The sequence below is a fragment of the Methylobacterium sp. 092160098-2 genome (assembly GCF_028920805.1).
Lineage (GTDB): Bacteria > Pseudomonadota > Alphaproteobacteria > Rhizobiales > Beijerinckiaceae > Methylobacterium > Methylobacterium fujisawaense.
Map to the genome: position 1 here is coordinate 1 of NZ_JAQPZJ010000001.1, position 56381 is coordinate 56381.

Here is a 56381-nt window from a genome sequence, read left to right on the forward strand (position 1 = left end):
GATGCTGCCGGTGCTCGAGGCCGTGGTCCAGACCGGCAAGCCGCTCCTGATCATCGCCGAGGACATCGAGGGTGAGGCGCTCGCCACGCTCGTCGTCAACAAGCTCCGCGGCGGCCTGAAGGTCGCGGCCGTGAAGGCGCCGGGCTTCGGTGACCGCCGCAAGGCGATGCTCGAGGACATCGCGATCCTGACCAAGGGCCAGATGATCGCCGAGGACCTCGGCATCAAGCTCGAGAACGTGACGCTCCCGATGCTCGGCCGCGCCAAGCGCGTGCGGATCGAGAAGGAGAACACCACGATCATCGACGGCGTCGGCGAGAAGGCCGACATCGAGGGCCGGATCAGCCAGATCAAGGCGCAGATCGAGGAGACCACCTCGGACTATGACCGCGAGAAGCTTCAGGAGCGTCTGGCCAAGCTCGCGGGCGGCGTCGCGGTGATCCGCGTCGGCGGCGCGACCGAGGTCGAGGTCAAGGAGAAGAAGGACCGCGTCGACGACGCCCTCAACGCCACCCGCGCGGCGGTCGAGGAAGGCATCGTCCCCGGCGGCGGCACCGCGCTCCTGCGCGCCAAGAAGGCGGTCGCTGCCCTGAAGTCCGACATTCCGGACGTCCAGGCCGGCATCAAGATCGTCCTCAAGGCCCTTGAAGCCCCGATCCGCCAGATCGCCCAGAACGCGGGCGTCGAGGGTTCGATCGTGGTCGGCAAGATCACCGACAAGGCGGACTCCGAGACCTACGGCTTCAACGCCCAGACCGAAGAGTACGTCGACATGATCCAGGCCGGCATCGTCGACCCGGCCAAGGTGGTGCGTACCGCCCTGCAGGACGCGGCCTCGGTCGCCGGCCTGCTGGTGACCACTGAGGCGATGGTCGCTGACGCTCCGAAGAAGGACAGCCCTGCTCCGGCGATGCCGGGCGGCGGCATGGGCGGCATGGACTTCTAAGTCCACGCCACCGCGCATGACGGAGGAAGGGGGTCGCCGAGAGGCGGCCCCTTTTCTTTTGGCGCTGCCGTGGCTGCTCGGCGCGCGCGGCGGAGTCCGGTCGGGCTCAGCGGCCTTGACGCGACGCCGGGGCCTGAAGGCGGGCTCGCACGGTGGCAATCAAGGATTGCCGGACACGCTCGGTCGCCTGGAAAGGGATGTCGAAGTTCAGGCTGTGGTAGATCAGGTCGCGGATACCGTCGTGATCGGGGTCTCCGCCGCCGCCCTCGATGACGTCGAGGATCCAGGCATGGATCGCCGCGTGATCCGACGGATCGGGATCCGCGGCGAGGACCAGATGGCCGCCGTGCATCCAATCATCGCGCAGGGCTGCGGATTCTTCGGCGGCTGTTGGCATGACCTGACCTTGCGACTCTGATTGGCGCGGCCGCGACAACAGAGTATCCGCGCGCCGCGATGGAGTTCTTCCACATCAACGGCGGAGCCTCGACGTCGGCGGCGCCGCCGCGTCACCGGTGCGACCGCGCCTCACCCTGCCGCGAAGGCGCACAGCGGTCGAGGGGAGGCCGACGTCTCGGGCTCAGTCCGCGCGTCCGCGGTCGCGCGCGCCGACCGTGACGAGTCCAGCGCGCCGGCGCCCGAAGCCCCGTCTCAAGGCGGTTCGAGTGGCAGGCGACGAACGAAAAACGGGACGGCTTTCGCCGTCCCGTTCAAAGGCTTACCTATCGGCCAAGGAAGATCGAAGCCAGTCGCTGGAGCAGGCCCCGCGGTGCGGGCGGAGGCTCGCTCTGCCCAGGACCGTCCCCGATCTAAGCGTTGGCGGCGAAGGGGTGCTGCGCCGAGTTGCGCTGCTCGGTGACCGTCGAAGCCTTCGGCTCACCGTTGACGGCGCGCTGGATCGACAGCTTGGTCGCCTCGTAGTTGTACTTCTGGATCTTGGCGTCGTCGGCCGCCTCCCAGTGGATGAACACGCCGACCAGGATGTACAGGTCGTCGGCCTCGTCCGCCGGGATGATGCCCTCGGCCACCGCGTCCTGCACGGCCTTGGCAACGCCGTGCTGGGCCGGGCCGAACATCTGGACGGCCTGACGGGCGTCGTTGATGGTGACCTTGTTGAACATCAGGGTGTTCGGCTTGCACGGCAGGTTCGGCGCGATGACCGCGAGCAGGCTGGTGAAGCCGTGCTTGTTGTTCACGAGGCCGTTGCAGAAAGCCGTCTCGGCGGGCGAGCCGCGCGGTCCGATGATGAGATCGATGTGGGCGACCTCGTTGCCCTCGCCGACGAGCGCTTCGCCGACCTGAACCTTGGTGATCTTCGCCATTCGGTGTCTCTCCCTGGATTCCGAAATAGAGCCGCGCGCCGGGCGGTGCCGCGGCCGGGAAGCCATCCTTGTTATCGGCGCCCGACCATGCCGGCCGAGCCGGATGAGCCGAGCCGGTTGGGCCGGACAGCGCGGCGGACCCTACAGCGGGGCCCAGCGGCTCACAACCCGCGCAAGGCTCTGACACGAAGGAATTTCCATCTGTCCGGTGCCGCGATCCCCGGATCGTGCACCTGGGTCAGGCCAGCCGTGCGCCGGCAGCCGCAAGGGCGTCCCAGAACAGCGTCGCGACCGTAAAATCGGCGCTCGTGCCAGGATTGATGGCCCGCGCCTTCAACGACGCGTCGAAGGCCAGCAGCGCGTCGACCGGCCGTGCGGCGAGGTCGATCCCGGCGCGAAGGGCCTCGGCCTCCCGGCGGATGCGTTCGGCCGCCGCGGCGCCGTGCTTGCGGGCGACATGGCTGTCGGGGACCGCCTGGAGAAAGGCGAGATGAATCGCGGTCGTACACCATGTGGGGTCGAGCCCCCCAGCGCGGGCCTCGGCCAGGGCCGCGAGCCCGATCGCCGGCACGTCCGCGAAGTCCGTCACGTAGGCGCGGGCGATCCGGTCCCGGTTGGCGGCCTCCGCCATTGCATCGTGCAGGGCGGCGGGCGCCGCGTGGGCGACGTCGTGGTGCTCGGCTTGGCCGAGGCCGCCCGGATTGGCGAGGCGGATGGCCGCGAAGACGGCGTCCGCATCCGTGGTGTTCAGCGTCTTGAGCGCCGTCGCGACGGTCAGGCCCCGCTCGGCCGCGACGGCCAGGGGGGCGCAGAGGAGCAGGATGCCGAGATTGGTGTTCTGGCCCACCGCCGCCATCGTGGCGGCGACGCCGTCGCGGATCCGCATGCCCACGCCGGCGCCCGCCCGGGCCAGGGCCGGCGCCGAGACATCGGCGCTGATGACGAAATCCGCCAGCACCATGCGATGGCCGGGCGCGTAGGCGTGGACATTGCCGGGCTTGAGGGCGTCGAGCTCCGCGAGGCAGGCGGCCCGGTAGAGCGTGCCGATCAGCGCCGCGTCGAGGCCGCTCATCCCGGTTCCGCTCGTGCCGGGTCCGCTCATGCCACCACGAGCCGGGGACGGCTGGCGCCGCGGGCCGCGGCGAGGAAGCCGCGCACCACCGCGGCGGCGATATCGGTCTCGCACACGGTCTGCAGGCCCGACCAGGCCGGCATGGAATTGACCTCCAGGACCGAGAACCCGCCCTCCCCGTCCTCGACGAGGTCGACGCCGGAATAATCGACGCCGACCGCGGCGGCGGCCGCCTCGGCCAGCTCGGCGGCGGCGCGCGGCATCGCCCAGGGGAGCGGCCGGCCGCCCCGGTGGACGTTGGTGATCCAGCCGTCGCCCTCGCGGATCATGCCGGCGATGGCCCGTCCGTCGCAGACGAACACCCGGTAATCGCGCCACAATCCGTCCCGGCGGGGAACGTAGCGCTGGAGATAGTAGACCCGCGCCACCGCCTCCTCGTCGGGAAGGTCTTCCGGGCGCTCGATGAGGGCAAGTCCCTCGCCTTGTGACCCGAACAGCGGCTTCAGCACCAGGGGCGCACCCGGCCGTGCCTCGGCGGCGACCAGGGACGCCGCCGCCTCGCGCTTCGAGAAGACCCAGGTCTCCGGCGTCGGGAGCCCGGCCCGGTCGATGAGCAGCGACGTGGCGGCCTTGTCCACCGAGCGCTCGATCGCGGTCGGGGCGTTCCAGACGGTGACACCAGACGCGACAAGGGCGTGCAGCACCCCGAGCCGCATCGTCGTCGCCTCGAAGGTGCCGCCCGCAATGGTCCGCATCAGCACGCCGTCCGGCAGCGCGTCCGGGAAGCCCGGCACGCGCAGGGGCTCGCTGCCGCCCGTGACCACGGCGACGTCCGCCAGGGAGAACAGGACCGGCTCCACGCCGCTCGCGCGCAGGGCCGCCAGCAGGCGGTTCTTGTGCCAGGTGCCGTTATCGGCCGCGAGCCCGATGCGCATGGGGGTCCTGATCGTCACGCTGCCACCCGCCTGCGGGGGGGCCAGGAAGATGTCGCCGTCCGGATCCGGTTGGGGCTCCCTCTCCCGCAGGGGAGAGGGAGCCCGGCGTGCTTCACGCGAAGGACGCGTCGACCAGCGTCGGCTCCAGACGGCCGCCGCGGTAGGTGACGCCGGTGCGCACCGACGTGACGATCGCCTCGGCCGGCGAGAACAGGGCGCCGTCGATCTTGTAGAAGTCGCCGTTCACCCGGCCGAAGATGTCGGCGAAAGGCGCGCCATGGTCGCTCGACGTCGTCGAGGGCAGCTGTTCGGCGAGCTGCCTGGCATCGGCATCGTCGGCATCCACGAAGAGCTGCACGCGTCCGCCGTAGATGATCGCGTCGTTGGTGCGGCCCATCGCCTTGATGAAGTCCGGGTGCGGCGGCGACAGCGGCGCCGAGCCGATCCCGTCCACGATGGCGTGCAGGTCGAAGCCGACCGTGTGGGCCTTGTGGAGGGCGACCTCGAGGACGCGGGCCACGACCTGGGTGGAGCCGGCGAGGCTCTGGGTCGGCGCGAAGATGAAGGTCAGGTCCTCGGGCTTCAGGCCGGAGGCCTCGGCGACCTTGGCGACGACGCTCTCCGGCGGCCCGCCCGCCGCTTCCAGCACGAGGGCAGTCTTCGTGGCGGAGTCGCGAAAGCCGAGTTCCTGGTACAGGTCCTCGACGGCCGCCACCGCCCGGCCGGGCCCCGAGCCGAGGGCGAAGAAGCCGGAATCACCGGTCTCGTCCGCGAGGCTCCAGCCCGCATACTGGCTCCCCAGACAGGCGAGGACCGGGTCGGCGGCGTGGACCGTCACCGAATAGGGCCAGGAGGCGATCGGTCCGGTCGGCGCGATCGTGACGGTGCCGAGGCCGCCGAGGCAGATCTCGGCGATGCGCCGCCCGGCTTCGATCGACCCCCTTGCCTGCGCGCCGGCATCGACCATCCGGGCGCCGCCGGCCGCCTGCGTCACGGAGAGCCGCAGCGTCGCGGCATCCGCCACGAGCCGCTCGACGAGGGGCGCCGCGAGCGCGTTGATGCTGGGATAGGATTGGCTGGCACTCATGACAGGGCTTCCTCGGGGTGAGTTTTCTTCGCCGCGCAGACGGCCCGCAGGCGCGCCGTGTGCGTTTCCAACAGGGCGAGCACCTCCGCCCGGTCCGCGCCTTCGGCCAGCACCGTGCAGAGCGGCGCGTCGCGGCGGACCACCGCGCCGGGGCACGGACGGTCGCGCACGCAGTCCGGCCACTCGAGGTCCGGAACAGGCGCAAGCTCCCGGTCCGCGTAACAGATCTGCGCGGCCGCCGCATCCGCCGGATGCGGCCCGGGGTCCGGCATCGTGCCGAGGCTGGCCGCGATATGGGCGGGAAGCAGCGGAATCCCGCGCCGGTCGAGGATGTCCAGCGTCGCGCCGGGCCGGGGATTGATCTCGGTGAGCCACCACGCCGAACCCTCGACCAGCAGGTCGGCGCTGGCGAGCCCCCGCAAGCCGGTCGCGGCGACGATCCGCTCGGTGCCGGCGGCGATGGCGTCCACGAGCGCAACGGGGAGCGCCGGGGCTTCCCCGGCACCGCGGGCCAGGGCCCCGGCATAGCGGAAGGGACGGATCGGCGACGGCGCGCACCATTGCTCGGTGACGGCGAGGATGCGGATCGTCCGGCCGTCGGCGAGGAAGTTCAAGGCGTGCGGCCGGCCCGGTACGCGTTGCTGGAAGTAGTGGCCCTGCGGTGCCGGCGACCGGGTCGCAGCCCGGATGTGGTTGCCGCCGCTGCCGCCCGCGCGCTTGAGCAGCCACGCCCGCGGATCCGGCGGCGGGTCGGTTGCCACCGCGGGATGCGGCACGCCGAGGCGTGTGCAGAGGGCCGCGAAGGCCAGGGGCGCCTTGAGGGTCGAGACGGTCTCGGCCGACGCGCCGATCAGCCGGTGCCGCGCGGCGAGGCGCCCGATCAAGTCCGGCGCGTCCTCGAAGCCACTGCCCAGAATGAGCCCGATCGGGCGGCCGGCGGCTACGGCCAGATGGTCGAGCGCGGCCACCGTCGCGTCCGCGGCCGGCGCGGTTCCGAAGCGGCCGGGCAGCGGCCGGTAGGCCTCGGCGGCGGCGAGCGTATCCGCGTCCCCGAACAGATCGGCTACGTAAGGACGAAGCCCGGCACGCCGCGCCGCCTCGGCCAGGGCGCGCCCGGCCTGGGCGGCGATCAGGACCGCATCCGCCATCCGGGGCCGGCTCGTATCGGACTAGCCGGCGATCTCCACTGCGAGCGCGTAGGCGTCGCGGAAGTCGAGGCAGAGCGGCGTGTCGGAGGCGAGCATCCGGTCGAACAGGCGCCGCTGCGTCTGGTACTTCACGTTGCCGACTGCCAGCGCGCCGATGCCGACGCCCTTGCCGGTGGGCAGGGCGACGTCGACCGCGTTCACGTCGATCCCCGCGATGCCGGCAGGCGGCACGGCGTTGACGTCCGAGGCGACGAGCAGCTTCGGCGCCGACTTCAGGTCCTCCGCGGTGAGGATCGGGATGCCCGCCGGCCCGGCGGAGAGGATGACGTCGGCGTCGCGGATGGCGGCGCGGCGATCCTCGGGGGTCGTGCCGTCGACAGCGCCGACCTCGATGCCGAAGCGCCACTTCATCGTGAAGGCGATCTTCGAGACCCGCTCCTCGCCGTCGTGCCCGACCAGAACGGTGGTGGCGCCCTGCAGGGCGCCGATCACCGCGGCCACGTAGGCGACGACGCCGGCGCCGCCGAAGATCACGATGCGCTTGCCGGTGAGGTCGGTGTTGAACTTCTGCCGCAGGGCGCGGGAGACCTGGGCCACCATGGCCGCGCCGGTGGTGAACGAGCCGGCCGGATCTGCGAAGACGTGATTCACGAAGGGCGGCACGAAGGCCTTCTTGGCGCGGTCGACCATGTCGAGGGCGTCCTCGGCGTTCTTGCCGCCGATGAAGATGCCCGTTCGCGTCCCGTCGGCCGGCGACCGCGAGAAGATCGAATCCTGGGTCAGCGAGACAACGTCGGCGAGGCTGACCTCGGTGTAGGTCACCACCGTCTCGAACCCGGCATCCACGGCCATGTTCACGTCGAACGGGCTCATGTGCCGGAGCGGCGTCAGCATGTGGAGGATCGAGCGGGCCATGAAATCCTCATGCGGCGCGCGACAGATGCGCCTGTCCACCGTCCAAACCCGGAGCGGTGCCCCGGGTCAAGCCCGGGGTGGGCGGCTCACGCCGGACCGGTTACCGAAGCGCCACTGTTGCGGCCCCGGGCGATGACGAACCGGAGCGGGCCGCCGCGGTCGAGGCCGGCCACCAGGGCGCGGGCCTCGGCCTCGGACGCCATCAGGGCGAAGCCGGTCGGCCCCCAGGAGGACTGCCCGTAGCCCGGCACGCCCTGCGCGGCGATGCTCGCCAGCGCCTCCGCCACCGCGGCGCTGGCGTAGCGGCCCCCCTGATGGGGCGCGAAATGGTCGCCGATCAGCGTCTGGATTCGGGTGATCCCGGCACCGAAGCCCTGGGGCTCGGCCAGGGCGACCGCGGGCAGGACCTGCATCAGCGCGATCCGGCAGATCTCCGCCGCCTGGGCCTCGGGAAAGCGCGGCAGATCGCGGAACGCCTCGACCTCGCGCGTCCCGTGCACGCCCGCCATGCCCGGATCGAGGATCAGGACGATCCGCCAGGCCTCGGGATAGGGCAGACGCGCGATGACCGGAGGCGGGCCCCCGTCCGCGCCGCGGCCGCCATCGACGATCAGGCCGCCCTCCGTGAAGGCGCGCAGGCCCACGCCGGACCGGTTGCCCCGGTCCAGGGTTGCCGCGAAGGCATCCGGCGCGAAGGGCTCGCCGCTGAGCCGTGCCATGGCTGCCGCCACCGCGAGGGCGAGCTGCGTGCCCGAACCGAAACCGGCATGGGCCGGGATGACCCGCTCCACCGTCACCGCCACGTCTTCGCCGTGCCCGAGATGGGCGGCGGCGGCACGGACATAGCCGCGCACGCGGTCGGCTTCGGGTCCCTCCACGGAAGGCCGCGCTGCCCGACGGGCGCTCAGGGCGAGGGACGGCGCATCGATGGCGAGCCCGATGCTGCCGAACCGGCGGCCGAGACCGCCGTGCAGGTCCAGGAATCCGAAATGCAGCCGTGCCGGGGCCTCGACCCGCACGGCACCGTCCGCTGCCACCTCGTTCCTTTCAGGGACCTCGCCCAACACACGTCCCTCGAATCCCGCAGGCCCGGCGCATGCGCGGCGCGCTTTTCACACGTGGCCCGGGGCCAGGCAACTTGGACAGGCCTGGATCGCACCGCCATCACGGCAATTCCGGCGCTCGGTTCCAGTTCAGGTTGCGCGGTCGCTCGGCCTGTCCGCACAAGGTGTCCGCAGGATCGCGGGGCGGCGCCGGCCCATCCGCGCAATCCACCTCGCGAACCACCTTGCAAACCCCCTGGCGATCCACCTTGCGATGCGGATCGCCGCCGGACCCCCCTTGCCGCGGTGCGCGGATGAATGCAAACCTAGGGGTTGCGACGGCGCGCCGAGTTTGCCGCTGCCCGGACATGCCGGGCGGATGCGCCATTCCGATTCGGTGGGGAACCCTCATGCTGAGGCGCACCTGCTTCGTCCGGTCTTACGGCCGTCGCCCGCTCCGAAACCAAGCAAGAACGTTGCGAGAGGGAGCATGGCAGCCTGGGTGAAGGGTGGCGCGACGGACGCGGGCACCGCCGTCGAGGCGGCCGCATCCCTGCTCGCCAAGGCGCGCGCGCCGGTGATCGCCGGCCTCAGCGCCGACGTGGCTGCGATCCGCGCAGCCTATGATCTCGCGGGGCGCATCGGCGCCTCGGTCGATACCGCCGGCGCGGCCGGGACCTATGCCGAGCTCGGAGCGCTGAGCCGGGTCGGTGCCCTCACGACGACGCCTGCCGAGGCCGTCGGACGCGCCGACACGGTTCTCGTCGTCGGTGCCGCCCCCTGGCAGGCGCCGCTCATGAAACGCCTGATCGACGCCAAGCCGACCCGTGGGCGTGCCGCCGGATCCGACAGGGCCCTCCTGGCGGTGGGTGCGAACGCCGGTGCGGCGCTGGCCTGGCCCGCCGATGGCGGGCTGCCGGAGGCCGTGGCCGAGCTGCGGGCCTATGCCCGCGGGCATCTCGCCGGTGACGCCTTGCCGGGTCAGATCGCGTCCCGGCTCGCGGCCGCGCAGTACGGCGTGCTGCTCTACGATCCGGCCGAACTCGGCGAGTTCGGTGTCGAGATGCTCCAGGGCCTCGCCATGGAGCTAAGCGAAACCACACGCTGCTTCACCCTGGCGGTCGGTGCGGCCGGGCAGGACCGGGCCGTCGTGCCGGTCTCGGCCTGGACGACCGGTCAGGCGCCCCGCAGCGGCTTCGGGCGCCGCGTCCCCGAGCATGATCCCTGGCGCTTCGACGCCGCCCGGCAGGTCGCTGCCGGCGAGGCCGACGCCGTTCTCTGGCTCGGTGCCGTCCCGGTGGCGCGCCCGGAATGGCTGTCCGCGGTGCCGTCCGTGGCTCTGGTCGCGGAAGGCGAGGCGCAGGCTGCCGAGGTGGTGATCTCTGTCGGCCAGCCTGGCCGCGACCACGGCGGCGTCCTGTGGAACGAGCAGCGCGCCGCCCTGACCTTCTGGCCGGCCACTGCGCCGTCGGATCTGCCGTCGGCCGCGTCGGTGCTGGCCGCGCTCAAGGAGCGTCTGGCCACGGTGCAGGCCGCGTCGAGGAGTGATTCCGCATGCTGAGCGTGATCCGGGGCGGGCGCGTCGTCGATCCGACCGCGTCCCGCGATTCTGTCGGTGACGTCTGGATCGAGGATGGCCGCATCATCGAACCGCCGGGCCGCGAGCCCGACGCCGTGATCGATGCGGCGGGCTGCGTGGTGATGGCCGGCGGCGTCGAGGTGCATTCGCACATCGCCGGCGGCAACGTGATCACCTCGCGGCTGCTCCTGCCCGACCTCTACGTGAGCGAGGCGGCCCCCGACGGCCATCCCTTCGCCCATGCGGGCGGGGCCGCGGCCTGGATCGGCTCGACCTACGCGCGGATGGGCTACACCACGGCCGTCGAGCCGGCGATGCCGCCGACCCACGCCCTGGGCACGCAGCTCGAGCTCGCCGACATCCCGCTGCTCGACCGCGGCGCCCTCACGGTGATGGGCAACGACGACCAGCTTCTGGAGATGCTGCGCGAGCGCCAGGGCGGCAACGCCGTGCGCGACCTCGTCGCCCTGTCGGTCGCCCAGTCCCGCGGCCTCGGGGTGAAGTGCATCAACGCGGGCGGCGCCTCCGCCTTCAAGGACGGGGCGCTGCGCCTGTCGCTGGACGACGAGATCCCCTGCTACGGGCTCTCGACCCGGCAGATCATGGGCTCGCTCCTCGACGCGGTCGAGGAGATCGGCGTCCCGCACCCGCTGCACGTCCACTGCAACAACCTGGGCCTGCCCGGAGCGGACGACAGCTTCATGGCGACCCTGGATGCAGCGGAGGGCCGGCGCATCCACTTCGCCCACGCGCAGTTCTACGCCTACGGCGCGGTCGATCCGGCCAATCCCGGCACCGGCGGTTTCCGCTCGGCCGCCGAGCGCATCGCGCAGGCGATCGCCGACAATCCGAACGCCACCCTCGACATCGGGCAGGTGGTGTTCGGCCAGACGGTGACGGTGTCCCTCGACATCCTCCGTCAGTTCGCGGGCCGGAAGGGCGCGAAGCCGAAGAAGTGGGTGCTGAACGCGGGCGACGCCGAAGGCGGCGGCGTGGTGCCGTTCCTGTACCGGCCCCGGGGCCCGACCAGCTCGCTGCAATGGGCGATCGGCCTGGAGATCATGCTGCTCTCCACCGATCCGGAGCGGACGATCCTGACGACCGACCACCCGAACGGTGGCCCGTTCACCCAGTACCCGCGCATCATCCACCTGCTGATGGACAAGTCGGAGCGTGACCGCGAGATCGCGACGCTGCCCAAGATCGTGGGCGAGCGCTCCGGCCTTCCTGGCCTGGAGCGCGAGTACACGCTCTCGGAAATCGCGCAGCTGACCCGGTCGGGTCCGGCCAAGCTGCTGGGGCTGGACGACCGCGGCCATCTGCGGGCCGGTGCCCGGGCGGACGTGGCGGTCTACCGGGACGACACCGACCGAACCGCGATGTTCACCGCCGCCAAGCTCGTCCTCAAGGACGGCGTGCCGATCGTCGAGGACGGCGAGGTGGTGGAATGGCGGGCCGGCCGGACGCTGTCGCTGACGGTCGAGTCCGACAAGGCCATGGCGAAGCGCGCCGACACCTACCTGACGGAGCGGTTCGGCGAGGGCCTCGACAGCTTCGCCGTGCCCGACGCGGCCTTCGGCGACGGTCCGGACAATTTCGAGGCGGTGCCATGCCGGTTGTGATCAGAGGGGCGAGCCGCGGGAAGAACGATGTCTGATCTCTCCCTCAACGGCATCCCGGTCATCGACACCTTCGCGGAGGCGTTCGATGTGGCCGGCACCGCCATCATCGTCACGAACGACACCGCCAAGTGGGCGATGATCGCCGCCACCACGATGACGGGCTTCGCCACCTCGGTGATCGGCTGCGGCGCTGAGGCGGGCATCGACGCCGAGCTGTCGCCGGAGGAGACTCCCGACGGGCGGCCGGGCGTGCGCATCCTGCTGTTCGGCTTCGAGCCGAACGGCCTCAAGGACCAGCTGATCAAGCGGGTCGGCCAGTGCATCCTCACCTGCCCGGGCACCGCCTGCTACGCCGGCGTCGACGGGCCGACCAAGATCAAGCTCGGCGGCGCGATCCGCTATTTCGGTGACGGCTTCGCGGTGGCCAAGCGCCTGCCCGACGCCACCGGCAAGGCCCGGCGCTACTGGCGCATCCCGGTGATGGACGGCGAGTTCCTCTGCGAGGACACGGTCCGAGCCGTAGACGGCGCGGTCGGTGGCGGCAACCTGCTGTTCCTCGGCCGCAACCACGCCGAGACGCTGAAGGTCGCCGAGATCGCCGTGGAGGCCGCCAAGGCGGTGCCGGGCGCGATCCTGCCGTTCCCCGGCGGCATCGTCCGTTCCGGCTCCAAGGTCGGCGGCCGGACCAAGGGCATGATGGCCTCGACCAACGACGCTTACTGCCCGACCCTCAAGGGGCGCGCCGGCTCGGCGCTCCCGGCCGAATGCGGCGTGGTGCTGGAGATCGTGATCGACGCCCTGACCTCGCAGGGCGTGTCCGACTCGATGCGCGCCGGCCTGCACGCGGCCACCGAGATCGGCGGCAAGCACGGGCTGATCGCGGTCACGGCCGGAAATTACGGCGGCAATCTCGGCCGCCACCACTACCATCTGCGCGACCTGATCGCGCGCGACGACGCCAAGACGGAGGGCTGAGCCGTGAGCACCCTCACCCTGCGTGCGGCTCCGCCGGAGCGCCTGGACTTCCTCAACATCAACCCCGCGGCTCTGAGCCGCCTGTCGCAGGGCGAAGCCGAGCGCCTGGAGGTCGGGACCACCCGGACCGGCGTGCGCCTCGGCGACTGCTTCGCCGTCTCGTTGGACGGCTCCGACACCCTGACCCTCGAGGGCGGCCACGAGCGTCTCGACCGGGTCGGCGCCTCCCTGTCGGCGGGCACGATCCGGGTCACCGGCGATGTCGGCCAGCGCCTCGGCGCCGGCATGGCGGGCGGCCGCGTCACCGTCACAGGCCATGCCGGGCCCTATGCGGCCTCCGGCGCCACCGGCGGCACGATCACCATCGAGGGCGATGCCGGAGATTACGCCGGCGGTGCGGTCTATGCCGCCAAGGCCGGGCTCGACGGTGCGACCCTGATCATTCGCGGCACGGCCGGCGCCCATCTCGGCGACCGGATGCGGCGCGGGACGATCGTGGCCGGACGCGCGGGGGCCTTCGCGGGATCGCGCATGATCGCCGGAACCCTGGCGGCCCTCGCGGTGGGCGATCACCCCGGTCTCGGCATGCGCCGCGGAACGCTTCTCCTGGGTGCGCACGGCCGGATGGCTTCGACCTTCGTGGAGACGGGGACGCACGATCTCGTGTTCCTCCGGCTCCTGGCGAAGGCGCTGCGCGGCCTCAGCGCCGAGCATGCCGACCTGCTCGCCAAGCCGCTGCGTCGCTACTCGGGCGACCTCGCCACCATCGCCAAGGGCGAGATCTGGGTCGCGGCCTGACGCCGCCTGGGCAAGGGGCGTGGACGCGTCCTATGCTCTCCGCCAAGCCGGCCCGATCGAGGCCGGCAACCCGGGGACACGCCCATGTTGCTGCTGCTGTCGATCTGCCTCGTCGCCCAACCCTCGACCTGCCGCGAGGACCGGATCGAGATGTCGTTCGAGAAAGCGAGCCCGTTCGTCTGCCTGCGCAACTCGCAGAGTGCGCTGGCGACCTGGCAGGCCGCGCATCCCGAATGGCACGTGGAACGCTGGCGCTGCGCCGCCAAGGGCAGCCTGCCGAAGGAGCTGTGACGGCACCTTGGCTCAGCGGCCGGACGGTGACATGCTCGGTCCCGCATTGACGGCGCGACGACCACGATGCGCTCGCTGAAGGTCCGCTTCGCCCTGTTGCTCGGGGGCACCGCCATCGTCGTGATGCTGGCGGCCGCGGCCGCGCTGGCGGCGATCGGGGCGGCGGAACGGACCGTCGACCGCACCCTCGAGGCCCAGCGTCGCCTGGAACTTCTGGCCGAGCTGTCGGGCCGCCTCACCCAGTTCGGCATGGCGGCCGTGGAGACCGTCGGCAATCCCGACGGCCAGCCTGAGGCGATGGCGATCGCCCGAGACAATGCCGACCGCGCCCTGACCACCGTGGATGAGGCGCTCGCCAAAAGCTTCCCGCCGAGCGACGACCCGGCCGACCGGATGCAGTACGCCGCCCGTACACGCCCCATGGCCCAGCTGCGCGCGGCCCGCGCCGTCCTGGACCGGCAGGTGTCGCTGATCAGCCGCCAGACCGATCCGGAGCGGCGCCAGGACGCGATCAAGGGGGCGCTCAACGGCTTCGGGGCCATGACCGGCCAGCCCCTGTCCTTCCTGATCGAGGCCGAACGGCGCAGCATGGCCCTCGGCTCCGAGCAGGCCCGGGCGCTGTCGGAGCGCCTGCGTCTGGCCGCCGCCGCCGCGGTGGCGGCGGCTCTCGTGCTGCTGGCGATCCTCTACCGCGGCGTCACCCGGCCGACCCTGGCGCGGATCGAGGAGGTCCGCCGGGCCGCGAGCGCCATCGGCCACGGCGCCCTCGACACCCGGCTCTCCGTCGCCACGCGCGACGAACTCGGACTGCTGATGACCAACGTCAACCGCATGGCCGCCCGCCTCGCCCGGCGGGAATCGCGGGTTGCGGCCGACCGCGCGGCGCTGGAGGATACCGTGGCGGCACGCACGGCCGATCTGCGGGCCGCCAACGCCCGCCTCGAAGCCGTCGACCAATCCCGGCGCCGCTTCTTCGCCGATGTCAGCCACGAGCTGCGCACCCCCCTCACGGTCATCCTGGGCGAGTGCGACCTCGCCCTGCGCGGCGCATCCCGGGGCGCCGACCCGAATCCGGTTTTCGCGACGATCAAGAAGCGGGCGCAGCGTCTCAAGCTAAGGGTCGAGGACCTGCTGCGGGTTGCGCGCTCGGAATCCGGCGAGATCGAGTTCGACAAGCGCCGTCTGGGACTCGCTCAGCTCCTCGCGGAGGCGGTGGACAACATGAGCTCCGAAGCGGCCCGCCGTCGCGTCGGCCTCGGCCTCGATCCCGGCACCCGGGACGTCGAGTGCCTCGCCGACCGCGAATGGATCCGCCAGACCGTCGAGAGCCTCGTGGACAACGCCCTGCGTCATGCCGCCGGCCTCACCCGCGTCGAGGTTGCCCTGGCGGCGGGCCCGGGACCCATCGGGCGGATCACCGTCACGGACGACGGTCCGGGCTTCAATGCATCCGAAGCCGACCTGTTCGAACGCTTCAGGCGTGGATCGGGGGCGGGTCCCGACGAGACCGGATTCGGCATCGGCCTCGCCCTGGCGCGCTGGATCGTCGAGCAGCATGGCGGCACGATTCGGCTCGGTGCCGGGCCCGACGGGCGCGGCGCCCGCGTGACCCTGGACATCCCGGCCCTCGATCCGGCATGGGATGCGGGGCCGGTCGACGGCGCGACCGGCGGGCAGGTGAAGGAGTCGGCCGCATGACGCGGATCCTGATCGTCGAGGACGACATCGACATCCGCGGCCTTCTGGCTCGGGGCCTGGAAGCCGAGGGATTTGAAGTCGGGACGGCAGCCTGCGTGGACGAGGCGCTCAAGGCCGCCCACGATCCGGCCCCCGGCGCCGTGCTCCTCGACATCAACCTCCCGGACGGGTCGGGGCACGACGTCTGCCGCTCCCTGCGGGAGGGCGGCTTTCCCGGGGCGATCCTGTTCCTCTCCGCCCGGGACGAGATTCGTGACCGGGCCGAAGGGCTGGCGCTCGGCGCCGACGACTACATCATCAAACCCTTCGAGTTCGACGAGCTGGTCGCCCGCCTGCGGACCCATCTGATGCGGCGCGAGCAGGCGGAGGCACCGCGGTCGCGCATCACCGTCGGCAAGCTGATGCTGGACCTCGAGACCCGGCAGGCCAGCTGCGGCGAGGCCAGCGCCCGCCTCACCCCCCGCGAGGCCGACCTGCTCGGCATGTTGATGGAGAACATCGGCAAGCCGGTCTCCCGAGCCGATATCTTCGACCGCCTCTGGGCCAGCCAGGGTGGCCTCTCGCTCAACGTGGTCGACGTCTATATCGGCTATCTGCGCTCGAAGATGGCCGATTTCGTCCGCTACGGCGGTCCCGGCCTGGTCACGGTGCGTGGCAAGGGATTCATGCTCGAACTGCGCGGTCCCGACTTTCGACAGTGAGCCACTGTACTTTAGTCGTAGGGCGGCGCGTTTCGTGATGGTTTCCGGGCGTTTAGGAAGTCTCTCACGAAAAATTTGGGAGGATCCGGCAACTTAGTGCTTGAAGCCCGCGCCTGAATCGTCGATACCTCTCCCGCGCCAGAAATGAGAGCGCCATCAGTGTCTTAGGGTCCTCTTAGGATCCGCGTGACGCTCGGTGAAGATATCGCCTGAGGAGAAACACCATGAAGTGGGCTGCCCCGATCGTGTCCGAGATCTGCGTCGGCATGGAAGTGACGAGCTACGAGTCGGCTGAGATCGACACCTTCAACTGAGTTTTACGGACCGGGGATCTCGGGAGCCGCACATGCGCGTCGTGATCCTCGGTTCTGCGGCTGGCGGCGGCCTTCCCCAGTGGAATTGCCGCTGCCCCATCTGTTCGCTGGCACGGTCCGAACCGGACCGGGTACGCCCCCGGACCCAGTCGAGTATCGCGGTCTCCGCCGACGGGTCTGATTGGCTGCTCATCAATGCCTCGCCGGACATCCGGCAACAGCTCTTCGACAATGCGCAGATGCACCCGCGCGAGGGCCTACGCCATTCGCCGATCAAGGCGGTACTGCTGACGAACGGGGATGTCGACCACGTTGCGGGTCTTCTGACCCTCCGCGAAGGCCAGCCCTACACGCTCTACGGCACCCGCGGCATCCTCGAATCGGTGAATGCCAACCGCGTGTTCGACGTGATGGCCGAGGGCGTGGTCGCCCGCCAGCCGATAGGGATGGATCAGCGTTTCGAGCCCCTGCCCGGCCTGTCGGTAACCCTCTTCCCCGTTCCCGGCAAGGTGCCGCTCTGGCTCGAGGACGAGACCCTGGAGATCGGCGCCGAGACCGAGACCACGGTTGGCGCATTGATCGAGGCTGGTGGCCGGCGCCTCGCCTACATCCCCGGCTGTGCCCGGGTGACGGACGGGCTGCGCGCCCGCATCGCCGGCGTGGACGCGCTGCTGTTCGACGGCACCGTCCTGCACGACGAAGACATGATCCGGGCGGGCGTCGGCACCAAGACCGGTTGGCGCATGGGCCATGTGCCGATGCGCGGTGAGAACGGCTCGATCGACGCCCTGGGTTCCGTCGAGATCGGGCGCCGCATCTTCGTGCACATCAACAACACCAATCCGGTCCTGGTCGAAGGCTCTCCGGAACGGGCGGATGTCGAGGCCGCCGGCTGGACCGTAGCCCATGACGGCCTGAGCCTGTCGCTTTGAGGCTGTGACGACAGTGGAGCGCACGTAGAATCCGGTCGACCCCTTCCGCATCCTCATCCTGAGGCGTCCGAGGAGGACTCCGTCGCGGCATCGCCGCGCCCCAGGCTGAGGTCGGGCCTTGAGTCTCCGTCGCATCGGGTGAGGTGCCTCGGCGACCGAGAGACCGGACGGGTTTCGTACGCGCCCTGTGTCGCAGGCGCTGACCGCGCGAATGGGGCACGCGTCCGGGTCATCCGGTTGGGCCTGGAAGCCGCCGGCACTATATTGTCGTTGAAGCACGGCATTCGCCCCGTTGCCGAGGGCGGAACGACCGCACAGGAAACGCGACCCGAGGACGGACGCCGGAAACGCCATGAACGCAGTCTTCCCGACCCCCGACACCGCCGACAGCCAGCGTCTCCTGAGCCCCGCGGAGCTGGAAGCCGCCCTGCGCGATATCGGCGCGCGCCGCTACCACAACCTGCATCCGTTCCACCGCCTGCTCCATGACGGCAAGCTGTCGAAGGATCAGGTCCGGGCCTGGGCCTTGAACCGCTACTACTACCAGGCGATGATTCCGGTGAAGGATGCCGCCGTTCTGGCGCGCATGACCGACGCGTCGCTGCGGCGGATCTGGCGCCAGCGCATCGTCGACCATGACGGCGACCACGAGGGTGACGGCGGTATCGAGCGGTGGCTGAAGCTCGCCGAGGGCGTGGGCTTCGACCGCGACTACGTCCTGTCGACCCGCGGCATTCTCTCGGCCACGAAGTTCTCGGTCGAGGCCTATGTGCACTTCGTCACCGAGAAGACGCTCCTGGAGGCGATCGCCTCGTCGCTGACCGAGATGTTCTCGCCGACGATCATCTCGGAGCGTGTCGCCGGGATGCTGAAGAACTATGACTTCATCACCAAGGAGACGCTGGCGTATTTCGACAAGCGTCTCACCCAGGCGCCGCGGGATGCCGATTTCGCCCTGGACTACGTCAAGCAGCACGCGACCACGCCGGAGCTGCAGCGGAAGGCCATGGCGGCGCTGACGTTCAAGTGCAACGTCCTCTGGACGCAACTCGACGCCCTGTACTTCGCCTATGTTTCCCCCGGGATGGTCCCCCCGGACGCGTGGCAACCGGGCGAGGGTCTCGTGGCCGAGGCGTCTCCGGCCCGGGTGGGCGGGAACCGGAAGATGGCGGCCGGCGACCGTCCGCGGCTGCCGCGCGGCGTCCGGCTGCGCAACGACGAAACCCGCGGCAAGTGGGTTCTGCTCGCCCCCGAGCGCACCTTCGATCTCGACGACAACGCCGTCGCGGTGCTCAAGCTCGTGGACGGCGCGCGCAGCGTCGCCGACATCGCGGACGAGCTCGGAAAGACGTACGCGGCCGAGCCGCGGGCCATTGAGGCCGACATCCTTGCGATGCTCGACGGCCTCGCGGAGAAACGGGTTCTTGAGCGATGAATGCGCTGACGCCGAACCGGCCCGATGCGCCGGCCCCGGTGGGTCTGCTCGCTGAGCTGACCCATCGCTGCCCGCTGCGCTGCCCCTATTGCTCGAATCCGCTGGAACTCGACCGCCGGTCGGGCGAGCTCGACACGCAGACGTGGCAGCGCGTGCTCGGGGAGGCCGCGGCCCTCGGCGTCCTGCACGTGCACCTGTCCGGCGGCGAGCCGACGGCACGCAACGACATCGTCGAGATCACCAAGACCTGCGCCGATCTCGGCCTCTACTCGAACCTGATCACCTCCGGCGTCGGCGGGGCGCTCGCGAAGCTCCAGGCGCTCTACGATGTCGGGCTCGACCACGTGCAGCTCTCGGTGCAGGGCGTCGACGCGCAGAATGCCGAGAAGATCGGCGGCCTCAAGAACGCCCAGCCGCAGAAGTTCGAGTTCGCCGCCAAGGTTGTCGAACTCGGCCTGCCCCTGACGCTGAATTCGGTGATTCACCGCGGCAACATCCACGAGGTGGCGGGCTTCATCGACCTCGCGGTGAAGATGGGCGCCAAGCGGCTCGAGGTGGCGCACACGCAGTATTACGGCTGGGCCTACGTCAACCGCGCGGCGCTGATGCCCGACAAGGCGCAGGTGGACGAGTCGATCCGGATCGTCGAGGCAGCCCGGGAGCGCCTGAAGGGCCAGCTCGTCATCGACCTCGTCGTGCCGGACTATTATGCGAAATATCCCAAGGCCTGCGCGGGCGGCTGGGGCCGCAAGCTGATGAACGTGACGCCCCAGGGCAAGGTCCTCCCCTGCCACGCGGCGGAGACGATCCCGGGGCTGGAATTCTGGAACGTCAACGATCACACGCTGGGCGAGATCTGGCGCGACTCGCCCGCCTTCACCGCCTATCGCGGCACCGACTGGATGAAGGAGCCCTGTCGCTCCTGCGACCGGCGCGAGAAGGACTGGGGCGGTTGCCGCTGTCAGGCCCTGGCCCTCGCCGGGGACGCGGCCGCCACCGATCCTGCCTGCTCGCTCTCCCCGCTCCACGCCAAGGTGCGGGCCCTTGCCGCGGAGGAAGCTGCGGAAAACCCGCCGGATTACATTTATCGGACGATCGGCAGCAACGTTCGGTCGCCGCTCAAGGAGGAAGTCCACTCGTGAGAGGTCTTGTCGTAAAGGGTCTTGCTACGACGTCCGTCGCGCTCGGGCTGGCCGTGCTGCCGGCCCTCGCCGAGGATGCGTCGAAGCCCGCCATCGTGACCCATGCCAACGCGGCCGCTGCGCCGTCCGCCGCGGATCTGCTGTTCGACCAGCCGCATATGAAGAATGCGGCGCCGGGGTCGACGCTGACCTATGATTATCTGCGCCGTTCGGGCATCGCGAAGGGGCCGTTCGGGGCACCGCTGGAAGACACGGTCCAGCTGAAGGTCGAGCCCGGAAAGAGCGCGGAAGGCCGGGATATCAGCGTCGTGATGTTCTCCGGGCTGAACCGGGTGCCGGCCGGCCCGTTCGAGGACATGGCGGGCAACCCGATCGTCTCCCTGTTCCTGGAGAACCACCTGCGCGGCTTGGCCAAGGTGCTGGAGGCCAATCCGCGCTACCTCAAGCTCGCCATCCGCAAGGGGCTGCGTGAGAAGGCGACCGTGACGCCGACGAAGGTGACGATCGGCGGTCGCGAAGTCGACGGCTGGCGCGTGGTAACGAAGCCCTTTCAGGGCGACTCCATGGCGCAGCGCATGCGCGGCCTGGACGACATGACCTATACCTTCGTCACTGCCCCGTCCGTGCCGGGTGAGATCGTCTCGATCGAGGCGTCGTCGAAGAGCGCGGATGGCGGTGAGCTGCTTGAGGAGAAGCTGAACTATGATCAGAAGGCTGGCTGAACGGGGCGCCCTGGCTGCCCTCGCCCTGACGCTGTCGGGCCTGGCCGGCTGGGCAGCCGAGGAGAACGATTACCCGACCGACGCGCGGGTCGATTACGTGTTCGGCTGCATGGCCGCCAACGGCCAGACGCGCGAGAGCCTGCAGAAATGCTCCTGCTCGCTCGACCAGCTCGCCGCGATCCTGCCGTACGACAAGTACGTCCAGGCGAGCACCATCCTGTCGATGCGGCAGGGCATCGGCAACCGGGCGAACGAGTTCAAGTCGACCAAGATCTTCGACGACAAGGTGGCGGACCTGCGCCGCGCCCAGGCCGAAGCCGAGATTCGCTGCTATCACGGCTGAGTTGCGAGGCGAGGCCGGCGTTGCGCCGGCCTCGCGATTCGCGCACACCGGCTCCCGAACCGCGCTCGTGAACGGGACCCGCACCGTGACACCCTCCTCCAGCCTGTCCGCTCTGCTGCCTGCTCTGGGCGGCCGCACGCTGGTCATGGGCATCCTCAACGTCACGCCCGATTCCTTCTCGGACGGTGGGTTGTTCGCCGGGGAGGCCGAAGCCGTGGCCCAGGCCGAGCGCCTCGTCGCGGAGGGCGCGGCGATACTCGACATCGGTGGGGAATCCACCCGGCCCGGTCACGTTCCGGTCCCGGCCGAGGAGGAGCAGGCGCGCGTCCTGCCGGTGATCCGGGCAATCGCGCCCCGTCTGCCGGTGCCGATCTCCATCGACACCTACAAGGCGTCCACGGCCCGCCTCGCGCTGGAGGCCGGTGCCCGGATCGTGAATGACGTCTGGGGGCTCCAGCGTGAGCCCGACATCGCCTCCGTGGCGGCGGCGCACGGCGCGCCCGTGATCATCATGCACAACCGGGAGACGATCGACCCGGATCTCGACATCGTGGCCGACATGCTCGCCTTCTTCGAGCGGTCCCTCACCATCGCCCATCGCGCCGGCCTCGCCGATTCCGAGATCGTGCTCGACCCGGGTGTCGGCTTCGGCAAGAGCTGGAACCAGCATCTCGAGGCGCTGCGGCGGCTGCCCGAGATCCGCGCCCTCGGGTTTCCGGTCCTGGTCGGTGTTTCCCGCAAGTCGCTTCTCGGACGCCTGCATGATCGCGAGACCCGGCCGGCGGACCGTCTAACCGGCTCCCTCGCGGCCCACGCCGTCGCGGCGACGCTCGGCGCCGACATCGTGCGCGTGCATGACGTTGCGGCGCATGTCGATGCGATGCGCGTCGTCGATGCCGTGATGCGGCCGGAGGCGCGCTGAGCATGGCCGGCGACCTGATCCGCGTCACCCGCATCGCGGTGTTCGGCCGACACGGCGTGCTGGCCGAAGAGGCCGTGCTGGGCCAGCGCTTCTACATTTCCCTCGAAGCGCAGCTCGACCTCGGCGCGGCGGGCCGCTCGGATGATGTGGCCGGCACGGTGAGCTACGCCGATCTCACCGCGGTGGCGGTCGCGATCGCCACCGAGCATCGATTCAACCTGATCGAAGCCCTGGCCGAAGCCATCGCCGCGGAGATCCTGGCGCGTTTCACGCTGATCGACGCCGTCACGGTCCGCGTCGACAAGCCGAGCGCTCCCGTTCCCGCCATTCTGGACAGTGTCAGCATCGAGATCATGCGTCGTCGCGGAGCCGGCCGATGAGGGCCTATCTCGGTATCGGCAGCAATGTCGGCGACATGGCCGCGATGCTCGACCGCGCGGTCGCGGGCCTCGCGGCGGATCCGGGTATCACCCTCGTCACGCGGTCCTCCGACTACCGCACGCCGCCCTGGGGCAAGACCGATCAGCCTTGGTTCCTCAACGGGGCCGTGGCGGTGGAAACGAATCTCGATCCGCACGGCCTGCTCGACGCCTGCCTCCGCGTGGAGCACGATCTCGGCCGGGTCCGCGAGGAGCGATGGGGGCCGCGGGTGATCGACATCGACGTCCTGGCCTACGAGGGCGCCGCCGTCGACGACGCGCGTCTCGTTCTGCCGCACCGCTATGTCCGTGAACGGGCCTTCGTGCTGGTGCCGTTGGCCGAGATCGCACCCGACCTCGTGATCGGCGGCGAGCGCGTGGTGGATGCCTTGGCGAAGCTCGACCGGACCGGCATCGCGCGCGTCTGAGCCGACCCGGCCGGGTCGCCGTCGAGCGGCGACCCGCAACGGTGCATCAGCGCTCGGCCGGCTCCGCGAGCTTGTTGTCATCCTCTTCGAGGAGCGGCACGTCGTAGGCGCGCAGGACCGCGTCGATATCGGCCTTACGCTTGCGCAGGACGGTGTTCAGCGAGCGCTTCCAATCGTTCTCGCCGATCCGCACGCCCATGGCGATCCGGTAGGCCATCGGCGGCCGCTCCGGCTCCTTGAGCAGGGGCACGACATTCATCGCAACGCCCGATTGCTTGGCGAGCCAGCCCGCCGCAGGCCCCCACAGCACGGCCGCGTCGATCTCCTTGGCGGCCAGCGCCGCGATGATCTCGGCGGCAACCGTCTGATGCTTGCGGGCCGGGTCGAGCTGATAGGGGGCGTAGGCCTTCATGGTCGAGACGAGGCCGAGATCTCCCATGCGGTTGACCGGCGGCGTCCCGGCGATCACGCCGATGCTCTTGCCTTTCAGGCGCGGATCGTCGAGGGCGGTCACGCCCTCGTACTCACCCTTGCGCGTGACCAGCGTATAGGCAGACCGATAATAGGGATTGGTGGTCTGGACGAGGTCGCTGCCGAAGGCCTGACCCATGATCAGATCGCAGAGGCCGGTCCCGAGCGTGTTGCGCACGAAGCCGGGACCCTGGGTCAGCCAGTAGTAGCGGACCTTGATCTTCAATTCGTCGGCGATGATCGCCGCGATCTTGTTCTCGAAGCCGTCCTCCTTGCGTTCGGAGAACGGCATGTTGCCCGGATCCCCGCAGACGCGCAGCACGTCCGTGGTCACCGTATCCGGCAGATGCTGGGCGATAGCCCCCTGCGCCCCGGTGAATGTCAGGGCGCAGAGGACGGCGATCCGGGCAAGAGACGACATCAGCCGCCCATGCATTCCTTCTCGGCCTTCTTGGCCGTGTCGGGCTTGTCCTCATGATCCGACGGACGGATACGCCCGATCGCCCCGGCGGCGCGCGCCTTGAGGTAGACGTACAGGTCGTCCGAGTAGCACATGACGTTCTTGTTGTCGCCGAAGGCCGGCATCACCTTCTGCTCGGCGGAGTTCACCTCCTGCTTGCCGCCCGCCAGGATGCCGATGAACTCCTCGTAGGAGAGGTGCTTCAGCGAATCCTTCAGCGCCGGCGCGTAGGTCGAACCCATGCCGTCCGGACCGTGGCAGACGTGGCACTCGGCGTGATAGCGGCGGTAGCCCGAGTAGGTGTACCAGTCGAGCATCTTGCCGTCCTGGGTCACGTGGAACGTCGGGTGGCCGTCGGCATCGAAATACTTGCCGTCCTCGACCTTCGTCGCAGCATCCTGCTTCAGCAGCTTGGGATCCTGCTCGGCGGTCTTGTCGTTCGCGTTCAAGGAATTGGCGAGCTTGGGGTCGGCGGGCTTGGCATCCTCAGCATGTACGGCAACCGTCGAGACGGTCGCTAGGGCGAGGGCGGCGATAACCGGCCGCGTTACGATCTTGCTGAGGTTGAGCAACGCATGTGTCTCCCTGGATCGAGGCTCTTCGTCTCCCTCGAGCCGCAGCCTCTTGCGAGAAAGTCTAATCACAAGGATGCCGGCGCGGGAACCCGCGCCGGCATCGTTTTTCACGTCTAACCCTGCGGCCGATTAGTTCGGCAGGGCGAAGACCGTCAGCTGGCCGCCGAGGTTGGTGTACTGCGACAGAGCCGCGTAGCCACCCACCGCGCCGAGGCCGGCGTTCGGGTCGGTCAGGCCGGCCGCGAGGCCGATGCCAGCCCAGCCGCCGACGCCCGACAGGACGCCCACGTACTGCTTGCCCTTGTGCTGGTAGGTCATCACGTTACCGATGATGCCCGACGGGGTCTTGAACTTGAACAGCTCCTTGCCGGTCTTGTCGTCGACCGCCTTCAGGTAGCCCTCAAGCGTGCCGTAGAACACGACGTCGCCAGCGGTGGCCAGAGCACCGGACCACACCGAGAACTGCTCGGGGTTGGACCACTTGATCTTGCCGTTGACGCCATCCCACGCGATGAAGTTGCCCATGCCGCCGTGCGAGTTCGGGGCCGGGTACATCGAGAGGGTCGCACCGACGTAGGGCTGGCCCGGGGTGTAGGTGACCCGGAACGGCTCGTAGTCCATGCAGACGTGGTTGGTAGGCACGTAGAACAGGTTGGTCTTCGGCGAGAAGGCCGCAGGCTGCTGATCCTTGGTGCCCAGCGCCGCCGGGCAGATGCCCTTGGAGTTGGTGTCCTCACCGTTCTGCTCGGTCGAGTACTTCGACACGACCAGCGGACGGCCGTAGTTCTTCGAGCCCTTGTCCATGTCGACCTTGGACGCCCAGTTGACGGCCGGGTCGAACTTCTCGGCGACGAGCAGGGCGCCGGTCTCGCGGTTCAGCGTGTAGCCGAAGCCGTTACGGTCGAAGTGGGTCAGGAGCGGCTGGTCCTTGCCGTCAACCTTCTGATCCGTGAGGATCATCTCGTTGATGCCGTCGTAGTCCCACTCGTCGTGCGGGGTCATCTGGTAGACCCACTTGGCCATGCCGGTATCCGGGTTACGCGCCCAGATGGTCATGGACCACTTGTTGTCGCCCGGACGCTGCTTGGGGTTCCAGGTCGAGGGGTTGCCCGAGCCGTAGTACATCAGGTCGAGCTTCGGGTCGTACGAGAACCAGCCCCAGGTGCAGCCGCCGCCGGTCTTCCACTGATCGCCTTCCCAGGTCTTCAGCGAGGAGTCCTTGCCGATCGGCTTGCCGAGCGACGTGGTCTTCTCCGGGTCCACGATCATCTGATCGTCCGGGCCCTCGGAGTAGCCGCGCCACACCTTCTTGCCGGTCTTCAGGTCGTAGGCGGTGACGTGGCACTGCACGCCGAACTCGCCGCCGGAGATGCCGACGATGACCTTGTCCTTCACGGGCAGAACCGTGGCGGTGTTGGTCTCGCCCTTCTTCGGATCGCCGTTCACGACCGACCAGTTGACCTTGCCGGTCTTGGCGTCGAGCGACACGAGGGTGGTGTCGGCCTGGTGCAGGAGGATGGCGCCGTCGGCGTAGGCCAGGCCACGGTTGACCGTGTCACAGCACATGACCGGGATCACGGACGGATCCTGCTTCGGCTCGTACTTCCAGATGATCTTCGCCTCGTGGTCGAGGTCGAGGGCGTACACGATGTTCGGGAACGGCGTGTGCACGTACATGATGTTGCCGACGACGAGCGGCGAGCCCTCGTGGCCGCGCAGAACGCCGGTCGAGAACGTCCAGGCGACCTGGAGATCCTTGACGTTCTTGGCGTTGATCTGGTCGAGCTTCGAATAACGCGTATTCGCGTAATCAACCGTCTGAAGAACCTGTTCCGCCGGGTTGGCGATGCCCTTCATGACGCTTTCATTGGCCAGCGCCGGCGCGGCGACGGCCGCGACACCTGCGCCGAGCGCAAGGAGATGTACCGCTCTCATGGGTTCCTCCGACAAGTCTTGAGAGTATTTGCGACGCGCAGCGATAACGGCGTCACGCGGACTCCGACCTGACTGTTTGCGACAGGGATGGACGCCTCGGTAGCGGGCATAGTGGACTTCGAGGAGATCTACTGATCCCCTAGCCAGGAACCGCCATCCCTGAGGCGGCTCCCTCGAAACCGAGGCTTGAACGGACCTTAAGAGATTTTTGAGCGCCGTCAACTCGCCGTTCGAGGGCTGTGGTCACACGGTGAAAGCTTCTCTTCGCATGACAAAGGCACGGGCGATGTCATGCGTTTGCGAAAAGAAATGCTGCGATGCACAAGAAGCTTGCCGTTCTTTGAGGCAGAACTGACGGAGACGTCGGCGCCTCCCATGCGGATCTTGCAAACGAACAAGCTTTGCTGGGTGTCTGCATGCGTCGCCCGCTTGGTCTGGCCGCATGGCGGGTCGAAGCGAACGCGCGGGACGTCGGCGAGTCAACTGCACTGCAGAACGGTCCGACGCCCGGTCATTGCCGAATTTTCCCGGTTTGCCCGTCTGCGCCCAGTCGCCGCATCCGAATTTTTCGCGGATCCGGTCCGTCGCAGCCGGCGTCAGGCGCGACAAATTGCCGAATCGTCCCGGGTCCGGAACGATCGGGTTCTGGCCGGGGTGATGCCGCCGGGGGCCTGATTGTCAGGTGTGCTGTGTTGGACGGGGCGTCAGAGTGCGCCGACCGGTCCCGTACTCTCGAACTCGGCGACGTCGCCGACCAGATCCGTCACGGAGATGTTGAGCCGGCGGCCGTTGGAGAGCCTGAGCTGGGCATCCGGCTCGAGCCATATCGGCCGGAGGCCTGCTGAACTGCCGTAGAGGTTGCCGTACGCGACGATGCCGCCTTCGCGCCGCTCGACCACGAGCCGGTAGCGGACGCGGGCCGGTTCACAGCCCTCCGCCGATACGAGACCGCGCCCCGTCAGCGTCTTCAGGATCTCGTTGGATTCGAACATACGCGGGGCGCAAGGGCGGGACTAAGCGGCAATCCGATTGCCATTTAATCCCGGCCCTTCTGCGAGTCACGCCCGAGCGCGTCATTTGTCCCGTTCCCGGCTCGTCGCTGTCATCCGGCCCGCTCGACGCCGTCCGGCGCGGTGTCACCCTGGGGCGGGCGCACTACGATGCGGCCGGCCTCGACGGAGAGCGCCAGACGTCCCTGCTTCAGAGCTAGGGCTTTGTCCCCGAACAGGGTCCGCCGCCAGCCCTGGAGGGCCGGAACCTCGGCGGTATCGTCATCGGCGATCGCCTCCAGGTCGTCGACCGTCGCGATGATCTTGGGCGCGACGCCCTCCGTCTCGCAGACCGCTTTGAGCAGCACTTTCAGCAACTCGACGATGGCCCCGTTGCCCCCGCTCCGCCGCACCCGCTCGGGCATTCGGACGGCGCTGGTGTCGCGAGCGAGGCCACGCTCCACGGCAGCGACGATGTCGGCCCCGGTCCGGGAACGCTCGAATCCCGCCGGGATCGTCCGAAGCCGGCCGAGCGCCTCGGCGTTTCGAGGCGCCGCGGATGCGATATCGATGACCGCTTCGTCCTTCAGGATCCGCCCGCGCGGAACGTTGCGCGCCTGCGCCTCGCTCTCGCGCCACGCGGCCACTTCCATCAGCACGGCGATTTCCCGCGGCTTGCGCATCCGCCCGGAGAGCCGCCGCCACGCCTGGGCGGGATCGGCACGGTACGTCTCGGGCGAGGTCAGCACCGCCATCTCCTCGTCGAGCCACGCGCCCCGGTCGGTGCGCAGCAGCTCGGCCACGAGAACCTCGTAGATCCTCACGAGGTGGGTGACGTCCGACAGCGCGTAGCTCAACTGCGCCTCGGAGAGCGGTCGCCGTGACCAGTCGGTGAACCGCGAAGACTTGTCGATCTTGGCCTTGGCGACGTCGTTCACGAGCTGCTCGTACGAGACGGAATCGCCGTAGCCGCAGACCATGGCGGCGACCTGCGTATCGAAGAACGGATGCGGCAGGATCCCGCCGATCAGCCAGATGATCTCCAGATCCTGCCGGGCGGAATGGAACACCTTGACCGTACGCTCGTCGGCCATGAGCGCGATGAAGGGTTCGAGGTCGATTCCCGGCGCCAGCGGATCGACCAGGACGCCTGTGCCGTCCGGGGCCGCCATCTGGATCAGGCAGAGTTTCGGATAGTACGTCGTCTCGCGCATGAACTCCGTGTCGACGGTCACGAAGGGTTGCTCGGCGAGACGTGTGCAGATCTGGCGCAGCGCGTCAGTGGTGGTGATCAGGTCCATGCATCGGCTATACGCAACCGCAGCCGACATGGGGAGACGCACCCGCTCGGGTCCCCATCTTTCGCGCGCGTTCCGTTACCGCCGCGCGACGTTCGTCACGCCGGAGACCCCACAGCCGCCTTTCGGTGCAGCCGCGTCTGCCGGCGGATCCGCAGGGCGTCGGCCCGTCGCTGCGCCTCCGCGCGCCCGAGCAGACGGTCGAGGATCCCGGTCTCGATACGCTCACCGGTCGCCCCATCGACGAGCCGGCGGATCCGGTCGACCCGGAACCCGCGATAGCCACCGCGTCGCGCGTCGATGCCGCCGAGCAGTGTCCGGCCCGGGCCGAGCCTGAGCTCGCGCGCGTCGAGGGAGCGGTTGCTCCAGGCGCCGGCCGCGTCCTCGTAGACGAGGTCGAAATGGCCTGCGAGGGGCAGGGTCCGCCACCCGGCAGGAGCGCTTCCGGGCGCGGGCCTCGCGGGTCGCTCCGGCGCGAAAAAAACGTTGTCGTTCATGGACATCATATGGGGATTCGAGGGTCCGCCCGGTAGGCCGCACGGCGATTGCGGCGCGGCTTTCGGAGCGGTCCTGCTTGCCGCGCGCTTGACTTGGGGGGCCTTGCGTGAATGGTGCCGGCCTTCCCTCAGAAGAAGCCCATCATGCACCGTTACCGTTCCCACACCTGCGGGGCGCTCCGCCCGTCCGACGTCGGGCAGAGTGTCCGCCTCTCCGGCTGGTGCCACCGCATCCGCGACCACGGGGGCGTGCTGTTCGTGGATCTGCGGGACCATTACGGCCTGACGCAGTGCGTGATCGATTCCGATTCCCCGGCCTTCAAGGCCGCCGAGGCGGTGCGCTCGGAATGGGTCGTGCGGATCGACGGCCGCGTCCGCACGCGCCCGGCCGGCACCGAGAATGCCGAGCTGCCGACCGGCGCGGTCGAGGTCTACATCGACGACCTCGAGGTGCTCGGCCCGGCGGGCGAGCTGCCCCTGCCGGTCTTCGGAGACCTCGAATACCCCGAGGAGACGCGGCTGCGGTACCGCTTCCTCGACCTGCGTCGGGAGAAGCTCCACGCCAACATCATGAAGCGTGGCGCGATCATCGATTCGCTCCGCCGCCGGATGCGCGACGGCGGCTTCTTCGAGTTCCAGACCCCGATCCTGACCGCCTCCTCGCCCGAGGGCGCCCGCGACTACCTCGTGCCGTCGCGGGTCCATCCCGGCAAGTTCTACGCCCTCCCGCAGGCGCCGCAGCAGTTCAAGCAGCTGACGATGATCGCGGGCTTCGACCGCTATTTCCAGATCGCGCCCTGCTTCCGCGACGAGGACGCCCGCGCCGACCGCTCGCCGGGCGAGTTCTACCAGCTCGACATCGAGATGAGCTTCGTCACCCAGGAGGACGTGTTCCAGGCGGTGGAGCCGGTCCTGCGCGGGGTGTTCGAGGAGTTCGCCGAAGGCAAGCGCGTCACGAAGGAATTCCCGCGCATCACCTACGCGGATTCGATGCTGAAATACGGCGTCGACAAGCCGGACCTGCGCAACCCGCTGATCATCGCCGACGTCACCGACCTGTTCGCCCGCGATGACGTGGCGTTCAAGGCGTTCAAGGGCGTGATCGCCTCCGGCGGCGCGGTCCGGGCGATTCCGGCGACTGGCGCGGCGGCGCAGTCGCGCTCGTTCTTCGACAGGCTCAACGACTGGGCCCGCTCCGAGGGCGCGCCGGGCCTCGGCTACGTCGTGTTCGAGGAGGAGAACGGCCAGCTCTCCGGCAAGGGGCCGATCGCCAAGTTCATCCCGGCCGAGGTTCAGGCGCTGATCGCCGAGCGGGCGGGCGCGAAGGCCGGCGACGCGGTCTTCTTCTCCGCCGGTCCCGAGGCCAAGGCTGCCGGCCTTGCCGGCAAGGCGCGCATCCGCATCGGCGACGAGCTGGGCCTCTGCGACAAGGACCAGTACGCGTTCTGCTGGATCACCGACTTCCCGATGTACGAGTGGAGCGAGGAGGAGAAGCGGATCGACTTCTCCCACAACCCGTTCTCGATGCCGAACATCGACCGCGAGGAGTTCCTGGCGCTCGACCTCGACGCCCTCGCCAGCGAGGATGAGAACGGCGCGAACACCAAGCGGATCCTCGGGATCAAGGCCTTCCAGTACGACATCGTCTGCAACGGCGTGGAGCTGTCCTCGGGCGCGATCCGCAATCACCGTCCGGACGTGATGGAGAAGGCCTTCGCCATCGCCGGCTACGGCCACGAGGTGCTGGAGCAGAAGTTCGGCGGCATGCTGAATGCGCTCCGCATGGGCGCCCCGCCGCACGGCGGCATCGCGCCGGGTGTGGACCGCATCGTCATGCTCCTGTGCAACGAGCCGAACATCCGTGAGGTGGTGCTGTTCCCGATGAACCAGCGCGCCGAGGACCTGATGATGGGTGCGCCCTCCGAGGCGACCCCGAAGCAGCTGCGCGAGCTGCACATCCGCCTCAACCTGCCCGAGAAGAAGGCCTGAGGTCCGCTTAGACCGGCCGCGGACCGGCCGCGCGGTGCCGAGCCTCGTCGCGATCGTCGTCGCCCACGACAGCGCCGCGGTGCTGCCCGGCTGCCTCGCCGCGCTCGCCGGTCAGCACGTCCCGGCGATCGTGGTCGACAATGCCAGCCGCGACGCCTCCGCGGCGGTCGCGGAAGCCGCCGGCGCGCAGGTGATCCGCAACGCCCGCAACGAGGGTTACGGCCGCGCCAACAACCGGGGCGTCCGGGCCGCCGAGACGGCGGAGCACATCCTGATCGTCAACCCGGACGTGGTCCTGCGTCCGGGGGCGGTGGATGCCCTGCTGGAGGCCGCCCGGATGTGGCCCGATGCGGGCCTTCTGGCCCCGCGCCTCGTCGAATCCGATGGGCGCTTCTTTTTCCAGGCACGCTCGCTGCTGGCGCCCTATCTCGCCAATCCCGGCGGCCGGCCCGCGCTGCCCCAGGGCGATGCCTGCGCACCGTTCCTCTCCGGCGCCTGCCTGATGATGCCGCGCGCCCTGTTCCTGGATCTCGGCGGCTTCGACGAGAACATCTTCCTGTTCTATGAGGACGATGATCTCTGCCGGCGCGTCGCCGATCGCGGCCGAGCGCTGATCCACGTCCATGGTGCCGAAGCGCTGCACGGTCGCGGCCGGTCCTCGGCGCCGGAGCCGGGCCGCGTGTTCCGATCGCGCTGGCATCAGGCTTGGTCGCGCGCCTATGTCAGCCGCAAGTACGGCCTTCCCGACCCGAGCCGCGCCACCCTGATGACCAACGTCCCGAAGGCGCTGCTGTCGGCGCTGGTTCTGCGCCGGTCGGGCTTGGAGCGCTACGGCGGCTCGGCCGCGGGCGCCCTCGCCTTCCTGCGCGGCCGCGAAGCCCTGGCCCAAGAGGGCCTGACCAAATGAGCGCCTCGACGATCGCGGCCGCACTCGAAGCCCAGCGCAACGGCTTCACCGGCCTGCGGCTGATGCTGGCCCTGGCGGTCGTCGTGTCCCACGCGTTCAGCGTCGCGACCGGCGCGGCCGGCGACGAGCCTCTCGCCCGTCTGACCGGCTACACGCTCGGGGAGCACGCGGTGAACGGCTTCTTCGCCGTGTCGGGTTTCCTCGTCACCATGAGCTGCGACCGCCGCGGCATCCGCGACTACGCCATCGCGCGGACCCTGCGGATCCTGCCGGGACTCGTGGCGGCGACGCTGGTTGTATCGCTGGGGCTCGGCGCGGCCATGACCCGCCTGCCCGTCTCCGCGTATCTGGGCGACCCCGGCCTGTGGTCGTTCATCCGTGGGACGCTGACGACCTTCAAGAGCAACGCCGCCCTCCCCGGCGTCTTCGAGAGCAACCCGTACCGGGCGCCCCTCGGAACGGTCTGGACGCTGAAATACGAGGTGCTGTGCTATCTCGGCGTTCTCGTCGCCGCCCTGTGCGGTCTGCTCCGGCGGCGCTGGTCGGCCCTGATCATTGTCGTGGGCCTGGCGCTGGCGCTGGTCGTCATGGGCGCCCTGCGGGGCCTCGACCTGCCCAAGGGCACCGAGACGGCACTGCGCCTGCCGATGATCTTCGCGGCCGGGGCCGGGCTCTATCTGTGGCGCGCCCGCCTGCGGGTCTCGGCCGCCGCCCTCGCCTGCCTGGCCTTCGGCGCGTTCGTCCTCGCGCGGACACCGGCCTATCCGGCCCTGCTGTTCCTGGCCGAGGCTTACGGCGTGGTCTGGCTCGCCCTCGGCCCGTTGGCGCGTGGACCGTTCGATCCGCCGGCCGACCTGTCCTACGGGATCTATCTCTACGGCTGGCCGATCCAGCAGAGCCTGCATGCCCTGTGGCCGGACGTCTCGGGAGCCGCATTGCTGGCCCCCGCCCTCGCCCTGACCGTACCGGTCGCCGCCATGTCCTGGTACGGAATCGAGCGGCCGGCCCTGGCGCTCAAGGTGCGGGCGCTGGGTCGGCGTCGCCTCGGCACGATCGAGCCCGCCGGATCGTGAGCGCCGACGGGCCGCTCTCGCCGCTGAAGGCGCTGGCCCTCGCGGCGCGGATGCTGGAGGCCAACGGCTTCACGGTCGTCGCCCGGAACGAACGCGGCGACAGCCTGTATCTGAAGCGGCCCGATGGCCCGTGGCACCTGCGCGTCTCGAACCACCCGCGCACCGCCAAGCAACGGTCCCGCCGCACCGATATTCTCGCAAGCCTCATCATCGACGGACCGCGCTCCCCGGAGCGACTTCGGATTCTCGTCGCAGAGGCCGTGCGCAACTTCCAGGGCGCTCTTGCCAGGAAGGGCGATCAGGCCTCCGCGGACGGGTCCCGGAAATAAGGCTCCACCGTACCCTTCAGCTTCACGGTCATCGGGTTGCCGGCCCGGTCGAGGGTCTTGCCGGCCGAGAGCCGGACCCAGCCCTCACTGACGCAATATTCCTCGACGTTGGTCTTCTCGACCCCTTTGAATCGGACACCGACTCCGCGCTCCAGCGCCTTCTCGTCGTAGAACGGGCTGTTGGGGTTGGCGGCGAGGCGGTCGGGAGGCGTGTCGGTCATCGTCCAGGTCTCGGGTCGTCGTCGATTTGGGCCCCGCCGGTACGGGAATCCGCGCTGACGCGCAACGCCGCGAGCAGATCCACGATCCGGCCGCTCTGCAGCAGCGGCACCAGCCGGGTGACCGTATCGTGCGGCCGATCCCACCACGCCGCCGCCACGAGCGCCGCCACCGTGGCCGCGTCGAACCGGTGCCGCACCACCCGCGCCGGGTTGCCCGCCACGATGGCGTAGGGCGGCACGTCGCGCGTCACGACGGCCCGTGCCGCCACCACGGCCCCGTGCCCGACCGTGACGCCGGACAGGATCATGCAGCCGGACCCGAGCCAGACATCGTGCCCGATCACCACGTCGCCCCGGGAGGCATGGTAATCCTCGGGCGCGTGGGCATCCGGGAACAGCCCGCGCACAGCTGCGAACGGGTAGGTCGACGCCCAGTCGAGCCGATGGTCGCCCCCGAGAAGGATCTCGACCTTGTCGGCGATGGAACAATACCGGCCGATCGTCAGCCGCCGCCCGCTCTCCGGGAAGCGGACTTTTGGACGCCCATACGAATAGGCGCCTATGGAGAAGCCGTAGGTCCTCGCCAGTTTGGCGAGGTGGAGCCGCGTCTCGTTGTGCGGGTTGCGCCCCCTGCGCAGCCGGTGCAACAGACCGGTCAAGACGCGAGCCCGTGCGAGGCGCGACCGCGTCGTCCTCGGTGAAAAAGGTGAGCGGGAGCGTGGGCGATGGCCGATAACATGTCCGAGGACCTCAAGGCCGGGGCGCTCGTCTACCACCGCCTGCCCAAGCCCGGGAAGCTGGAGATCCAGGCAACCAAGCCGCTGGGCAACCAGCGCGACCTCGCCCTGGCCTATTCCCCGGGCGTCGCCGCCGCCTGCATGGCGATCCACGACGATCCCCAGGAGGCCGCGACCCTGACGATCCGCCAGAACCTCGTGGCGGTGCTCTCCAACGGCACGGCCGTGCTGGGCCTGGGCGATATCGGTCCGCTCGCCTCGAAGCCCGTGATGGAGGGCAAGGCCGTCCTGTTCAAGAAATTCGCCGGTATCGATGTCTTCGACATCGAGGTCGACCAGAAGGACGTGTCCAAGCTCGTCGATGTGGTCTGTGCCCTTGAGCCGACCTTCGGCGGCATCAACCTCGAGGACATCAAGGCTCCCGAGTGCTTCGAGGTCGAGGAGCAGTGCCGGGCCCGGATGAACATCCCGGTCTTCCACGACGACCAGCACGGCACCGCGATCATCGTGGCGGCCGCCGTCCTCAACGGCCTGGAACTCGCCGGCAAGAACCTGTCGGACGTCCGGATCGTCACCTCCGGCGCGGGCGCGGCGGCCCTGGCCTGCCTGAACCTGCTCGTCTCGCTCGGCGCGACCCGCGAGAACATCACGGTCACCGACATCAAGGGCGTGGTCTACAAGGGCCGCCCGGAGCTGATGGACCGCTGGAAGGACATCTACGCCCAGGAGACCGACAAGCGCACGCTCGCCGAGGTGATCCCGGGTGCCGACGTGTTCATCGGCCTCTCGGCCGGCGGCGTGCTTAAGCCCGAATACCTGAAGGAGATGGCCGAGAAGCCGCTGATCATGGCGCTCGCCAATCCCTATCCGGAAATCATGCCGGATCTGGCCGAGAAGGAGCGGCCGGACGCGATGATCTGCACCGGCCGGTCGGATTTCCCGAACCAGGTCAACAATGTCCTCTGCTTCCCCTACATCTTCCGCGGCGCGCTGGATGTCGGCGCCCACAAGATCAACGAGGAGATGAAGAAGGCCGCCGTGAAGGCGATCGCGGGTCTGGCCCACGAGACCACCTCCGATGTGGTCGCCCGCGCCTATGGCGGCGAGGCCCGGCCGTTCGGGCCGAAATCCCTGATCCCGAGCCCCTTCGACCCGCGGCTGATCCTGCGCATCGCCCCGGCGGTCGCCAAGGCGGCGATGGATTCGGGCGTGGCCGGCCGGCCGCTCGCGGATTTCGATGCCTATGTCGACAGCCTCGACCGGTTCGTGCACCGGTCCGGCCTGATCATGAAGCCGCTCTTCTCGAAGGCGAAGGTCGAGCCCAAGCGCGTGATCTACGCCGAGGGCGAGGACGAGCGGGTGCTCCGCGCCGTCCAGGCGATCGTCGAGGACAAGGTCGCGCGGCCGATCCTGGTCGGCCGTCCGCGGGTGGTCGAGACCCGGCTGAAGCGCTTCGGCCTGTCGATCGAGCACGGCCGCGACTTCGAGCTGATCGATCCCGAGGACGATCCCCGCTACCGCGCCTACGTGCAGACCTATCTCGAGGTCGCGGGCCGGCGCGGCATCACGCCGGACGCGGCCCGCACGCTGGTGCGCACCAACAACACCGTGATCGGCGCCATCGCGGTGCGCCGGGGCGAGGCCGACGCGCTGATCTGCGGCCTGGAGGGCCGGTTCGAGACCCGGCTGCGCATCATCCGCGATGTGATCGGGCTCGCGCCGGGCGTGGAGCAATGCGCGGCGATGAGCCTCGTGGTGACCCATAACGGCGCCTACTTCCTGGCCGACACCCATGTCCGCCAGAATCCCACCGCCGAGGAGATCGCCGACGTGGCGCAGGCCTGCGCCAGCCATGTCAGCCGCTTCGGGATGACCCCGAAGATCGCGCTCCTGAGCCATTCCGATTTCGGCCAGTCGGATTCGCCCTCCGCGATGAAGATGCGCGACGCCCTCGCGCTTCTGCAGCGGCGCGACCCGGAGCTTCAGGTCGACGGCGAGATGCAGGCGGATTCGGCGCTGAGCGAGATGGTCCGGGAGCGCGTGCTTCCGGGGTCGCGGCTGAAGGGCGCGGCCAATGTGCTGATCTTCCCGAATCTCGACGCGGCCAACATCGCGTTCCAATTCGCCAAGGTGCTGGCGGATGCCCTGCCGGTCGGCCCCCTGCTGATCGGGCCGGCCAAGCCCGCCCACATCCTGACGCCCTCGGTGACCGCGCGCGGCATCGTCAACGTCACGGCTGCGGCCGTCGTCGAGGCTCAGGCGGACGAGGCCGTTTCGGCCAGGGTCGAAGAGAGCGGCGTCGGCATGATCTCCGAATGAGGAACGCCGGTCGACGGCCGCGAGCGTGGCCGTCGATTTGCTTACCGCTCCCGCGGTTACGAAACCAACGGGAGAAGACGCTATGTGCGCGGGCGACGATCCAACCTGCCACGCCTTCGAGGAGCATCGCCGCCGGTTCCGGCGGGATCTGGAACCGGAACGGCGCGCGTTCCTGAAGAGCAGCTTCGCGGCGACCGGCGCCGCCGCGGCCTTCGCGGCCGGCGGCCCCTCGCTGGTGAGCCCGGCCCTGGCCCAGGCGAGCGGGGCCAAGATCGCCGCCACCGCGCATTATCACCTGCCGGCGAATGCCGAGACCGTCCATTGGGGCTTCTTCAGCCGCAGCCTCAAGCCGAAGGTCGAGATCGGCTCAGGGGACTTCGTCACCATCGAGACGCTCACCCATCAGGCGAGCGACGATGCCGAGCGGATGATCCAGGGCGATCCGGGCGCCGAGAGCGTCTATCTCTGGACCAAGGACAAGATGGGCGTCTCGCCCCGTGGTGCCGGCGCCCTCGACGCGAAGATCGGCCCCGGCGGCGGTCAGGGCGTTCATATCTGCACCGGCCCGGTGGCGATGCGCGGCGCCGAGCCCGGCGACGTGTTGGAAGTGCGGATCCTCGACGTGGCGCCCCGCCCCTGCGCCAATCCCAAATACAAGGGTCTCGCCTTCGGCAGCAACGCGGCAGCCTGGTGGGGCTATCATTACAACGACCTGATCACCGGCGATAAACCGCGCGAGGTCGTCACGATCTACGAGGTCGACGCCACCGGCGAGCGCGACTGGGCCCGGGCGGTCTACAGCTTCCGCTGGCCCGGGGTCACCGATCCGTTCGGCGTCTCCCACCCGACCATCGACTATCCCGGCCTGCCGGTCGATCATTCCAAGACGCAGAAGACCTACGAGGTTCTCAAGGGCATCCGGGTACCGATCCGTCCGCACTTCGGCACCATGGGCGTCGCGCCGGCCGAGGCCGACCGGGTCAACACGATCCCGCCGAGCTATACCGGCGGCAACATCGACAATTGGCGGATCGGCAAGGGCGCGACGCTGTACTTTCCTGTGGCGGTGCCGGGCGCCCTGTTCTCTGTGGGGGACCCCCATGCCAGCCAGGGCGATTCCGAATTGTGCGGCACCGCGATTGAGTGCTCGCTCACCGGCACCTTTCAGTTCATCCTGCACAAGAAGGCCGACCTGCCCGGAACGCCGCTCGAAGCGCTCGATTTCCCGATGATCGAAACCCGGGAAGACTGGGTGCTGTCGGGCTTCAGCTACCCGAACTACCTGCGCGATCTCGGCCCGGACGCACAGACTGCGATCTTTCAGAAATCCTCCATCGACCTCGCCATGCGCGACGCCTTCCGGAAGATGCGCCAGTTCCTGATGCACGCGAAGGGGCTCACCGAGGACGAGGCCATCTCGCTGATGTCGGTGGCGGTCGATTTCGGGATCACGCAGGTCGTGGACGGCAATTGGGGCGTCCACGCCGTGGTCAAGAAGGCGATCTTCTCCGATCGGGTCGCCTGAGATGCGGCGACGCCCCGATCACGGACGGCGTCGCGCTTCTCCAGGTCATCTCCGGGCGATCATGCGCGCGGAGAGGCCGATGTCGATCGAGCCTGCGCAGGGAAACCGGCTCATGCGGCCTTCGCGGTTCCGGCCATGGTCATCAGACCGGTGATGACCCGATAAGTCTCGGACCATGCCTGTCGGATCTCCGGCGTGAAGTCCGAGCCCAGACCCTGTTCCAGGGTCCACAGCAGCGCGGCGCCGACGGGCTCGTAATGAGCCTGCAGGGCGCCGTAGCCGACGTGCCGATCCCCGAGGTCGCGCACCGTCGCGACCAAAGCTTCCGGCTTATCCAGGTTCGCCACCGTCAGGGCCAGCATGGCCATCAGCTTCCGCTTCTGCGCGCTCATATCGTTCGGGAAGAGCGAGCGGACCTGGGGGGCGGTCTCGAAGAGGCGCCCGTAGAACAAGTCCGAGGCGGTGTCGCCCAGCGATTGCACCTTCGCGAAGCTGTCCTGCACCAGCCTGACCTGCGCGGCCGAAACGGCGTAGGACACGCGGACGCTGGCCAGGAATCGTCCGACCTCGGCGGTCAGGTGCTCGGACTGATTCGACAGGACGGAGGCCGCATCGAGAACCTGACTCGCGGCCTGTCCGGTGCTCTCCGCCGCCTGAGCGACGCCGGTGATATTGCTGGTGACCTCCCCGGTTCCGACGGCGGCTTGCCCGACGTTGCGCACGATCTCCTGGGTCGCCGCGCCCTGCTCCTCCACGGCCGCCGCGATCGAGGTCGCCACGCCGTTGATCTCTTGGATCCGGGCGGTAATCGCCCCGATGGCTTCGACCGCCTGACCGGTGGACGCCTGGACCGCCGCGATCTGGCCGGAGATTTCCGCCGTGGCCTTGGCCGTCTGCTCAGCCAGTGCCTTGACCTCGGAGGCCACGACCGCGAAGCCCCGACCGGCAGCGCCGGCGCGGGCGGCCTCGATCGTGGCGTTGAGGGCCAGCAGATTGGTCTGCTCGGCGATCGATGAGATGAGCCCCACGACGTCGCCGATTTTGTCCACGGCGCTGCTCAACTCTCGCACGCGCGCCGCGGTCCGATCGGCCTCGGCCGCAGCCACCTGCGCGAGCTCCGCCGAACCATCGGCCTGACGCCCGATCTCCTGCACGGATGCACCCAGTTCCTCGGCGGCGACCGCGACGGTGTTGACGTTCTTGGACGCCCGCTCGGCGGCGGCCGCGACCGTTGCCGATTGTCCGGCCGTCTGCGTGGCGGTCGCGGTCATCGTCTGCGCCGTCACCTGCAGTGCGGAGGCTGACGTCCCGACCTGGCCGATCATGCCGCCGACCGCCTGCTCGAAGCGCTGGGCCATCTGGCGCAGGCTCTCCCGCCGCTGGTCATCGGCATCCAGACGCGCCCGCTCGGCCTCGACCTCCAATTCGCGGGTGCGGGTCAGGTTGTCCCGGAACGCTTGCACGGCTGCCATGATCGGGGCGAACTCGTTCCGATACGCGGCCACGGGAAGATCGACCGTCGTTTCGCCGGCAGTCAGCGATCGCATCGCGCCGGCGACGATCCGGAGTGGCCGCAGCACGCCGCCGACCAGGGCAATGAGCCCCAGGACGACGAGCAGCGCGGCCGCCAGGAGGGCTGCGGCATTGCGCAGAACACCGTGGCGCGCCAAGTCCGAAAGGGTCTCGGCGCGGGCGACCATCTCGTCCAGGGCCGAATCGGCGAGATTGACGATGGTCATCTGCTCGGTGGTGTTCCGTCGCCGCACTTGCTGGAACGTGTAGGGCGCGGGCCGCTGCTGGCTCAGGGCATCGAAGATCGTTTTGGCCCCGGCGGCGGCCTCACCCTCGAAATTGTTGTGCTTGGCCTTCTCGAACGCCGCGCGCGCGGTCTCCGACAGGTCGGCGGCAGCCTCGCTCGTGTTCAGCCAGGCCGTCCGGACCTGAGCCCGCTCCTCGGCCGCGGCCACCGTCTCGGGAAGCGACCAAGAGGTTCCGGCGGCCAACGATGTCTGGACCCGCAGGGCGACGTTCCCGATCGCGACGCGGGTCGTCCAGGCGGACCGCTTGAGGACGAGATAGCGCTGCAGGATCGCGTCGGAGCGCGGGATCGCCGCATCCACGGCGTCCGTGGTCGCCGTCAGCGCGTCGAGCAGTTCCTGAAAGGCGGTGAGGACCATCGGCAGCAGCGTGGGGTCTCGCTGCGCCTTCGGGACACGCAGGGCGGCATCCACGCGGGGACGGAGCGCGTTCACGGCCTCCTGAGCCGCATGGAGACGGTTGAGCGTTGCAGTCACGGCGGGCACGTTCTGGTCCCGCAGCAGGTCCAGGACGACCTTGAGGTTTGTGATCATCGCCTCGCGGTTCGTGGCGATGGCGGCGAGGCTGCCACTGTCGGCGACGTCCTCACCGCCGAGGGTAAGAGAGGAGCCCCGTTCGAGCCGTACTGGAAGAATCGTCTTGAGCAGGTGCCGGCTCGCGCGGGACAGACTGACGGCTTCCCGGGCCTGCTGCGCCGTCAGGTGTGCAGAGACCAGATTATCTCCCGAATAGCCCAGAAGCATAACGGCCATTACAATTATGATTGTGAGCATTATTGCTCTGATTGAAAATTTGCCGAGCAAATTCATGCCGATTTATTCCAAGATCGTTTTGGGAGAAATTTATTCCAGCCTCTTAGCGGGAAACTCTGCCGATTGCACGCGCTATAAATGAATCATTGTTGGTTTGACGAGGTCGTATTGATAAATACAACTGTTATTGAGCGGCCTTATGAGCAATTCTGGCCTATTCGAAATTGAAAACGAAAAAATGAAATCTCAAGAGATGCCATATCTAGCGAAATGCTTCGCTGTGTCGTGCTCGTTCTCAGGGGGAATGCCCATCGTGTCCGAGAATCGGCCTGCGCCGGTCTGCCTGTCTTCGGAACTGCTGCCTGCGAGGCCTGGGTCGCGGTGAGGCGTATCGCGCGTTCGCGACGAGGGCGCGCAGGAACGCGACGCGCCGCATTCCCGAGGGCGAAGAATCCGCCGCGTTGCTCACCCGACCTGCGGCGGCGGACTCGTAGGTGCGCTGTCGCTCCGTCCGGTCTCGGCCCGGATTAGATCAGATGGATCCGCCCGTAATCTCGACGCGCCCGTCGAGCCCGATAATGCGTCCGAGACCGCGAACGCGGTTCAACAGGCGGTCGCCGCTCAAGGCCTCCCAGGCATGGGGCAGCCGCAGCACCACGCGGCCGTCTTCGACGGCCAGCGGTGCCCGCCCGAGGGCACCGTCCATGCCGGCGGAGATCGGGAAGGCGACGCGGAGCAACGCGCCCAGCAGACGGGCCCGTTCGAACAGGCGCGGACCGGCCACACTCCGGAGCATCGGGTTCGCCTTTTCCGGGGCGAGCCCGGTATGCCGAAGGGAAACCGCCAGGGCGAGATAGGCCCGCCCCGGATGGTCGACACCGACGAACGCCGCGTTCTGGATCACCGCGATGCTCTGCTCGTCGCGATAATCGGGATGTGCCCGCCAGCCGACATCCGACAGCAGGCAGCCCGCATGGCGCAGACGGCGCTCGTCGGCGGTCTCGTGACCGTCGAGGGTCGCGACGAACTGGTCCGTCCAGGCGATCAACTCTTCCCCGTGGCGGGGCGAGCGCGCCCGGAGAACATTGAACTCCGACGCCGAGGCCAGAAGCGGGTCGAGCAGCCGGGTGTCGCGGTCGAGCTGCTCGAACAGCAGGCCCTCGCGGACCCCCGATGCCGAGATCGCCACCTCCCGCGGGCGTCCGACCCGGATGATCTCCTCCAACACGACGGCGCCGTAGGCGAGCAGCGGGCGCCGTGCTTCCGAGATCGCGTCGACGTCCTGCAGCAGCGCCACATCCGTCTGCTCGACGACCTGCAGGAAACTCAGCTCGTCGCTCGGCTCTACCGCGTAGCCATGCATCACGTGGACGGGATAGCCGCGGGCCGCCTGGTGAAGCCGCGCGATCGCCCGCCACGTGCCGCCGACCGCGTAGAAGGTCCGCCCGCGCAGGGTCTCGAGCTGCGGCGCGGCCTTGCGCATATACTCGCGGACGATCTTGGATGCTTTCTTGAGCGAGCCGCCGGACAGATCCTGGAGGGCAAGGCCGCCGAGGGGCATGGTCACCCCTTGACCGACCACGGTCCCGCGAACGTCCACGAGTTCGAGGGAGCCGCCGCCCATGTCGCCCACGACCCCGTTCGGCGCGTGGAAGCCCGAGACGACGCCGAGCGCCGACAATTCTGCCTCGCGCCGTCCGGAGAGCAGCTGGATCTCCTGGCCGCAGGCCGCCTCCGCGGCGCGCAGGAAATCCGGACCGTTCTCGGCGTCCCGGGCCGCCGCCGTGGCGAGCACGAACACTTGGCCCACGCGCATCGTCTCGCACAGCACCCGAAACCGCGCGAGGGCGGCGAGCGCCCGGGTCACCGCCTCCTCGTTCAGCCGACCGGTCGTCAGGACGTTGCGGCCCAGACCGCACAGCACTTTCTCGTTGTAGAGCGGCGTCGGTGCCCGCGTCAGGCCGTCATAGGCGACGAGCCGCACCGAATTGGAGCCGATATCGATGATTGCCACCGGCTGATGCGCGGCGCTGCCGATCGTCTCCGCATCATGCGCGAGGGTGAGGTTGGCACGAGGGCTGCCCAAGCGTCCGAGTCCTTCATGAGCCCGGTGCGCCTGCCGGCGCGCCGTGCGGGAGGTTTAGCCCAGTGTCGCTGCGCGGCGAAACTCAGCTGCGCTGCGCGCGCCGGCTCAGGGCGCGCGGGCTCGACTTCTTCGAGGCCTTCCCGCGTCCCGAGAGGCTGGGGTTGGTCATGAAGTACTTGTGGGCATTGAACGGCTCCTCGCCATCGGCCGGCTGGATCCGCTCGCAGCCGCCCGAAGCCAGCAGGCGCCAGCTCTGACGGTTGTCGAGCAGGTTGGCCAGCATGATCTGATCGAGCACCTGCTGATGCACCGTCGGATTGGTGATCGGCAGCAGCGCCTCCACGCGGCGGTCGAGGTTCCGGCTCATCAGGTCGGCGGAGGAGATGTAGACCGTGGCCTTCGGGTGCGGCAGCCCGACGCCGTTGCCGAAGGCGTAGATGCGCCCGTGCTCCAGAAAGCGCCCGACGATCGACTTCACCCGGATCGTCTCCGACAGGCCCGGGATGCCGGGCCGCAGGCAGCAGATGCCGCGGACCACGCAGTCGATCTGAACCCCGGCTTCCGAGGCGTCGTAGAGCGCGTCGATGATCTGGCTGTCGACCAGCGAGTTGCACTTGATCCAGATCGCCGCCGGGCGACCCGCCTTCGCATGGGCGACCTCCGCGTCGATGTGCTCGAGGAGGCGATTCTTCAGCGTCAGCGGCGAGACCGCCATCCGCTCCAGCTCCGCGGGCTCGGCGTAGCCGGTGATGAAGTTGAAGATGCGCGACACGTCCCGCGCGATGGCGGGGTCCGCCGTGAAGAAGGACAGGTCCGTGTAGACCCGTGCGGTGATCGGGTGGTAGTTGCCGGTGCCGACGTGGCAGTAGGTGACCAGCTTGTCGCCCTCCCGACGGACCACCAGCGACAGCTTGGCGTGGGTCTTCAGCTCCACGAAGCCGAAGACCACCTGCGCGCCGGCCTTCTCAAGGTTGCGCGCCCAGCGGATATTCGCTTCCTCGTCGAAGCGCGCCTTCAGTTCCACCAGCGCGGTGACGGACTTGCCCAGCTCCGCGGCTTCGGCGAGCGCCGCGACGATCGGCGAGTTGGACGAGGTCCGGTAGAGGGTCTGCTTGATCGCGACCACGTTCGGGTCACGGGCGGCCTGCGCGAGGAACTGCACCACCGAATCGAAGGATTCGTAGGGGTGGTGGACGATGAAATCCTTCTGGCGGATCGCCGCGAAGACATCGCCGCCGCTCTCGCGGATGCGCTCCGGGAATCGGGGATTGTAGGGCTTGAACTTCAGGTCCGGCCGGTCGATCCCGACCACCTGGGACAGCTCGTTCAGGGCGAGCATGCCCTCCACGATGAAGATCGCGTCCGCGGCGATCTCCAGCTCGTCGGCGACGAAGCTGCGCAGATCCTCCGACATGCCCGCCTCGACCTCGAGCCGGATCACGACGCCCCGGCGCCGCTGCTTCAGGGCCGTCTCGAAATGCAGGACGAGGTCTTCCGCCTCCTCTTCGATCTCCAGATCGGAATCGCGGACGACGCGGAATGCGCCGCTGCCCTTGACGAGGTAGCCCGGGAAGAGCCGCCCGGTGAACATCCCGATCACCTGCTCGATCGTGATCAGCCGCGCCGCGGTCTCGCTGTCGCTCACCGGCAGGCGGACGAAGCGGTCGATGACGCCGGGCAGGCGGATGAGGGCGCGCAGCAGCCGTCCGTCCTTCGGACGCACCAGCATCAGCGCGATGGTGGTGCCGAGATTCGGGATGAACGGGAACGGGTGGGCCGGATCGATCGCGAGCGGCGTCAGGACCGGGAAGACGTGGTTGAGGAAATACTCCTCCAGCCACGCCGCCTGATCGGCCGAGAGGGCGGCGGGCTCGACGATGTCGATGTCGGCGGCGTGCAGCTCCGCGCGCAGTTCACGCCAGCGGGCCTGCTGGTCGGCGGCGAGGCGCGAGACCTCCACGCCGATCCGGGCCAGCTGCTCGGACGGCGACAGGCCGTCCTGCGACGGGACCGTGATCCCGGCCCGCACCTGATCGATCAGGCCGGCCACGCGGACCATGAAGAACTCGTCGAGGTTGTTGGCCGAGATCGACAGGAAGCGGAGGCGCTCCAGCAGCGGATGATTCGGGTTCGACGCCTCCTCCAGAACGCGCCGGTTGAACTGCAGCCAGGACAGCTCGCGGTTCACGAAGCGCTCCGGCGAGTGGCGGAGGGACCGACCGGCCTCCAGCACCGGCTCGCGGGCCGCGCCGGCAACGGGCTCCGCCGGAGCCGCGGCTGCCGGCCACTCGTCACTGGCGTCGGCGGCGGCTGCCGGAGCGGCCCCGGCGGCGATCGAGTCGGTCTGCGTGCGCCGGGTCGCGGGCGCGCGCCGCGTCGTCGGATTGGCCGCCGCGCGCCGACGGGGCTCGGCTGCCTCGTCGGCGGCGTCGCGGTCCACGGGCTTCTGCGTCGATTCCATCCCCGATCCCTGTCTCTACGCGTCGCTCCTCGCGGCGGCGGAGCGTGTATCACCCTAGACCGGCGGCCTTCACGACAGTTTCGTGACGGCCGCCGCATTCCGCGTTCAGCCGGCCGGATCGGGCTCGTCGTCCAGTCCCATGCGCCGCAGGACGGCCAGCGCGAGCGGCCGGCTGATCCGGCGTCCGCGCCCGAGGGCGTCGCGGTCGAGCTCGGCGACGACGTCCCGGGCGCGGCCCAGCGACCGGTCGATGCGCAGGGCCAGCGAATCGATTACCCCGAGATCGACCACCAGCTGACGGTCCACGAACAGCTTGACCAGGACCGCCCGCAGCAGGGCGTCGTCCGGCGCCTCGATGGCGATGCGCGGCGCCAGCCGGAGCCGCGAGCGCAGGTCCGGCGTGGCGAGGCCGAGGGCGTCGATCCCGGTGCCGCTCGTCAGCAGGATCGGGCAGGCGCGCTCCCGCGCCCGGTTGAGCAGATGGAACAGCGCCGCTTCGTCGAGCCGTTCCGTCCGGTCGATATCCTCGATGACCAGAGCGCCGTTCGAGATGAGGTGCTGGATCGCGTCGGCCCCCAGCTCGGCGGCCGGGAGGGTCCAGGCATGGGCGCGCTCTGCCCAGATCGCCGCGAGATGGCTCTTGCCGCTGCCCGAGGGACCGGTGAGGACCAGAACACTGTCCGGCCAGTCCGGCCAAGCCTCGATCAGCGCGTAGGCGGCCTCGTTGGCCGGTCCCACGAGGAAATCCTCGCGCCCATAGCGTGGGTCGAGGGGCAGGTCGAAGGCCAATTGTCGGGGTGGTGCGTTCTCGCGCATGTGTCGCCCAGGATCACCCCCCGCCCGTGGAGGTCAAGGCCGCAGCGTCCTTGCCGTCGTGCTCGATCAAGATCGGCTGTCCGGCATGGTAGAGGCGGCTCTCCAGATAGCGGGCCAGGGCGAAGCGGACGAGCACGCCGATGGAGGCCGCGATCGGGACAGCGAGCAGCAGCCCGACGAAGCCGAACAGCGTGCCGAAGGCGAGCAGGGCGAACATCAGCCAGACCGGGTGAAGCCCGGTGGAATCGCCGACGAGCTTCGGCGAGATGACGTTGCCTTCGAGAAACTGCCCGACGAGGAACACGCCCACGGTCAGGCCGAGATACAGCCAGTCCCCGGATGGCCAGAACTGGACCAGGGCGACGCCGACGGAGAGCAGGAAGCCGGTGAGCGTGCCGACATAGGGAATGAAGGTGAGAAACCCGGCGATCAGGCCGATCAGCACGCCGAAGTTGAGGCCGACCAGCCAGAGGCCGATCGCGTAGAAGCTGCCCAGGATGAGGCAGACCAGGGTCTGGCCGCGCACATAGCCGGTGACGGCGCCGTCGATCTGGCGCGCGAGGTCGCGCACCGTCGCGCGGTGCCGGGGCGGCACCCAGCCGTCGATGGCCGCGACCATCCGGTCCCAATCCACCAGGATGTAGAACGCGACGACCGGCGTCACCACCAGAAGCGAGGCGATCGAAATCAGGGCCTGGCTGCCCGACCAGAGGGATTTCAGAAAGGCCAGGAGCCACGTCCCCGCTTGGGTCGCCAGCGTTCCGACGGAGGATTGCAGCTCCGTGAGGACATTCGCGCCGCCGACGCGTTCCAGCAGTGACCCGGAGCGCTCCGCGATGATGGCCTGGAGCCGCGACACCATTCCGGGCAGCGCATTGACCAGGGCGACGACCTGATTGGCCGTGAGCGGGATCAGGATCAGCAGCGTCACCACGAGGACGACGACGAACAACGCCAGAATCAGCAGGCTCGCGGCCAGCCGGCCGAGGCCGAGGCGCTCCAGCCGGTCGGCCAGGGGATCGAGGAGATAGGCCAGGGTGATGCCGGCCACGAAGGGCAGCATCACTTCCCGGAGGAGGTAGATGATCAATCCCAGAGCGACCACGGCGGCCAGCCCGATCACAGCCCGTGCGCGCACGTCGACGCTCCCCCAGACACCACGCCCGCGGGCAGAGTGGGTATGCGGCGCGTGCCGATCAAGGCGCCGCCGCAGCCGACTCGCGTGGCGCGCGCGAAGCCGCTAGAGCGGGGCCAGATTGGAACGAGGTGGCGCGGGCATGACGGCCAAGGACGGCAACGAGCCGAAGACGGGGCTCACCTACGCGGCGGCGGGCGTCGACATCGATGCCGGTAACGCCATGGTCGAGACGATCAAGCCGCTGGTGCGCTCGACCCGGCGCCCGGGCGCCGACGCCGAGATCGGGGGCTTCGGCGGCCTGTTCGACCTGAAGGCTGCGGGCTTCCGCGATCCGATCCTGGTGGCGGCCAATGACGGCGTCGGCACCAAGGTCAAGATCGCCATCGAGACCGGGCGCCACGACACGATCGGCATCGATCTCGTGGCGATGTGCGTGAACGACATCATCGTCCAGGGCGCCGAGCCGCTGTTCTTCCTCGACTACTACGCCACCGGCAAGCTGGTCCCGGGCGTCGGCGCCGACATCGTGCGCGGCATCGCCGAAGGCTGCCGGCAGGCGGGCTGCGCGCTGATCGGCGGCGAGACCGCCGAGATGCCGGGCCTCTACGACGGATCCGACTACGACCTCGCGGGCTTCTCGGTGGGAGCCGCCGAGCGCGGCACGCTTCTGCCGCGTCCGGGGATCCGGCCCGGCGACGTTGTGCTCGGCCTGCCCTCCTCCGGGGTGCATTCCAACGGCTTCTCGCTGGTCCGCCGGATCGTCGTGAAAAGCGGCCTCGGCTGGGACGCGCCGGCCCCGTTCGCCCCCGGGCGCAGCCTCGGCGAGGCGCTGCTGGAGCCGACCCGGATCTACGTGAAGCCCCTGCTGGCGGCGCTCGGCGCCACGGACGGGATCCGGGCGCTCGCTCACATCACGGGGGGCGGCTTCCCGGACAACCTGCCCCGCGTCCTGCCGGACGATGTCGGCATCGCCATCGACCTCGACGCGGTCACCCCGCCCCCGGTCTTCGGCTGGCTCGCCCGCGAGGGCGGCGTCGCCGAGGCGGAGATGCTGCGCACCTTCAATTGCGGAATCGGCATGGTGGTGATCGCCGCCGCCGACGCGGTGGACGATGTCGACGAGGCCCTGACCCGGGCCGGCGAGACGCCCGTGCGCCTCGGCCGGATCACGGCGCGCGGCTCCGAGCCCGTGACCTTCAGCGGAAACCTCGCCCTATGATGGCGACCGCCCGCAAGACCCGCGTCGCCATCCTCATCTCGGGGCGCGGCTCGAACATGGTCGCGCTGCTGGAGGCGGCGCAGGATCCCGCCTTCCCGGCCGAGATCGTGCTCGTCGTGTCGAACCGCCCGGAAGCCGCCGGCCTCGCCCGCGCGGCGGAGGCGGGCATCCCGACGCAGGCGATCGACCACAAGGCCTTCGCCGACCGCGCCGGCTTCGATGCCGCCCTCGACGCCGCCCTGCGGGGGGCCGAGGTCGACCTCGTGTGCCTCGCGGGCTTCATGCGGATCCTGACGACGAATTTCGTGGCGTCCTGGGCTGGCCGGATGCTCAACATCCACCCGTCGCTCCTGCCCCTGTTCAAGGGCACGCACACGCACCGGCAGGCGCTCGACGCCGGCGTGCGCCTGCACGGCTGCACCGTGCATTTCGTCGTGCCGGAACTGGATGCGGGTCCGATCGTCGCTCAAGCCGCGATCCCGGTCCGCCAGGACGACGATCCCGACAGCCTCGCCGACCGGGTGATCGTGCAGGAGCGCCGTCTCTACCCGGCCGTGCTCGCCCTGGTGGCCGGCGGCCGCGCCCGCCTGGACGGCGACCGCGTGGTGATCGCCGACGAGGCGCCCGACGGCGTTCTGTTCAGCCTTTAGCGGGCGGCCCATCGTCCCTGCGAGTGGAGCCCGGCGATCCGGCATCGCCCGCTCGCCGACGTTCCGATGCGCTGGGCTGCTTCGCTGCGCTCGCAGAGGCGACGTCTACCGAAGCAGCCTGTCTGCGTCCTCAGACGGGGCGCTGCAGCTTGCAGCTGTCCAGCGCCGAGAGGGCCTTCGCGCGGGCGGAGTCGTTGAAGTAGCCCGTGGTCCGGTAGGCCTCGATCTCGGCGGCGTCGAGGCTGCGCAGGGTCTGCTTGGCGTAGCAGCCGCAGGGGCGCTCCAGGGACGCCTCGGGGGCGCTGGTCATGCGGGCCTGGACGATCGTGCAGGCGTGGCGCACGCGGCCTTCGAGATTGGCCTTGCTGGCGGTCTTGAGGGCCGGATCCGGCTCGTACTGCTGGAAAGGGGCCGAGGATCCGCCCGCGAGGGCGGCGGTCGCGCCGAGGGCGAATAGGCCGGTCGCGATCAGCAGGGGCAGGCGGCGCATCGTCATGGTCGGGGTCGTCCGAGGGCTGAGGTTGGCTAAGCTCGGCTGTTGGACGCTTCCGGGCTCCGTCCCGTCAAGGACGGCCCGGTCACACACGGCGGCATTCCCGATGCCGCCGGGTGCGGTGCGTGACGATGGCGGGTCGGTGTGCCCAACCCGCCACCGCCCGTTGCCTCAAGCGGCGATATCGGAATCCTTGAAGAACTGCGCGATCTCGATCTTGGCGTTCTCGGCGCTGTCGGAGCCGTGCACGGTGTTCTCGCCGACGGACTCGGCGAACTTCTTGCGGATCGTGCCCTCGGCGGCCTGGGCCGGATTGGTCGCGCCCATCACCTCACGGTACTTGGCCACCGCGTTCTCGCCCTCGAGAACCTGGACCACCACCGGGCCGGAGGTCATGAAGGTCACGAGCTCGCCGAAGAACGGGCGCTCCTTGTGCACCTCGTAGAACTTCTCGGCCTGCTCCTTGGTCATGCGGATGCGACGCTGGCCGACGATGCGGAGGCCCGCCTCCTCGATCACGGCGTTGACCGCGCCGGTCAGGTTCCGCCGCGTCGCGTCGGGCTTCAGGATCGAGAAGGTGCGCTCGGTGGCCATGGTGCGTCCGGTCTGTCTGTGGAAAAGGTTTGCGGCACGCCGGGAGGCCGGACGCGCCGCGGCAGCGAAAATTTCGCTTCGGCGCCGGGCTTATAGCGGGCGCCCCCCCGTGTCTCAAGCGGCGTCCCGGAACCGGCCGGTCCAAGCGCGGCCGTGGCTCTGCCGCAACACGGCCGAAAAATCGCCCGATTGCGACGGCCTAGTCGCGCACCAACCGACTTCGTCCACCCCTCGGGCGTCCGCGACGCCCCAATCCCGGAGACGAACCATGCGACTCGCTCTCAGCGCCAGCCTGCTTCTCGCCGGCCTCACCGCCGCCGCCGCCGACACCGCGAAGGATCCGTCCGGCACCTGGCTCACCGGCGACGGCCGCGCCAAGATCCGGATCGATCGCTGCGGGCCCGGTCAGAAGCTCGTCTGCGGCAAGGTCGTCTGGCTCAAGACGCCGACCTTCGACAACGGCGCTCCCCGCACCGATCTCAAGAATCCAGACCCGAAGAAGCGCGCGCGGCCGGTGATCGGCCTGCAGCTCATCGAAGGGCTCAAGCCGGACGACGAGAAATACACCGGCGAACTCTACAACATCGAAGAAGGCAAGATCTATACGGTCAGCCTGGAGCGCGAGAGCGAGGCCGAACTCAACGTCTCGGGCTGCATGCTCAAGATCCTGTGCGGATCCCAGACCTGGACCCGCGTGCCGGACGTGAACCAGCAGGCGGCGAACAAGAACTGAGCGCCTGTCAGATCGATGCGAGGCCGCGCTGCACCGCCGGCCTCGCCAGGATGCTCTCGAGCCATCGCGCCACGTTCGGCAGGGTGTTGATGTCGACGCCCTGCTTGAAGTTCAGCTTCGCCCAGGTGAACGTCGCGATGTCGGCGATGGAATAGTCGTCGGCCAGGAAAGCGCGGCCCTCGAGGCGTCGTTCCAGCACGCCGTACAGACGCTTCGCCTCTGCGGTGAACCGGTCGATCGCGTAGGGCAGCTTCTCGGGCGCGTAGATCTTGAAGTGGTGCGTCTGTCCGAGCATCGGCCCGAAGCCCGCCACCTGCCAGAACAGCCACTCGTCGACGAGGACGCGGGCGCGCTCGTCGGCCGGATAGAACTGCCCGGTTTTCCGGCCGAGATACTGCAGGATCGCGCCTGATTCGAAGACCGAGATCGGCTGTCCGCCGGGACCCTCCGGATCGACGATGGCCGGGATCTTGTTGTTGGGTGAGATCGCCAGGAAATCGGGAGCGAACTGCTCGTTCTTGGCGATATCCACGGGAACGATGCGGTAGGGGAGCCCGCACTCCTCCAGCATGATCGGGATCTTCCAGCCGTTCGGCGTACTCCAGGTATGGACGTCGATCGGCCGCCCGGACACCGCTGCCATGCTCTGTCTGCTCCTGGACCCAATCGTCGGCGGTGCGATGGTCCTCCGCCTTTTCCGGACAACCCCGACAGTGAAGACGATTTCCCGGCCACGCTCAAGGGCATCCCGAGAGCGGGCCTGAGGATTCGACACGGCGTGGCGGCAGCTGTTGGCGGCTGCGGCGCCGGGCTTGCCGTCTCCCGGGGCGAGCGGCGAGACTGCGTCTCGGGCGTCGCAACGACGCCCGAGGGGGAATATCCGATGATCGATCGTCTCGTCAGGATCGCGATCCTGTCCGTGCCGCTGCTCGCCGCCCAGCCTGTCCTCGCCAAGGAGCCGGCCGCCAAGGAGTCGACAGCCAAGGCGCCGCCGGCCTCCGAGGCGCCCTCGGCGGCGCCGGCCTCGCCCGCAGCGAAGCAGCCGAGCCCCGGCCAGTCCGCCGCCCGCGACCGGCAGAAGACCTGCGGCGCCGAGTGGCGCGCTCTGACCGACGCTCAGAAGGCCGCGCAGGGGCCGAAATGGCCGCAGTACTGGAGCAAGTGCAACAAGCGGCTGAAGGGCGGCGATAAAGCTTGAGCCGGTCGCGAACCGCAGCGCTTCTCGATTGTTCAGACATCCGCGGCGGGGCGGCGGGAAAGGCGAGGACATGATGGACCTTCATCCGTCCCCACGGGCGGCGGACGGCGCATCGCGCCGGGTCCGGCATGGCTGAAGCCCCGGTCGCGCCCGCCGCGGATCCGTCGGCCGGGTCGCTTCTCGACCGCGCGGTGGCGTTCCTCGATGCCTGGGTGCCCAAGCCGGCGGCCTGGGCCTTTGCCCTGCGCATCTGGATCGCCATGATGCTGGCGCTGGCGATGGCCTTCTGGCTCCAGCTCGACAGCGCCTCGTCTGCCGCCACCTGCGTGGCGATTCTCGCCCAGCCCAAGCGCGGGCAGGCCATTTCCAAGGCGGTCTACCGCCTTCTCGGCACGCTCATCGGGGCCGCGGTGTCGATCGTCTTCATGGCCCTGTTCGGGCAGGACCGGGTGCTGCTGCTCCTCGGCTTCACCGTCTGGCTCGGCCTCTGCGTCTTCGTCGCCCAGTACCTGCAGGACACACGGGCCTACGGCGCCATGCTGTCCGGCTACACCGTGGCGATCGTCGCCCTGGGCCAGATCGACGACCCGCAGGGCACATTCGACGCCGCCGTGTCCCGCGTCGCCGTGATCGTTCTCGGCATCGTCGTGATCACCTTCATCAACGACGCCCTCGCCTCCCCGAGCACGTGGCGGGCGCTGCTGCCCCAACTCCGCAAGGGCTGGGACGACACGCGGAGCTATGCCCGGGAGACGCTGGAATCCGGCGATCTCGGCGCGACGCGGACCGCCGCGCTGATCCGCACCATCGCGCCGATGCGGGCCGATGCCAGCGCCATCGCGGGCGAACTCGACGACGGCCGGTTCCGTGCGGCCGGCGCGCGCAGCTGCATCGCCGCCTTGTACGCGATGGCGGCCGCGATCCGCAGCGTGGCGGCTGCGGCCGCGTGCCTGCGCCATCCGAGCCCGGCGGTCGCGGAGGCGATGGCGATCTGCCGAAGGGTGGCCGACGCGCCCGATCCCGATGCCCTCGATCGCGACGACGAGCGCCTGCGCGACCTGGTCGATTCCGCGATCCGGGACGGGCACCGGCCCCTCGACGAGGTGGTGGTTCTCCAGCGCGCCCTGGACTTCGTCTGTGCGGCGACCTTCGCGCAGGACGGCATCCGCGCGGTGGCGGACGGCCACGAGCCCCTGCGCGACGCCCGGCTGCCGACCCATCGCGACTTCCCGGTCGCCCTCCGCGGCGCCCTGCGGGTCGCCCTGAGCTTCGCCGTGACGGCCGCCGCCTTCGTGGCGCTCGGCCTGCCGCAGGCCTCCTTCGCGCTGGTCCAGGTGGCCGCCACCGCGGCCCTGTCCTCCGTGACGCCGGATCCGAAGAAATTCGCCAACGGGGTCGTCATCGGGATGACGCTCGCGGCGACCCTTGCGGGCATCGCCCGCTTCGCGCTCCTGAACGGTGTCCAGGGGTTCCCGATGCTGGCGATCGTCATGGCGCCGGTGATCTTCCTCGGCTGCTTCCTGTCGCTGAACCCGAAGACCTTCGGCATCGGCTTCATCCTGATCGTGTTCTTTCCAGTCCTGCTCGGCCCCTCGAATCCGCAGACCTACGACGCCCTGACCTTCTTGCTGAACGCGTTCCTCGTGGTCGCGGCGGCCGTGATCCTGTCGATCGTCGTCCGCTTGGTCCTGCCGGTCACGCCCGCGCAGCAGCGGGGCTTCGCCCTCGATTCGGCCCGGCGGGCGCTCGCCGACGCGCTAATCGGCCAGGGAGGCGACGCCACCACCCGCACCAGCCTGAATGCCGACCGGCTGTTTCAGTTCGCCGGCTACAGCTCGGGGAGCGGCGCCGTGCGGCGGGCGAACCTGCATCACGCCTTCGCCCTCGCCCGTCTGGAGGCCGCCGCCGCCCGGGCCCACGCGGAGCTGCGCCGCCTCTGGTCCATCGAGGCCCTGCGTGGCGCGATCCCGCGGGCACGGGACGCGTTGGCTTCGGGCGACGATCGCGGGCTCGAGACCGCGGCGCGTGACCTGATCCGGGCCGCCGCCGGCCAGGGCCGGGCCGTGCGGCTCACCACCGCCCGCGCGGCCAGCGATCTCGTCACCGCATCACGGACCATCACCCGCCACCGGCGATTCCTCCATCGCCTCGACATCGCGCTCTTCTGACGGGCGACTTCTTCCGGGGTTACCATGCACGAGGACATCCATGTCGGCGGGGTGCTGGTCACGGCCTTCGTCGCCTATGCCCTGGCGGCGTTCGTGATCCTGATCATCCTGCGCTTCGCCTTCGCGCGCCTCCGCTTCAGCCGCTACGTCGCCAACGCCCCGCTCGCCGAGGCCGGCCTCTACGTCTGTGTTCTCGCCCTCCTGATAGCGTTCATCTGATGCCCGACACGACCGCCGACGAGGACGATCCGAAGCCCGCCGCCCGCGACGATGCGCCGGGGCGGCGCGATCCGTTGCCCGCGATCCCGCGCCGGGGCCGAGCCGCCAAGATCTTCCGGCTGGCGGCCACCGGCGTGATCCTGCTCGCCGCGATCCTGGCGGCGGCCTTCGTCTGGGAATTCTATGTGGCGGCGCCCTGGACGCGCGACGGCACGGTCCGGGTGCAGGTCGCCAACATCGCGCCGCAGGTCGCCGGGCAGATCGTCGAGGTCCGCGTCCAGGACAACCATACCGTGCGCAAGGGCGACGTTCTCTACGTCATCGACCCGATCGACTTCGAGGTCGCGGTCGCGTCGGCGGATGCCGAGGTCAAGAACCGCGAGGCCGACCTGCAGGTGAAGAACGCCCAGTCGGCCCGGCGGCAGGCGCTCTCGACGGTGTCGACCTCCGTCGAAGAGAAGCAGCAATTTGCCGGCGCGGCCAAGATCGCCGAGGCGGCGCTGGAGAGCGCCCAGGCGCAATTGCGGCAGGCCAAGGTCAACCTGCAGCGCACCCGGGTGACATCCACCGTCAACGGGCGGGTGACGAACCTGCTGATGCGCGTCGGCGACTATGCCCGGACCGGCACCGCGAACATCAACGTGGTCGACACCGATTCCTTCTGGATCGACGGCTATTTCGAAGAGACCAAGATGTCCAACATCCGGGTCGGTGACACCGCCGACGTGAAGCTGATGGGCTTCGATCCGCATCTCACCGGGACGGTTCACAGCATCACGCTGGGCATCTCCACGGCCAATGCCGCGGCGAGCACGCAGGGGCTGCCGGACGTCAACCCGGTCTATACCTGGGTGCGCCTCGCCCAGCGGGTCCCGGTCCGCATCCGCATCGACCATGTTCCGCCGGGCGTCCCGCTCATCGCCGGCATGACCGCGACCGTGTTCGTCAACGGCGGCCGCGGCCCGGCGCCCAACTGGTTCATGGACCTGCGCGACCGGGTCTCCGCCCTGACGACGCCGGCAGCCGGACCCACCGCGGCGGCCGATCAAAGGTGAATCGCCGCGCCGCTGCGATCCCGATGGCCGGTGATGCGGTTTCCCGGAGACACCACCGCGTGGGAGACTCCGATGAACCGATGGCTTGGACTCGCCTGCCTCCTGCTGACCGCAGGGCCCGCCGCGGCCGCGCCGCTGAAGGCGGCGGTGTTCGACTTCCAGTTCTCGAACCTGTCCCCGGTTCCGAGCGATGCAGCGGACGCCGCGCGCCTCGAGCGGGTGAGCGCCGAACTGCGCGCTCTGCTGGAGAGAAAGGGCCTGTACATCGTGATCTCGACCGATCCGGTCCGGGCGGCGGTCGCCAAGAGTGCGGACCTGCGGCGCTGCAACGGCTGTGCGGATGACTTCGCCCGCGAACTCGGCGCCGACGTCGCCATCACCGGCGAGGTGCAGAAGGTCTCGAACCTGATCCTCAACCTGAACGTCTACGTGAAGCCCCTCACCGGCGACGCGCCCGAGCGGGCCTACAGCGTCGACCTGCGCGGTAACACGGACGAGTCCTTCGACCGCGGTATTCGCTTTCTCGTCGAGAACACTATGGGTGCCGGCAAGTAACGCGCCCCCCAGCCGATATTTCGCAGCGCCGAAGGATCGATCCAAGTGATTGACGGGCTTGGCGCTGCACTGCGATCCCCCGGCGATGTCGTGCGAGGTGCCGCTGTGCCGGCAAAATGGCTATTGACGGCTCGGCAAGACGGGCGCAGTCTCCACCTGTGCTTGGCGAAAGCCGGCACCGACCGGACGGAAACCTTGACGGTGTCAGGTTTCGTAAGACGTCCGGTTGCCGGAAGCTGGAGGAGACAGGGATGACTCCACCGCAGCGGAAAGCCGCCTAGACGGTTCAGGGACAGGTTCGGCCCGGAACTT

General features: G+C 69.3%; 55 protein-coding genes. 31 read left to right on the top strand and 24 right to left on the bottom strand.

Translation table 11 applies throughout. The features are described 5' to 3' along the window. Positions 1 to 946 (top strand): chaperonin GroEL (gene groEL / locus PQI07_RS00005; RefSeq protein WP_274925760.1); only part of this gene is annotated, 946 nt, incomplete at its 5' end. A 106-nt stretch (positions 947 to 1052) separates the two neighbouring features. Here groEL and PQI07_RS00010 read toward each other — a convergent pair. From PQI07_RS00010 to PQI07_RS00045, 8 genes are all read right to left on the bottom strand, one after another. Next, positions 1053 to 1382: a hypothetical protein gene (locus tag PQI07_RS00010; protein ID WP_236952855.1), complete on the bottom strand. Its 330-nt coding sequence runs from the start codon at positions 1380 to 1382 to the stop codon at positions 1053 to 1055. Between the two features lie 373 nt (positions 1383 to 1755). Further along, positions 1756 to 2268 carry a 5,6,7,8-tetrahydromethanopterin hydro-lyase gene (gene fae, locus PQI07_RS00015; RefSeq protein ID WP_043353182.1) on the bottom strand — a complete coding sequence of 171 codons (513 nt, stop codon included), beginning with the start codon at positions 2266 to 2268 and terminating at the stop codon, positions 1756 to 1758. A gap of 238 nt (positions 2269 to 2506) precedes the next feature. Continuing rightward, complete coding sequence (locus tag PQI07_RS00020; protein ID WP_274925761.1) at positions 2507 to 3340, bottom strand: triphosphoribosyl-dephospho-CoA synthase; 834 nt, start codon at positions 3338 to 3340, stop codon at positions 2507 to 2509. Positions 3341 to 3366: 26 nt separating this feature from the next. Beyond that, positions 3367 to 4275 (bottom strand): ATP-grasp domain-containing protein, encoded by a 909-nt coding sequence (locus PQI07_RS00025; protein WP_043383731.1) that lies wholly within the window; start codon positions 4273 to 4275, stop codon positions 3367 to 3369. A 112-nt stretch (positions 4276 to 4387) separates the two neighbouring features. After that, complete coding sequence (gene mch / locus PQI07_RS00030; protein WP_043357116.1) at positions 4388 to 5362, bottom strand: methenyltetrahydromethanopterin cyclohydrolase; 975 nt, start codon at positions 5360 to 5362, stop codon at positions 4388 to 4390. Continuing rightward, a complete protein-coding gene (locus PQI07_RS00035; RefSeq protein ID WP_274925762.1) occupies positions 5359 to 6510 on the bottom strand; it encodes an ATP-grasp domain-containing protein in 1152 nt (383 codons plus the stop codon). Before PQI07_RS00035 ends, mch begins: the two co-directional genes overlap by 4 nt. A 21-nt stretch (positions 6511 to 6531) precedes the next feature. After that, positions 6532 to 7425, bottom strand: a complete 894-nt coding sequence (locus tag PQI07_RS00040; protein WP_043357114.1) for an NAD(P)-dependent methylenetetrahydromethanopterin dehydrogenase — start codon at positions 7423 to 7425, stop codon at positions 6532 to 6534. A gap of 86 nt (positions 7426 to 7511) precedes the next feature. Beyond that, positions 7512 to 8489, bottom strand: a complete 978-nt coding sequence (locus tag PQI07_RS00045; protein ID WP_043383727.1) for a beta-ribofuranosylaminobenzene 5'-phosphate synthase family protein — start codon at positions 8487 to 8489, stop codon at positions 7512 to 7514. Between the two features lie 469 nt (positions 8490 to 8958). On the opposite strand from PQI07_RS00045, the gene PQI07_RS00050 reads away from it, so the two are divergent. The 16 genes from PQI07_RS00050 to folK all read left to right on the top strand — a co-directional run bounded on the left by PQI07_RS00050 (position 8959) and on the right by folK (position 22789). Then, positions 8959 to 10029: a molybdopterin-binding domain-containing protein gene (locus tag PQI07_RS00050; protein WP_274925763.1), complete on the top strand. Its 1071-nt coding sequence runs from the start codon at positions 8959 to 8961 to the stop codon at positions 10027 to 10029. Continuing rightward, on the top strand, positions 10023 to 11669 hold the full coding sequence (locus PQI07_RS00055; RefSeq protein WP_274925764.1) for a formylmethanofuran dehydrogenase subunit A: 1647 nt from the start codon (positions 10023 to 10025) through the stop codon (positions 11667 to 11669). Before PQI07_RS00050 ends, PQI07_RS00055 begins: the two co-directional genes overlap by 7 nt. 27 nt (positions 11670 to 11696) lie before the next feature. Then, a complete protein-coding gene (fhcD, locus tag PQI07_RS00060) occupies positions 11697 to 12644 on the top strand; it encodes a formylmethanofuran--tetrahydromethanopterin N-formyltransferase (protein WP_043357106.1) in 948 nt (315 codons plus the stop codon). Positions 12645 to 12647: 3 nt separating this feature from the next. Then, positions 12648 to 13442, top strand: coding sequence for a formylmethanofuran dehydrogenase subunit C (locus tag PQI07_RS00065; protein ID WP_043357104.1), 795 nt, complete (start codon positions 12648 to 12650; stop codon positions 13440 to 13442). 84 nt (positions 13443 to 13526) lie between these two features. After that, on the top strand, positions 13527 to 13733 hold the full coding sequence (locus tag PQI07_RS00070) for a hypothetical protein (RefSeq protein WP_043755620.1): 207 nt from the start codon (positions 13527 to 13529) through the stop codon (positions 13731 to 13733). 66 nt (positions 13734 to 13799) lie between these two features. Further along, on the top strand, positions 13800 to 15431 hold the full coding sequence (locus tag PQI07_RS00075) for a sensor histidine kinase (protein ID WP_274925765.1): 1632 nt from the start codon (positions 13800 to 13802) through the stop codon (positions 15429 to 15431). Further along, entirely contained in the window at positions 15428 to 16132 is a 705-nt protein-coding gene (locus tag PQI07_RS00080) for a response regulator transcription factor (protein ID WP_043357098.1), read from the top strand. The genes PQI07_RS00075 and PQI07_RS00080 overlap by 4 nt, the downstream gene beginning before the upstream one ends. A gap of 224 nt (positions 16133 to 16356) precedes the next feature. Continuing rightward, a complete protein-coding gene (pqqA, locus tag PQI07_RS00085; protein WP_012317526.1) occupies positions 16357 to 16446 on the top strand; it encodes a pyrroloquinoline quinone precursor peptide PqqA in 90 nt (29 codons plus the stop codon). A 32-nt stretch (positions 16447 to 16478) separates the two neighbouring features. Beyond that, positions 16479 to 17378: a pyrroloquinoline quinone biosynthesis protein PqqB gene (gene pqqB / locus PQI07_RS00090; RefSeq protein WP_274925766.1), complete on the top strand. Its 900-nt coding sequence runs from the start codon at positions 16479 to 16481 to the stop codon at positions 17376 to 17378. A 352-nt stretch (positions 17379 to 17730) separates the two neighbouring features. After that, entirely contained in the window at positions 17731 to 18813 is a 1083-nt protein-coding gene (pqqC, locus tag PQI07_RS00095; RefSeq protein WP_274925767.1) for a pyrroloquinoline-quinone synthase PqqC, read from the top strand. After that, complete coding sequence (pqqE, locus tag PQI07_RS00100) at positions 18810 to 19955, top strand: pyrroloquinoline quinone biosynthesis protein PqqE (protein ID WP_053608688.1); 1146 nt, start codon at positions 18810 to 18812, stop codon at positions 19953 to 19955. Before pqqC ends, pqqE begins: the two co-directional genes overlap by 4 nt. Next, complete coding sequence (locus PQI07_RS00105) at positions 19952 to 20677, top strand: hypothetical protein (protein WP_274925768.1); 726 nt, start codon at positions 19952 to 19954, stop codon at positions 20675 to 20677. Before pqqE ends, PQI07_RS00105 begins: the two co-directional genes overlap by 4 nt. Next, positions 20658 to 21020, top strand: a complete 363-nt coding sequence (locus PQI07_RS00110) for a hypothetical protein (RefSeq protein WP_043383718.1) — start codon at positions 20658 to 20660, stop codon at positions 21018 to 21020. Before PQI07_RS00105 ends, PQI07_RS00110 begins: the two co-directional genes overlap by 20 nt. An 85-nt stretch (positions 21021 to 21105) precedes the next feature. Continuing rightward, a complete protein-coding gene (folP, locus tag PQI07_RS00115) occupies positions 21106 to 21942 on the top strand; it encodes a dihydropteroate synthase (RefSeq protein WP_075381835.1) in 837 nt (278 codons plus the stop codon). A 2-nt stretch (positions 21943 to 21944) separates the two neighbouring features. Then, complete coding sequence (gene folB / locus PQI07_RS00120; RefSeq protein ID WP_043383712.1) at positions 21945 to 22322, top strand: dihydroneopterin aldolase; 378 nt, start codon at positions 21945 to 21947, stop codon at positions 22320 to 22322. Next, positions 22319 to 22789, top strand: coding sequence for a 2-amino-4-hydroxy-6-hydroxymethyldihydropteridine diphosphokinase (gene folK / locus PQI07_RS00125; RefSeq protein ID WP_075379594.1), 471 nt, complete (start codon positions 22319 to 22321; stop codon positions 22787 to 22789). The genes folB and folK overlap by 4 nt, the downstream gene beginning before the upstream one ends. A gap of 46 nt (positions 22790 to 22835) precedes the next feature. Here the strand turns inward: folK and xoxJ are convergent, their stop codons facing one another. From xoxJ to PQI07_RS00155, 6 genes are all read right to left on the bottom strand, one after another. Continuing rightward, positions 22836 to 23696, bottom strand: a complete 861-nt coding sequence (gene xoxJ / locus PQI07_RS00130) for a rare earth element methanol dehydrogenase accessory protein XoxJ (RefSeq protein ID WP_446720931.1) — start codon at positions 23694 to 23696, stop codon at positions 22836 to 22838. Continuing rightward, positions 23681 to 24292, bottom strand: coding sequence for a c-type cytochrome, methanol metabolism-related (locus PQI07_RS00135; RefSeq protein WP_043383711.1), 612 nt, complete (start codon positions 24290 to 24292; stop codon positions 23681 to 23683). Before PQI07_RS00135 ends, xoxJ begins: the two co-directional genes overlap by 16 nt. 132 nt (positions 24293 to 24424) lie before the next feature. Continuing rightward, on the bottom strand, positions 24425 to 26230 hold the full coding sequence (gene xoxF1, locus PQI07_RS00140; protein ID WP_043356691.1) for a lanthanide-dependent methanol dehydrogenase XoxF1: 1806 nt from the start codon (positions 26228 to 26230) through the stop codon (positions 24425 to 24427). A 704-nt stretch (positions 26231 to 26934) separates the two neighbouring features. Further along, complete coding sequence (locus tag PQI07_RS00145) at positions 26935 to 27222, bottom strand: hypothetical protein (RefSeq protein WP_043356694.1); 288 nt, start codon at positions 27220 to 27222, stop codon at positions 26935 to 26937. 110 nt (positions 27223 to 27332) lie between these two features. After that, positions 27333 to 28520: a ribonuclease D gene (rnd, locus tag PQI07_RS00150; protein ID WP_043383710.1), complete on the bottom strand. Its 1188-nt coding sequence runs from the start codon at positions 28518 to 28520 to the stop codon at positions 27333 to 27335. Positions 28521 to 28615: 95 nt separating this feature from the next. After that, complete coding sequence (locus tag PQI07_RS00155) at positions 28616 to 29014, bottom strand: hypothetical protein (protein ID WP_274925770.1); 399 nt, start codon at positions 29012 to 29014, stop codon at positions 28616 to 28618. A gap of 144 nt (positions 29015 to 29158) precedes the next feature. Here PQI07_RS00155 and aspS point away from each other — a divergent pair, with 144 nt between their 5' ends. From aspS to PQI07_RS00175, 4 genes are read left to right on the top strand one after another with little or no spacing between them, the layout of a single operon-like run. Beyond that, entirely contained in the window at positions 29159 to 31003 is a 1845-nt protein-coding gene (gene aspS / locus PQI07_RS00160; RefSeq protein ID WP_274925771.1) for an aspartate--tRNA ligase, read from the top strand. A 34-nt stretch (positions 31004 to 31037) separates the two neighbouring features. Beyond that, positions 31038 to 31910 carry a glycosyltransferase family 2 protein gene (locus PQI07_RS00165; RefSeq protein ID WP_274925772.1) on the top strand — a complete coding sequence of 291 codons (873 nt, stop codon included), beginning with the start codon at positions 31038 to 31040 and terminating at the stop codon, positions 31908 to 31910. Beyond that, positions 31907 to 32983 (top strand): acyltransferase family protein, encoded by a 1077-nt coding sequence (locus PQI07_RS00170; RefSeq protein ID WP_043383706.1) that lies wholly within the window; start codon positions 31907 to 31909, stop codon positions 32981 to 32983. Before PQI07_RS00165 ends, PQI07_RS00170 begins: the two co-directional genes overlap by 4 nt. Beyond that, positions 32980 to 33312: a type II toxin-antitoxin system HicA family toxin gene (locus PQI07_RS00175; RefSeq protein ID WP_043755601.1), complete on the top strand. Its 333-nt coding sequence runs from the start codon at positions 32980 to 32982 to the stop codon at positions 33310 to 33312. Before PQI07_RS00170 ends, PQI07_RS00175 begins: the two co-directional genes overlap by 4 nt. Here the strand turns inward: PQI07_RS00175 and PQI07_RS00180 are convergent. Both PQI07_RS00180 and PQI07_RS00185 read right to left on the bottom strand, forming a co-directional pair. Then, positions 33282 to 33533 (bottom strand): DUF3297 family protein, encoded by a 252-nt coding sequence (locus PQI07_RS00180; RefSeq protein ID WP_043353490.1) that lies wholly within the window; start codon positions 33531 to 33533, stop codon positions 33282 to 33284. The genes PQI07_RS00175 and PQI07_RS00180 overlap by 31 nt on opposite strands. After that, positions 33530 to 34180 carry a CatB-related O-acetyltransferase gene (locus PQI07_RS00185; protein ID WP_274927660.1) on the bottom strand — a complete coding sequence of 217 codons (651 nt, stop codon included), beginning with the start codon at positions 34178 to 34180 and terminating at the stop codon, positions 33530 to 33532. Before PQI07_RS00185 ends, PQI07_RS00180 begins: the two co-directional genes overlap by 4 nt. Before the next feature lie 78 nt (positions 34181 to 34258). Here PQI07_RS00185 and PQI07_RS00190 point away from each other — a divergent pair, with 78 nt between their 5' ends. Continuing rightward, positions 34259 to 36589 (top strand): NADP-dependent malic enzyme, encoded by a 2331-nt coding sequence (locus PQI07_RS00190; protein ID WP_043383701.1) that lies wholly within the window; start codon positions 34259 to 34261, stop codon positions 36587 to 36589. 82 nt (positions 36590 to 36671) lie between these two features. Continuing rightward, a complete protein-coding gene (locus PQI07_RS00195) occupies positions 36672 to 38114 on the top strand; it encodes an acetamidase/formamidase family protein (RefSeq protein ID WP_043350875.1) in 1443 nt (480 codons plus the stop codon). A 110-nt stretch (positions 38115 to 38224) separates the two neighbouring features. Here the strand turns inward: PQI07_RS00195 and PQI07_RS00200 are convergent, their stop codons facing one another. The 5 genes from PQI07_RS00200 to PQI07_RS00220 form a co-directional block, all read right to left on the bottom strand. After that, entirely contained in the window at positions 38225 to 40684 is a 2460-nt protein-coding gene (locus PQI07_RS00200; protein WP_274925773.1) for a methyl-accepting chemotaxis protein, read from the bottom strand. Positions 40685 to 41216: 532 nt separating this feature from the next. Further along, entirely contained in the window at positions 41217 to 42770 is a 1554-nt protein-coding gene (ppx, locus tag PQI07_RS00205; RefSeq protein ID WP_043755598.1) for an exopolyphosphatase, read from the bottom strand. An 82-nt stretch (positions 42771 to 42852) separates the two neighbouring features. After that, entirely contained in the window at positions 42853 to 45231 is a 2379-nt protein-coding gene (locus PQI07_RS00210; RefSeq protein ID WP_043383697.1) for an RNA degradosome polyphosphate kinase, read from the bottom strand. Between the two features lie 105 nt (positions 45232 to 45336). After that, positions 45337 to 46047, bottom strand: coding sequence for a P-loop NTPase family protein (locus PQI07_RS00215; protein ID WP_043350885.1), 711 nt, complete (start codon positions 46045 to 46047; stop codon positions 45337 to 45339). A 13-nt stretch (positions 46048 to 46060) separates the two neighbouring features. Beyond that, the gene (locus tag PQI07_RS00220; protein ID WP_043383693.1) at positions 46061 to 47185 is read right to left on the bottom strand and encodes an AI-2E family transporter; all 1125 of its coding nucleotides are present in this window, start codon (positions 47183 to 47185) and stop codon (positions 46061 to 46063) included. A 139-nt stretch (positions 47186 to 47324) separates the two neighbouring features. On the opposite strand from PQI07_RS00220, the gene purM reads away from it, so the two are divergent. After that, the gene (gene purM / locus PQI07_RS00225; RefSeq protein ID WP_075381834.1) at positions 47325 to 48404 is read left to right on the top strand and encodes a phosphoribosylformylglycinamidine cyclo-ligase; all 1080 of its coding nucleotides are present in this window, start codon (positions 47325 to 47327) and stop codon (positions 48402 to 48404) included. Then, positions 48401 to 49054, top strand: coding sequence for a phosphoribosylglycinamide formyltransferase (gene purN, locus PQI07_RS00230; protein ID WP_446720932.1), 654 nt, complete (start codon positions 48401 to 48403; stop codon positions 49052 to 49054). Before purM ends, purN begins: the two co-directional genes overlap by 4 nt. A 130-nt stretch (positions 49055 to 49184) precedes the next feature. On the opposite strand, the gene PQI07_RS00235 is transcribed toward purN, so the two are convergent. Next, complete coding sequence (locus PQI07_RS00235; protein WP_043383689.1) at positions 49185 to 49550, bottom strand: hypothetical protein; 366 nt, start codon at positions 49548 to 49550, stop codon at positions 49185 to 49187. Between the two features lie 168 nt (positions 49551 to 49718). Beyond that, complete coding sequence (ndk, locus tag PQI07_RS00240) at positions 49719 to 50141, bottom strand: nucleoside-diphosphate kinase (protein WP_043073092.1); 423 nt, start codon at positions 50139 to 50141, stop codon at positions 49719 to 49721. Between the two features lie 268 nt (positions 50142 to 50409). On the opposite strand from ndk, the gene PQI07_RS00245 reads away from it, so the two are divergent. Further along, positions 50410 to 50874, top strand: a complete 465-nt coding sequence (locus tag PQI07_RS00245; protein ID WP_043347075.1) for a DUF2147 domain-containing protein — start codon at positions 50410 to 50412, stop codon at positions 50872 to 50874. Between the two features lie 7 nt (positions 50875 to 50881). Here PQI07_RS00245 and PQI07_RS00250 read toward each other — a convergent pair whose 3' ends face one another. Next, positions 50882 to 51517, bottom strand: a complete 636-nt coding sequence (locus tag PQI07_RS00250) for a glutathione S-transferase N-terminal domain-containing protein (RefSeq protein WP_274925774.1) — start codon at positions 51515 to 51517, stop codon at positions 50882 to 50884. 240 nt (positions 51518 to 51757) lie between these two features. Here PQI07_RS00250 and PQI07_RS00255 point away from each other — a divergent pair, with 240 nt between their 5' ends. The 5 genes from PQI07_RS00255 to PQI07_RS00275 all read left to right on the top strand — a co-directional run bounded on the left by PQI07_RS00255 (position 51758) and on the right by PQI07_RS00275 (position 56069). Beyond that, positions 51758 to 52072, top strand: coding sequence for a hypothetical protein (locus tag PQI07_RS00255; RefSeq protein ID WP_053608680.1), 315 nt, complete (start codon positions 51758 to 51760; stop codon positions 52070 to 52072). 128 nt (positions 52073 to 52200) lie between these two features. Beyond that, entirely contained in the window at positions 52201 to 54240 is a 2040-nt protein-coding gene (locus PQI07_RS00260) for an FUSC family protein (RefSeq protein ID WP_274925775.1), read from the top strand. A 24-nt stretch (positions 54241 to 54264) separates the two neighbouring features. Further along, positions 54265 to 54459 (top strand): DUF1656 domain-containing protein, encoded by a 195-nt coding sequence (locus tag PQI07_RS00265; protein WP_043347071.1) that lies wholly within the window; start codon positions 54265 to 54267, stop codon positions 54457 to 54459. Beyond that, positions 54459 to 55514: an HlyD family secretion protein gene (locus tag PQI07_RS00270; RefSeq protein WP_274925776.1), complete on the top strand. Its 1056-nt coding sequence runs from the start codon at positions 54459 to 54461 to the stop codon at positions 55512 to 55514. Before PQI07_RS00265 ends, PQI07_RS00270 begins: the two co-directional genes overlap by 1 nt. Positions 55515 to 55586: 72 nt before the next feature. Beyond that, positions 55587 to 56069, top strand: a complete 483-nt coding sequence (locus PQI07_RS00275) for a DUF3280 domain-containing protein (protein WP_274925777.1) — start codon at positions 55587 to 55589, stop codon at positions 56067 to 56069. Positions 56070 to 56381 lie beyond the last annotated feature (312 nt).

Excerpts from the sequence above, each read along its gene's own strand:
- fae (WP_043353182.1), bottom strand. The coding sequence starts at position 2,268 with ATGGCGAAGATCACCAAGGTTCAGGTCGGCGAAGCGCTCGTCGGCGAG.
- PQI07_RS00020 (WP_274925761.1), bottom strand. The coding sequence starts at position 3,340 with ATGAGCGGCCTCGACGCGGCGCTGATCGGCACGCTCTACCGGGCCGCC.
- PQI07_RS00025 (WP_043383731.1), bottom strand. The coding sequence starts at position 4,275 with ATGCGCATCGGGCTCGCGGCCGATAACGGCACCTGGCACAAGAACCGC.
- mch (WP_043357116.1), bottom strand. The coding sequence starts at position 5,362 with ATGAGTGCCAGCCAATCCTATCCCAGCATCAACGCGCTCGCGGCGCCC.
- PQI07_RS00035 (WP_274925762.1), bottom strand. The coding sequence starts at position 6,510 with ATGGCGGATGCGGTCCTGATCGCCGCCCAGGCCGGGCGCGCCCTGGCC.
- PQI07_RS00040 (WP_043357114.1), bottom strand. The coding sequence starts at position 7,425 with ATGGCCCGCTCGATCCTCCACATGCTGACGCCGCTCCGGCACATGAGC.
- PQI07_RS00050 (WP_274925763.1), top strand. The coding sequence starts at position 8,959 with ATGGCAGCCTGGGTGAAGGGTGGCGCGACGGACGCGGGCACCGCCGTC.
- PQI07_RS00055 (WP_274925764.1), top strand. The coding sequence starts at position 10,023 with ATGCTGAGCGTGATCCGGGGCGGGCGCGTCGTCGATCCGACCGCGTCC.
- fhcD (WP_043357106.1), top strand. The coding sequence starts at position 11,697 with ATGTCTGATCTCTCCCTCAACGGCATCCCGGTCATCGACACCTTCGCG.
- PQI07_RS00070 (WP_043755620.1), top strand. The coding sequence starts at position 13,527 with ATGTTGCTGCTGCTGTCGATCTGCCTCGTCGCCCAACCCTCGACCTGC.
- PQI07_RS00075 (WP_274925765.1), top strand. The coding sequence starts at position 13,800 with ATGCGCTCGCTGAAGGTCCGCTTCGCCCTGTTGCTCGGGGGCACCGCC.
- PQI07_RS00080 (WP_043357098.1), top strand. The coding sequence starts at position 15,428 with ATGACGCGGATCCTGATCGTCGAGGACGACATCGACATCCGCGGCCTT.
- pqqA (WP_012317526.1), top strand. The coding sequence starts at position 16,357 with ATGAAGTGGGCTGCCCCGATCGTGTCCGAGATCTGCGTCGGCATGGAA.
- pqqB (WP_274925766.1), top strand. The coding sequence starts at position 16,479 with ATGCGCGTCGTGATCCTCGGTTCTGCGGCTGGCGGCGGCCTTCCCCAG.
- pqqC (WP_274925767.1), top strand. The coding sequence starts at position 17,731 with ATGAACGCAGTCTTCCCGACCCCCGACACCGCCGACAGCCAGCGTCTC.
- pqqE (WP_053608688.1), top strand. The coding sequence starts at position 18,810 with ATGAATGCGCTGACGCCGAACCGGCCCGATGCGCCGGCCCCGGTGGGT.
- PQI07_RS00110 (WP_043383718.1), top strand. The coding sequence starts at position 20,658 with ATGATCAGAAGGCTGGCTGAACGGGGCGCCCTGGCTGCCCTCGCCCTG.
- folB (WP_043383712.1), top strand. The coding sequence starts at position 21,945 with ATGGCCGGCGACCTGATCCGCGTCACCCGCATCGCGGTGTTCGGCCGA.
- folK (WP_075379594.1), top strand. The coding sequence starts at position 22,319 with ATGAGGGCCTATCTCGGTATCGGCAGCAATGTCGGCGACATGGCCGCG.
- xoxJ (WP_446720931.1), bottom strand. The coding sequence starts at position 23,696 with ATGCATGGGCGGCTGATGTCGTCTCTTGCCCGGATCGCCGTCCTCTGC.
- xoxF1 (WP_043356691.1), bottom strand. The coding sequence starts at position 26,230 with ATGAGAGCGGTACATCTCCTTGCGCTCGGCGCAGGTGTCGCGGCCGTC.
- PQI07_RS00145 (WP_043356694.1), bottom strand. The coding sequence starts at position 27,222 with ATGTTCGAATCCAACGAGATCCTGAAGACGCTGACGGGGCGCGGTCTC.
- rnd (WP_043383710.1), bottom strand. The coding sequence starts at position 28,520 with ATGGACCTGATCACCACCACTGACGCGCTGCGCCAGATCTGCACACGT.
- PQI07_RS00155 (WP_274925770.1), bottom strand. The coding sequence starts at position 29,014 with ATGAACGACAACGTTTTTTTCGCGCCGGAGCGACCCGCGAGGCCCGCG.
- aspS (WP_274925771.1), top strand. The coding sequence starts at position 29,159 with ATGCACCGTTACCGTTCCCACACCTGCGGGGCGCTCCGCCCGTCCGAC.
- PQI07_RS00170 (WP_043383706.1), top strand. The coding sequence starts at position 31,907 with ATGAGCGCCTCGACGATCGCGGCCGCACTCGAAGCCCAGCGCAACGGC.
- PQI07_RS00180 (WP_043353490.1), bottom strand. The coding sequence starts at position 33,533 with ATGACCGACACGCCTCCCGACCGCCTCGCCGCCAACCCCAACAGCCCG.
- PQI07_RS00190 (WP_043383701.1), top strand. The coding sequence starts at position 34,259 with ATGGCCGATAACATGTCCGAGGACCTCAAGGCCGGGGCGCTCGTCTAC.
- PQI07_RS00195 (WP_043350875.1), top strand. The coding sequence starts at position 36,672 with ATGTGCGCGGGCGACGATCCAACCTGCCACGCCTTCGAGGAGCATCGC.
- PQI07_RS00200 (WP_274925773.1), bottom strand. The coding sequence starts at position 40,684 with ATGGCCGTTATGCTTCTGGGCTATTCGGGAGATAATCTGGTCTCTGCA.
- PQI07_RS00210 (WP_043383697.1), bottom strand. The coding sequence starts at position 45,231 with ATGGAATCGACGCAGAAGCCCGTGGACCGCGACGCCGCCGACGAGGCA.
- PQI07_RS00215 (WP_043350885.1), bottom strand. The coding sequence starts at position 46,047 with ATGCGCGAGAACGCACCACCCCGACAATTGGCCTTCGACCTGCCCCTC.
- purM (WP_075381834.1), top strand. The coding sequence starts at position 47,325 with ATGACGGCCAAGGACGGCAACGAGCCGAAGACGGGGCTCACCTACGCG.
- purN (WP_446720932.1), top strand. The coding sequence starts at position 48,401 with ATGATGGCGACCGCCCGCAAGACCCGCGTCGCCATCCTCATCTCGGGG.
- PQI07_RS00235 (WP_043383689.1), bottom strand. The coding sequence starts at position 49,550 with ATGACGATGCGCCGCCTGCCCCTGCTGATCGCGACCGGCCTATTCGCC.
- ndk (WP_043073092.1), bottom strand. The coding sequence starts at position 50,141 with ATGGCCACCGAGCGCACCTTCTCGATCCTGAAGCCCGACGCGACGCGG.
- PQI07_RS00245 (WP_043347075.1), top strand. The coding sequence starts at position 50,410 with ATGCGACTCGCTCTCAGCGCCAGCCTGCTTCTCGCCGGCCTCACCGCC.
- PQI07_RS00250 (WP_274925774.1), bottom strand. The coding sequence starts at position 51,517 with ATGGCAGCGGTGTCCGGGCGGCCGATCGACGTCCATACCTGGAGTACG.
- PQI07_RS00255 (WP_053608680.1), top strand. The coding sequence starts at position 51,758 with ATGATCGATCGTCTCGTCAGGATCGCGATCCTGTCCGTGCCGCTGCTC.
- PQI07_RS00260 (WP_274925775.1), top strand. The coding sequence starts at position 52,201 with ATGGCTGAAGCCCCGGTCGCGCCCGCCGCGGATCCGTCGGCCGGGTCG.
- PQI07_RS00265 (WP_043347071.1), top strand. The coding sequence starts at position 54,265 with ATGCACGAGGACATCCATGTCGGCGGGGTGCTGGTCACGGCCTTCGTC.
- PQI07_RS00270 (WP_274925776.1), top strand. The coding sequence starts at position 54,459 with ATGCCCGACACGACCGCCGACGAGGACGATCCGAAGCCCGCCGCCCGC.
- PQI07_RS00275 (WP_274925777.1), top strand. The coding sequence starts at position 55,587 with ATGAACCGATGGCTTGGACTCGCCTGCCTCCTGCTGACCGCAGGGCCC.